This window comes from Mycobacterium sp. NGS57 (assembly GCF_059812405.1).
In genome coordinates, this window is record NZ_JCALCP010000019.1 from 1 (window position 1) to 54366 (window position 54366).

At 72.4% G+C, this 54366-nt stretch carries 38 protein-coding genes and 2 pseudogenes; 23 read left to right on the forward strand and 17 right to left on the reverse strand.

Going from position 1 to position 54366, the window contains the following annotated elements; genetic code table 11:
• Nucleotides 1-131: 131 nt before the first annotated feature.
• A complete protein-coding gene (locus tag AC5Y43_RS24165) occupies nt 132-878 on the reverse strand; it encodes an alpha/beta fold hydrolase (protein WP_499976913.1) in 747 nt (248 codons plus the stop codon).
• 534 nt (nt 879-1412) lie between these two features.
• On the opposite strand from AC5Y43_RS24165, the gene AC5Y43_RS24170 reads away from it, so the two are divergent.
• Nucleotides 1413-7697 (forward strand): PE family protein, encoded by a 6285-nt coding sequence (locus AC5Y43_RS24170; RefSeq protein ID WP_499976918.1) that lies wholly within the window; start codon nt 1413-1415, stop codon nt 7695-7697.
• On the opposite strand, the gene AC5Y43_RS24175 is transcribed toward AC5Y43_RS24170, so the two are convergent.
• A complete protein-coding gene (locus AC5Y43_RS24175) occupies nt 7698-8507 on the reverse strand; it encodes an SDR family NAD(P)-dependent oxidoreductase (RefSeq protein WP_499976921.1) in 810 nt (269 codons plus the stop codon). It lies immediately after the preceding gene.
• A gap of 31 nt (nt 8508-8538) precedes the next feature.
• Nucleotides 8539-9132, reverse strand: a complete 594-nt coding sequence (locus AC5Y43_RS24180; RefSeq protein WP_499976923.1) for an NUDIX domain-containing protein — start codon at nt 9130-9132, stop codon at nt 8539-8541.
• Between AC5Y43_RS24180 and AC5Y43_RS24185 the strand changes: the two genes are divergently transcribed.
• Both AC5Y43_RS24185 and AC5Y43_RS24190 read left to right on the forward strand, forming a co-directional pair.
• Complete coding sequence (locus AC5Y43_RS24185; protein ID WP_499976926.1) at nt 9126-9497, forward strand: nuclear transport factor 2 family protein; 372 nt, start codon at nt 9126-9128, stop codon at nt 9495-9497. The two genes, AC5Y43_RS24180 and AC5Y43_RS24185, sit on opposite strands and share 7 nt — an antisense overlap.
• A gap of 4 nt (nt 9498-9501) precedes the next feature.
• Complete coding sequence (locus tag AC5Y43_RS24190) at nt 9502-11175, forward strand: NAD-binding protein (protein WP_499976929.1); 1674 nt, start codon at nt 9502-9504, stop codon at nt 11173-11175.
• Here the strand turns inward: AC5Y43_RS24190 and AC5Y43_RS24195 are convergent.
• A complete protein-coding gene (locus AC5Y43_RS24195) occupies nt 11172-12044 on the reverse strand; it encodes an LLM class flavin-dependent oxidoreductase (protein ID WP_499977000.1) in 873 nt (290 codons plus the stop codon). The genes AC5Y43_RS24190 and AC5Y43_RS24195 overlap by 4 nt on opposite strands.
• Nucleotides 12045-12083: 39 nt before the next feature.
• On the opposite strand from AC5Y43_RS24195, the gene AC5Y43_RS24200 reads away from it, so the two are divergent.
• The 3 genes and pseudogenes from AC5Y43_RS24200 to AC5Y43_RS24210 form a co-directional block, all read left to right on the forward strand.
• Complete coding sequence (locus tag AC5Y43_RS24200) at nt 12084-12497, forward strand: VOC family protein (RefSeq protein ID WP_499976931.1); 414 nt, start codon at nt 12084-12086, stop codon at nt 12495-12497.
• Nucleotides 12498-12615: 118 nt separating this feature from the next.
• Complete coding sequence (locus tag AC5Y43_RS24205; RefSeq protein WP_499976935.1) at nt 12616-13005, forward strand: VOC family protein; 390 nt, start codon at nt 12616-12618, stop codon at nt 13003-13005.
• A 6-nt stretch (nt 13006-13011) separates the two neighbouring features.
• A pseudogene (locus AC5Y43_RS24210) lies at nt 13012-13137 on the forward strand (VOC family protein); the annotation flags it as partial.
• A gap of 128 nt (nt 13138-13265) precedes the next feature.
• On the opposite strand, the gene AC5Y43_RS24215 reads toward AC5Y43_RS24210, so the two are convergent.
• From AC5Y43_RS24215 to cysD, 3 genes and pseudogenes are all read right to left on the reverse strand, one after another.
• Nucleotides 13266-13751 carry an Rrf2 family transcriptional regulator gene (locus AC5Y43_RS24215; protein ID WP_499976938.1) on the reverse strand — a complete coding sequence of 162 codons (486 nt, stop codon included), beginning with the start codon at nt 13749-13751 and terminating at the stop codon, nt 13266-13268.
• Nucleotides 13752-13783: 32 nt separating this feature from the next.
• Nucleotides 13784-15625 (reverse strand): adenylyl-sulfate kinase, encoded by a 1842-nt coding sequence (gene cysC, locus AC5Y43_RS24220; RefSeq protein WP_499976941.1) that lies wholly within the window; start codon nt 15623-15625, stop codon nt 13784-13786.
• A pseudogene (gene cysD, locus AC5Y43_RS24225) lies at nt 15625-16610 on the reverse strand (sulfate adenylyltransferase subunit CysD). Before cysD ends, cysC begins: the two are co-directional and overlap by 1 nt.
• Before the next feature lie 111 nt (nt 16611-16721).
• On the opposite strand from cysD, the gene AC5Y43_RS24230 reads away from it, so the two are divergent.
• Complete coding sequence (locus tag AC5Y43_RS24230; protein WP_499977002.1) at nt 16722-17111, forward strand: PaaI family thioesterase; 390 nt, start codon at nt 16722-16724, stop codon at nt 17109-17111.
• 4 nt (nt 17112-17115) lie between these two features.
• Here the strand turns inward: AC5Y43_RS24230 and AC5Y43_RS24235 are convergent, their stop codons facing one another.
• On the reverse strand, nt 17116-17607 hold the full coding sequence (locus AC5Y43_RS24235) for a beta-class carbonic anhydrase (RefSeq protein ID WP_499976943.1): 492 nt from the start codon (nt 17605-17607) through the stop codon (nt 17116-17118).
• 255 nt (nt 17608-17862) lie between these two features.
• Here AC5Y43_RS24235 and AC5Y43_RS24240 point away from each other — a divergent pair, with 255 nt between their 5' ends.
• From AC5Y43_RS24240 to AC5Y43_RS24255, 4 genes are read left to right on the forward strand one after another with little or no spacing between them, the layout of a single operon-like run.
• Nucleotides 17863-18837 (forward strand): ABC transporter permease, encoded by a 975-nt coding sequence (locus AC5Y43_RS24240; RefSeq protein ID WP_499976945.1) that lies wholly within the window; start codon nt 17863-17865, stop codon nt 18835-18837.
• Between the two features lie 35 nt (nt 18838-18872).
• Nucleotides 18873-19733, forward strand: coding sequence for an ABC transporter permease (locus AC5Y43_RS24245; RefSeq protein ID WP_499977003.1), 861 nt, complete (start codon nt 18873-18875; stop codon nt 19731-19733).
• Entirely contained in the window at nt 19730-21550 is a 1821-nt protein-coding gene (locus AC5Y43_RS24250) for a dipeptide ABC transporter ATP-binding protein (protein WP_499976947.1), read from the forward strand. The genes AC5Y43_RS24245 and AC5Y43_RS24250 overlap by 4 nt, the downstream gene beginning before the upstream one ends.
• Complete coding sequence (locus AC5Y43_RS24255; protein WP_499976949.1) at nt 21543-23276, forward strand: ABC transporter family substrate-binding protein; 1734 nt, start codon at nt 21543-21545, stop codon at nt 23274-23276. Before AC5Y43_RS24250 ends, AC5Y43_RS24255 begins: the two co-directional genes overlap by 8 nt.
• Here AC5Y43_RS24255 and AC5Y43_RS24260 read toward each other — a convergent pair.
• From AC5Y43_RS24260 to AC5Y43_RS24270, 3 genes are read right to left on the reverse strand one after another with little or no spacing between them, the layout of a single operon-like run.
• On the reverse strand, nt 23263-24513 hold the full coding sequence (locus tag AC5Y43_RS24260) for an alpha/beta hydrolase (RefSeq protein WP_499976951.1): 1251 nt from the start codon (nt 24511-24513) through the stop codon (nt 23263-23265). The two genes, AC5Y43_RS24255 and AC5Y43_RS24260, sit on opposite strands and share 14 nt — an antisense overlap.
• A gap of 31 nt (nt 24514-24544) precedes the next feature.
• A complete protein-coding gene (locus tag AC5Y43_RS24265) occupies nt 24545-27124 on the reverse strand; it encodes an AAA family ATPase (protein WP_499976953.1) in 2580 nt (859 codons plus the stop codon).
• The gene (locus AC5Y43_RS24270) at nt 27121-28257 is read right to left on the reverse strand and encodes a metallophosphoesterase family protein (RefSeq protein WP_499976955.1); all 1137 of its coding nucleotides are present in this window, start codon (nt 28255-28257) and stop codon (nt 27121-27123) included. The genes AC5Y43_RS24265 and AC5Y43_RS24270 overlap by 4 nt, the downstream gene beginning before the upstream one ends.
• A gap of 238 nt (nt 28258-28495) precedes the next feature.
• Between AC5Y43_RS24270 and AC5Y43_RS24275 the strand changes: the two genes are divergently transcribed.
• Both AC5Y43_RS24275 and AC5Y43_RS24280 read left to right on the forward strand, forming a co-directional pair.
• Nucleotides 28496-29854 (forward strand): HNH endonuclease signature motif containing protein, encoded by a 1359-nt coding sequence (locus AC5Y43_RS24275; RefSeq protein ID WP_499976958.1) that lies wholly within the window; start codon nt 28496-28498, stop codon nt 29852-29854.
• Between the two features lie 32 nt (nt 29855-29886).
• On the forward strand, nt 29887-30387 hold the full coding sequence (locus AC5Y43_RS24280; RefSeq protein ID WP_499976960.1) for a SixA phosphatase family protein: 501 nt from the start codon (nt 29887-29889) through the stop codon (nt 30385-30387).
• Between the two features lie 15 nt (nt 30388-30402).
• On the opposite strand, the gene AC5Y43_RS24285 is transcribed toward AC5Y43_RS24280, so the two are convergent.
• Together AC5Y43_RS24285 and AC5Y43_RS24290 are read right to left on the reverse strand one after the other, a co-directional pair.
• Complete coding sequence (locus AC5Y43_RS24285; RefSeq protein ID WP_499976962.1) at nt 30403-30945, reverse strand: DUF3558 domain-containing protein; 543 nt, start codon at nt 30943-30945, stop codon at nt 30403-30405.
• Nucleotides 30942-31496, reverse strand: a complete 555-nt coding sequence (locus AC5Y43_RS24290; RefSeq protein ID WP_499976965.1) for a DUF3558 domain-containing protein — start codon at nt 31494-31496, stop codon at nt 30942-30944. The genes AC5Y43_RS24285 and AC5Y43_RS24290 overlap by 4 nt, the downstream gene beginning before the upstream one ends.
• A 109-nt stretch (nt 31497-31605) precedes the next feature.
• Here AC5Y43_RS24290 and AC5Y43_RS24295 point away from each other — a divergent pair, with 109 nt between their 5' ends.
• From AC5Y43_RS24295 to AC5Y43_RS24325, 7 genes are all read left to right on the forward strand, one after another.
• Nucleotides 31606-33348, forward strand: a complete 1743-nt coding sequence (locus AC5Y43_RS24295; RefSeq protein ID WP_499976968.1) for an ABC transporter ATP-binding protein — start codon at nt 31606-31608, stop codon at nt 33346-33348.
• Nucleotides 33345-35222, forward strand: a complete 1878-nt coding sequence (locus AC5Y43_RS24300) for an ABC transporter ATP-binding protein (protein WP_499976972.1) — start codon at nt 33345-33347, stop codon at nt 35220-35222. Before AC5Y43_RS24295 ends, AC5Y43_RS24300 begins: the two co-directional genes overlap by 4 nt.
• Before the next feature lie 59 nt (nt 35223-35281).
• A complete protein-coding gene (locus AC5Y43_RS24305) occupies nt 35282-35587 on the forward strand; it encodes a DUF732 domain-containing protein (RefSeq protein WP_499976975.1) in 306 nt (101 codons plus the stop codon).
• A gap of 91 nt (nt 35588-35678) precedes the next feature.
• A complete protein-coding gene (locus AC5Y43_RS24310; protein ID WP_499977005.1) occupies nt 35679-36812 on the forward strand; it encodes a BTAD domain-containing putative transcriptional regulator in 1134 nt (377 codons plus the stop codon).
• A 68-nt stretch (nt 36813-36880) separates the two neighbouring features.
• The gene (locus AC5Y43_RS24315; RefSeq protein WP_499976977.1) at nt 36881-38530 is read left to right on the forward strand and encodes a serine/threonine-protein kinase; all 1650 of its coding nucleotides are present in this window, start codon (nt 36881-36883) and stop codon (nt 38528-38530) included.
• Complete coding sequence (locus AC5Y43_RS24320) at nt 38512-38961, forward strand: hypothetical protein (RefSeq protein ID WP_499976979.1); 450 nt, start codon at nt 38512-38514, stop codon at nt 38959-38961. The genes AC5Y43_RS24315 and AC5Y43_RS24320 overlap by 19 nt, the downstream gene beginning before the upstream one ends.
• Before the next feature lie 40 nt (nt 38962-39001).
• Entirely contained in the window at nt 39002-40807 is a 1806-nt protein-coding gene (locus tag AC5Y43_RS24325; protein WP_499976981.1) for a serine/threonine-protein kinase PknH/PknJ, read from the forward strand.
• Nucleotides 40808-40824: 17 nt separating this feature from the next.
• Here the strand turns inward: AC5Y43_RS24325 and abmR are convergent, their stop codons facing one another.
• The 4 genes from abmR to AC5Y43_RS24345 form a co-directional block, all read right to left on the reverse strand.
• The gene (abmR, locus tag AC5Y43_RS24330; protein WP_499976983.1) at nt 40825-41391 is read right to left on the reverse strand and encodes an ATP-binding transcription factor AbmR; all 567 of its coding nucleotides are present in this window, start codon (nt 41389-41391) and stop codon (nt 40825-40827) included.
• Nucleotides 41392-41636: 245 nt separating this feature from the next.
• Nucleotides 41637-42740, reverse strand: a complete 1104-nt coding sequence (locus AC5Y43_RS24335; RefSeq protein WP_499976987.1) for an adenylate/guanylate cyclase domain-containing protein — start codon at nt 42738-42740, stop codon at nt 41637-41639.
• Nucleotides 42737-44074, reverse strand: a complete 1338-nt coding sequence (locus tag AC5Y43_RS24340; RefSeq protein ID WP_499977007.1) for an amidase — start codon at nt 44072-44074, stop codon at nt 42737-42739. The genes AC5Y43_RS24335 and AC5Y43_RS24340 overlap by 4 nt, the downstream gene beginning before the upstream one ends.
• Before the next feature lie 204 nt (nt 44075-44278).
• Entirely contained in the window at nt 44279-48037 is a 3759-nt protein-coding gene (locus AC5Y43_RS24345; protein WP_499976991.1) for a PE family protein, read from the reverse strand.
• Between the two features lie 347 nt (nt 48038-48384).
• On the opposite strand from AC5Y43_RS24345, the gene AC5Y43_RS24350 reads away from it, so the two are divergent.
• From AC5Y43_RS24350 to AC5Y43_RS24360, 3 genes are all read left to right on the forward strand, one after another.
• The gene (locus AC5Y43_RS24350) at nt 48385-48819 is read left to right on the forward strand and encodes an HIT family protein (protein ID WP_499976994.1); all 435 of its coding nucleotides are present in this window, start codon (nt 48385-48387) and stop codon (nt 48817-48819) included.
• Nucleotides 48820-48971: 152 nt separating this feature from the next.
• Nucleotides 48972-52901, forward strand: coding sequence for a diguanylate cyclase domain-containing protein (locus AC5Y43_RS24355; RefSeq protein WP_499976997.1), 3930 nt, complete (start codon nt 48972-48974; stop codon nt 52899-52901).
• Nucleotides 52902-53187: 286 nt separating this feature from the next.
• Nucleotides 53188-54366: PE family protein (locus AC5Y43_RS24360; protein WP_499976999.1), on the forward strand; the 1179-nt coding region annotated here is incomplete at its 3' end.

Below are 54366 nucleotides of genomic sequence, written 5' to 3' on the forward strand. Positions count from 1 at the left end.
CCCGCGCCGAGGATCTGCCGTCATCATCTGACAACGGAGCCCCCGCCGACTGCTCAACAGCCTTCAGCGCGGCGAGCCGCCCTCATCATGCGCCGCGCCATGGTGCTCGATCGAACGCTGACTATGCGATCTCAGCCCAGAGAATCCCAGAACCGGGTGAGGACGGCGGCGCCCGCGGCCGGATCCTGCACCATCCACCAATGCCCCAGTCCCTCAAGCACTTCCGTGCGCGCCCCGGCCCGTTTGGCCGCGCGGTGCCGGCTCTCGGTTGAACCGACGTAGGTGTCCTCGGTGGCGAATATGGACATCCCCGGGCGGGCCGCCGCGTTTTCCAGCGCGCGACCGGCCTCGGCCATCGCCGGCTGGGTCGCCGATCGGTAGACCGCGAGGATGGCGCGGCCCATCTCCGGGCCGTGCGCCTGGGCAATGGCGGCCGCGACGTCGGCGGGCATGCCCATCGGCCCCACCTGCGCCACCCAGTCCTCCACCGACCCGCCCATCATGGTGTCGACGAGCTCCTCCCCGGCGTCCGGCGTCTGCCACACCTGGGCCAGGTCGTGCCAGACGTAGTCGGGGTCGAAGATCCCCAGGACGTCGCTGACCCAGCTGCGCACCAGTTCGGGACGGTGCATCACCGCATTGACGACGTGCCCGCCGCCCCAGTCGTGGCCGACGAGGTCGATCGGGCCGTCGATCTTTTCCAGCTCGGCCTCGAGCCAGTCGCGGTAGGCGAGGTAGGTGGCGGGGAAGTCGTCGGGCAGCGGTGCGCCGAACCCCGGCGGCGACAGCCGCACCACGTCGTCGCGCCCGAGGGCGTCGACCAGCGGGCCCCAGATCGCATCGCTCTCGGGATTGCCGTGCACCAGCACGATCGTCATCGCGCCCTCCTTATATACGGGGAAATGAAGGGAACTGTAGACGGCTACCGCCCCGGGCACGTGGATTCGTCCGGCGATCCCCCGGCGCCGGCGTCATGTTGTGGCCGGTGCCGGATCGCCGAACGACTCGCCGCCGCGATGCCATTGTTGGCCGAATACGACGCACTTTTGTCCGTATCCACGCGTCCGGCGCCGTGCGCAGGTACGCGAAAAACCATAAAACGATTCGTAAAGCCTCGTTTCGGCCGCAACCCCAAGTCCACAAGTATTGCTTAGAAGCCGAGCGTCGAGTGATCAAGAAATGTTCGACTTTTGAATGCAAAGTGCAAATTCAGGCCGGGGTCGACTTAACGCGTCGTCTGTTGCCGCACGACGTCATCGCCCCTGTAATAACCACTGCCGTATGACGTTTCGTCAACGGCGGCCACGCACGTTGAGAAATACGCGGCCGAGGATTTCGCCCAGATACTAGTAATTTGACCGCCTTACCAAATAGTGTTCCCTGCACGTCGCCGTCGACTATTGGGAGCAGCCATGTCGTCGTTTGTGTTCGCCACGCCGGAGGCTTTGGCCGCAGCTTCAACGAATCTGACGGGGATAAGTTCGGCTATCCAGGCGGCCAATGCGGCCGCCGCGGCGCCGACGACGCAAATTATGGTGGCGGCCGGCGACGAGGTGTCGGCCGCCATCGCCGCGTTGTTCGGCAATCACGCCCAGCAATATCAGGCACTCAGCGCGCAACTGAAGGCCTACCACGATCAATTCGCGCAGGCATTGTCCGGCGGCGCGGGAGCGTACGCATTTGCCGAGGCGGCCAATGCCTCGCCGCTGCAGACGATAGAAAACGACGTGCTGGGCGTCATCAACGCACCCAGCCGGCTGCTGACCGGGCGCCCGCTGATCGGCGACGGCACCAACGGTGCGGCGGGCACCGGGCAGGCCGGCGGGCCCGGCGGATGGCTGTCCGGCAACGGCGGCAACGGCGGCTCGGGCGCGCCCGGGCAGGCTGGCGGCAACGGCGGCAGCGCCGGGCTGTTGGGCCAGGGCGGGGCGGGCGGCGCCGGCGGCGGCGCCACGGTGTCCGGCGGGAACGGCGGCGCCGGCGGGGCCGGCGGCGCGGGCGGGCTGTTCGGCGGCAACGGCGGCGCCGGCGGGGCCGGCGGCGCGGGCGCGGCCTCCACGACGGGTGTCGGTGGCGCCGGCGGCGCCGGCGGCACCGGCGGTGCGGATCGGGCGCTGATGGGCTGGTCCGGGGGCGCGGGCGGCGCCGGCGGGGCCGGCGGGACCGGTGCGTCCAGCACCGCAACGGCCGCCGCGGGCGCGGTGGGCAGCAGCGGATTTGCCGGCGGCGCCGGCGGAGCCGGCGGCGCGGGCGGCGCCGACCCGGGGCTGCTGGGCGCGGGCGGGTTGATGGGCACCGGCGGCGCGGGTGGGGCCGGCGGCCTGGGCGGGCAAGGCGGCACGGGCGGCACCGGCGGGACCGGCACCACCGGCGTGAGCCTCGGTGCGGGCGGCGCCGGCGGGTTCGGCGGCGACGGCGGCGCCGCCGGGATCGGCGGGGCCGGCGGTTCGGCCGGGTTCATCGGCACGGCCGGGCACGCCGGCGGCGCAGGTGGCGGCGGGGCGGGCGGTCAGGGCGGACAGGGCGGCGCCGGCGCGCAAGGGGCGATCTCCGCGGGGCCGGGCCAAGCCGGCGGCCAGGGCGGCCAGGGCGGCGCCGGCGGACAGGGCGGGGCGGGCGGTGCCGGCAACGGCGGCGTCAACGGCTCCGGCGGGCAGGGCGGCCAGGGCGGCGGCGGCGGCCAGGGCGGCATCGGCTACGCCGACGACGGCACCAACCCCGCCACCGCCGGAGGCACCGGCGGCACGGGTGGCGGCGCGGGCCTGGGCGGCGCGGCCGGAACCGGTGGCGCCGGCGGCACCCAGGGCCCGTCGGGCGCCGGCGGCCGGGGCGGCACCGGTGGCACCGGCGGGGCGGGCGCCCAGGGGGCCACCGCACCCTTGTCCACCCAGACCGGCGGCCAGGGCACCCAGGGCGGCGACGGCGGTCAGGGCGGGCAGGGCGGCGCCGGCAACGGCGGGACCAACGGCAGCGGTGGCACCGGCGGTGACGGCGGCGTCGGTGGCCAGGGTGGCACCGGCTACGCCGATGCCGGCACCAACAACGCATCCGCCGGCGGTGTCGGTGGCACCGGCGGCGGGGCCGGCTTGGGTGGGTCGGTCGGCTCCGGCGGTAGCGGCGGCCACGACGGCAGTGCGGGCACCGGTGGTCAGGGCGGCCAGGGCGGCACCGGGGGCGCGGGTCTCGACGCGAGCGCGACGGCCGCCGACGGCCAAATCGGCGCCATGGGCGGGAACGGCGCCGGCGGCGGCCAGGGCGGCCAGGGCGGCGCGGGCAATGGCGGGACCAACGGCAGCGGTGGCATCGGTGGCACCGGCGGCCAGGGCGGCCAGGGGGCCCAGGGCGGCGCCTACGCCGGGGCCGCCACCCACGCCGGTTACGGCGGCGACGGTGGCAGCGGCGGCGGGGGCGGGCAGGGTGGCGCGGCCGGTTCCGGCGGCACCGGCGGCGCGGCCGGCGCCGGCGGCGCGGGCGGCCAAGGCGGGCAGGGCGGCCAAGGCGGCACGGCCCCCCAGTACGGCACGGCCGCCGGCACCGGCGGCCAGGGCGGCGCAGGCGGACAGGGCGGACAGGGTGTCACCGGGCCCGCCGGCACCGCCAGCTCCAGCGGCGGCCAGGGCGGCCAGGGCGGCGCGGGCGGTGGCGGCGGCACCGCCACGAGCAGCGGAACCAACGGCTTCGGCGGCACGGGCGGCACCGGCGGCCAGGGCGGACAGGGTGGCGGCGGCTACGCCGACGACGGGACCGACGACGCCGGCGCGGGCGGCGGCGGCGGGGCCGGTGGTCAGGGCGGCGCCGGCGGCGCGCCCGGCACCGGCGGCCAGGTCTTCAGCGGCGGCGGCAGCCGGGGCGGCCAGGGCGGCCAGGCCGGCGACGGCGGTGCGGGCGGTGCCGCCAGCGGGGCCGGTCACACGGCCGGCCAAGGGGGGTCGGGCGGCCAGGGCGGACAAGGCGGCCAGGGCGGCGACGGGCCGGCCCTGTATTACGCCGCTCAGGGCGGTGGCGGCGGCCAGGGCGGCGCCGGCGGCGCCGGCGGCGACGCCTCGGCGGGTGCCGCCAACGGCGACGGTGGGGCCGGCGGCCAGGGCGGCACCGGCGGCCAGGGCGGCACCGGCTACACCGACGACGGCACCGACGACGCGGGCAGCGGCTTCGACGGCGGCATCGGCGGCACCGGCGGGGCCGGCGGCGCGGCCGGCGCCGGCGGCACGGGCGGCGCGGCGGGCACCGCGGGCACCGGTGGCACCGGCGGCCGGGGCGGCACCGGCGGCGCCAACAACACCGCGAATGGCGTCGCCGGCTTCGGCGGCGCCGGCGGGACCGGCGGCCAGGGCGGCGCCGGCGCCGACGCTGTCACCGCCGGAGGCAACGGCTACGCGGGCGGCCAGGGCGGCCAGGGCGGCGCCGGCGGGACCGGCGGCGACTCGATTGCCGCCGGCACCAACGGACTTGGCGGCGCGGCCGGCGAGGGCGGCCAGGGCGGCCAGGGCGGCACCGGCTTCGCCGACACCGGGGCCGACGACGCCGGCTCGGGCGGCGCCGGCGGCCTCGGGGGAACGGGCGGGGTCGGCGGCGCACCCGGCGCCGGAGGCCAGGGCGGCACCGGCTATGCGGGCCAGGGCGGCCTGGGTGGCCAGGGTGGAACCGGCGGCACCGGCGGCACCACCGATATCGGCGGCCACACCGCCGGCCTCGGCGGCCAGGGCGGGCAGGGCGGCCAGGGCGGCGCCGGTGTCGACGGCTATGGCGGCGCGGCGGGCTACGGCGGCGACGGCGGCACCGGCGGCTTCGGTGGCGACGCGCTGGTCGCCACCGCCACCAACGGCAGCGGCGGGCAGGGCGGGCAGGGCGGCACCGGCGGCACCGGCGGCGTCGGCGCCCCCGACGACGGCGCCAACCCTGGGCTCCTCGGCGGGTTCGGCGGGTCCGGCGGGCAGGGCGGCACCGGCGGCCAGGGCGGCGCGACCGGGATCGGCGGCACGGGCGGGCAGACGGGCGCCGCCGGCGTCGGGGGCACCGGCGGTCACGGCGGTCAAGGTGGCGTCACCAGCTTTGCCGGGCACAGCGGCGGCTACGGCGGCACCGGCGGCCAGGGCGGCCAGGGCGGTGCCGGGTTCAGCGCCACCGCCGGCCAAACCGGCTCGGACGGCGGCCAAGGCGGCATGGGCGGTGACGGCGGCACCGGCGGTAACGCCGTCACCGGGGCCACCAGCGGCGTCGGCGGCAACGGCGGGCAGGGCGGCACCGGCGGCCAGGGCGGCGACGGCTACACCGACGACGGCAGCAACGACGCCACCTCCGGCGGAGCCGGTGGCGCCGGCGGCCAGGGCGGCCTGAGCGGCCTACCCGGCACCGGCGGCAGCGCCTCCCCCTACGCCAGCCAGAGCGGCACCGGCGGCCAGGGCGGGCAGGGCGGGCAAGGCGGTAGCGCCGCAGCCGCCGATCACACGGCCGGCGCGGGCGGTCAAGGCGGCCAGGGCGGCCAGGGCGGCACGGGTAACAGCGACGCCTCCTCCAGCTACGGCGGCTACGGCGGCAACGGCGGCGCCGGCGGGCAGGGCGGCACCGGCGGCAATACCGTCACCGGAGGAACTAACGGCGGCGGCGGGAACGGCGGCCAAGGCGGTGTCGGCGGCACCGGCGCCGACGGCTACAACGACGACGGCACCGGCGATGCCGGCTTCGGCGGCGGCGGCGGCACCGGCGGACAAGGGGGCCAGGGCGGGGCGGTCGGCACCGGCGGCGCCGGAGGGGCCGCCGGCGACGGCGGGGCCGGCGGCATCGGCGGGCGGGGCGGACTCGGCGGCAACGGCATCAACAACCAGTACAACCAACCCGCCTTCGGTGGGTTCGGCGGTGGCGGCGGACAGGGCGGCGCCGGTGGGCAGGCCTTCGCCGGTTCCACCAACGGCAGCGGCGGCCAGGGCGGGCAGGGCGGCGCCGGCGGCATGGGCGGTACCCCGCCCGACCAAACCGGCAGCAACAACGCCCTGATGGGTGGTACCGGCGGGGGCGGCGGCCAGGGCGGCGCCGGCGGTGACGTGGGCACCGGCGGCACCGGCGGACACGCGGGCGCCGGCGGCCAGGGTGGCACCGGCGGTCAGGGTGGCCAGGGCGGTACCGCGATCCTCGTCGGTGGCACGGCCGGCGACGGGGGCTTCGGCGGCTTCGGCGGTCAGGGCGGCGCCGGTGGCGCCGGCCCGGCGGGCGTCGCCGCGGGTGCGGGCGGGGCCGGCGGGCTCGGCGGCACCGGCGGCACGGGCGGCAGCGCCCTCGCCGGCGCGATTCACGGCCACGGCGGCATCGGCGGCGGCGGTGGCCAGGGTGGCCAAGGTGGCGCCGGCTTCGCCGACGACGCCAGCAACGACGCCGGCGCCGGCGGTCAAGGTGGCGACGGCGGACTGGGCGGCGCCGGCGGCGCGTCCGGCATCGGCGGCAACTCGCCGACCTTCGGGTTGATTTCGTCCGGCGGCCCGGGCGGCCAGGGCGGGCAGGGCGGCCTGGGCGGTTCGGCCGCCGCGTCGGGTGACACCGCCGGTGCGGGGGGCCAGGGCGGGCAGGGCGGGCAGGGCGGCGTCGGCGGCGCCAGCGCGGCCGGCGGCGTCGGTGGGTTCGGCGGCGACGGCGGCCAAGGCGGAGAGGGCGGCGCCGGCGGCGCCGCGCTGGTCTCCGGCGCCATCAACGGCACCGGCGGACACGGCGGGCAAGGCGGGCAAGGCGGCGAGGGCGCCGCCGGCTACACCGACGACGGCACCAACGACGCCGGGTTCGGCGGTCACGGCGGGGCGGGAGGCCAAGGCGGGCAAGGCGGCGCGAGCGGGACCGGTGGAACCGGCGGCGTCGCGGGCGTCGGCGGCGACGGCGGCACCGGCGGTGCCGCCGGTGCGGGCGGCGGCGCCACCGTCGGCGGCGATCACGCCAGGAGCGGCGGAGGGGGCGGCCAGGGCGGCGCCGGGGGCATGGGCGGCACCGGCCCGGCCGGCGGTATCAGCGCCGACGGCGGCCACGGCGGCCAGGGCGGCGCCGGCGGCGCGGGCGGAACCGCCGTCTCCGGCGCCACCAACGGCAGCGGTGGCGCGGGCGGGCAGGGCGGCGTCGGCGGCCAGGGTGGCACCGGCTACACCGACGACGGCACCAACGACGCCGGTAATGGCGGCACCGGCGGCGACGGCGGCCAGGGCGGCACCGGCGGTGTCGCGGGAACGGGCGGCAGCGGCGGCAACGTGGGCGCCGCGGGAGTCGGCGGCCAGGGCGGCCAGGGCGGCACCGGCGGCGGCACCACCACCGGCGGTGACAATGTCGGCATGGCCGGTCAGGGTGGTGCCGGCGGCCAGGGCGGCACCGGCGCCAGCGGCGTGGCCGCCGGCATCTCCGGCGGCACCGGCGCCCAGGGCGGCCAGGGCGGCACCGGCGGCACCGGGGGTTCCAACACCGCGGGCCAGGCCGGCACCGGCGGCCAGGGTGGCCAGGGCGGCCAGGGCGGCACGGGCGGCGACGGCGCCGTCAGCGGCGGCTCGGGCGGCACCGGCGGTACGGGTGGCACGGGCGGTACCGGGGGCGTCGGCTCCAGCGCCGGCTCCGGCACCGCGGGCCAGGGCGGTGTAACGGGCACGTCCGGCAGCGGCCCGTCCGGCGCCACGGGTGGCGTCGGCGGCGACGGCGGCGGTGGCGGCGGCGGCGGGGCCGGCTCGCCCTAGTTAGCTGCTCGGCCCCAGCGCGTAGGCGCCGGTCTCCGGGTGGTGATACCAGCCGCTCGCGGCGTGCGTGCCGCCGTCGACGTGGATCGTCTGCCCGGTGATGTAGCTGGACATGTCGGAGGCGAGAAACACTGCCGCGCCGGCCATTTCGTCGACGTGTCCCGCGCGTCCCATCGGGACGGTGCAGCCGATGCGCTCCTCGGCGCCCGGCGGCGCCATCCGCCGAATGCCTTCGGTCATGGTGATGTCGGGCGCCAGGGCGTTGACCCGGATGCCGTGTGGCGCAAGCTCGAGCGCCGCGGTCTTGGTGTAGTTGATGACGCCGGCCTTGGCCGCCGCGTAGGTCGCGTACCCGGGCGCGGCGCGCACGCCCTCGATCGAGGTGACGCTGATGACGCTGCCCGGCAGCTCTTGTTCGACAAGGATTCGGGCCACCCGCTGCGTGCACAGGTACACGTGGCGCAGGTTCGACTTATACAGTGCGTCCCAACCGTTTTCGGTGGTGTCGAGAATTCCCGACCAGAACACCCCGCCGGCGTTGTTGACAAGGATCGTCACCGTGCCGAGTTCGGCGGACGTCTGCGCCAGCGCGGCGTCCACCGCGGCGGCATCGCGCACGTCCGCCGGGATGCCCAGCGCGCCGATCTCGGAAGCGGCCGACGCGCACGAGTCGGGGTCGCGCTCCCAGATCGCGACCCTCGCGCCGAAGGCCTTCAGCCCGGCCGCGATCCCGCGCCCGATGCCCGCGCCGCCGCCGGTGACCACCGCGACGCGGTCGGTCAGCAGAACGCTTGAGGGGTCCAGTGTCATGGCGCTCAATATAGGGCCCGCGCGCCGGAATTCATCGCTCGCGCAACAGGAACAGGCCGTAGGCGGCGATCGACTGGGCGTCGACGAGGATCCCGGTGCGCATCATCTCCTCGACCTCGTCGCGCGCGAACCACGCGCTGCGCATGTCCTGCTCCTCGTGCTCGCGGTCCGTCTCGCCCTCGACGATGCCGGTGGCCAGGAACGCCCAGCCGCGCTGGCTGCTCATCCCGGCGGCCACGTCGAGCAGGCCGAGCGCCTCGAACGTCGTGGCGCGCAACCCCGTTTCCTCGCGCAACTCGCGCTCGGCCAGCTGCTGCGGCTCGGCCTCGGCCAAATCTGGCGCGCTGCCCTGCGGGAACTCCCAGCGCCGCGCGCCGAGGGGATACCGGTACTGCTCGACCAACCGGAAGCGGTGCCCGTCGTACGGGATCACCAGCGCGTAGGTCGGCTTGTCGACCACGGCGTAAATGCCCGGGCTGCCGTCCGGGCGGCGGATGTCGTCCTCGCGCACCACCAGCCACCGGTTTCGGTAGACCTCGCGGGACGCCACGCATTCGATGAAAGGCACGCAGCCAGTATCGCGGGCCAGCACCGCGAGCAGGAGTAGCGTCCCAAGCCATGCCATCCCACGAAGCGATCGCCAATACGGTCAACCGCTATCTCACGCTCGTCGCCGACGGCAAGGCCGACGACATCGTCACGCTGTACGCCGAGGACGCCACCGTCGAGGACCCGATCGGATCCGAGCTGCGGCGCGGCCACGACGCGATCCACGAGTTCTACGCGGCGTTCCAGGACGCCAAGAAGGAGACCGAGCTCGCCGAGTTGCGGGTCGGAACCGGCGAGGCGGCGTTCTTCTGGCACCTGACGCTGGACGCCGACGACACCCGCACCCGGATCTCGCCCATCTCGACGATGACGTTCGACGAGGAAGCCAGGATCACGTCGATGCGGGCGTTCTGGTCGCCTTCCGACGTCCGGGTGCTGTAGTCGGGTGCGACGCCAGATCATCGTCAGCGGTGACGACGCCCTGGCGACGACGATCGCCGAGGAGCTGAAGAACGCCGGCGCCAGCATCGTCGAGCTCGAGCCGCACGAGCTGGCCCACGCCGACCTCACCCGCGCGGGCGCCGTCGTCTGCGCCGGGGACGACGACGCGGCCAACCTCGAAATCGCCTTGCTGGCAAGGAAAGCCAGCCCCGACGTGCGGGTGGTGGCGCGGCTGGCCAACGACGTGCTGCGCGAGGCGGTGGCCGACGACAACGGGCCCGGCGCGATCCTGGACGTCGCCGATCTCGCGGCGCCCTCGGTCGTCGAGGCGTGCCTGGCCCACCACACGCACCCGTTCGAGGCGGCCGGCATCAAGTTCGTCGTCTCCGACGCCGAGGCACCCCGCGACGGAACGCTCCGCGAGATCTACGGCGACCTGGTGCCGGTCGCGGTGACCCACGGCGAGCACTCCCCCGCCCCGGGCGCGGTCGTGGCGTGCCCGGGGCGCGACCTGCCGGTGCACGCCGGGGACTGCACGTCGATGATCGGCACCGAGGACGAACTGGGCGCCCGCGGCATCGAGGTTCCCCGTCCGACCGCGACGCGCTCGCACCACTCCTGGCCACGGCGCATCCTCGACGCCGCGCGCGCCTTCCGCGACGACGTCAACCCGATGTTGTTCCCCTCGTTGATGATCGGGCTGACCCTGATCCTCGGGTCGACGGTCGTGGTGCGCCTGTCGTATCGCCCCCGGCTGTCGTGGATCGACGCGCTGTACTTCACCTGCGAGACGATCACGACGGTGGGCTACGGCGAGTTCGGCTTCGCCCAACAAGCCCCCTGGCTCCGATTGTTCGGCGTCGCAATGATGTTCACCGGGATCACGATCACCGCGCTGCTGGTCGCGTTCCTCGCCGACCTGCTGCTGTCACGCCGCTTCGTGCACTCGGCGGGGCTGCGCCGCGCGCGCCACCTGCGCGACCACGTCGTGGTCGTCGGGCTGGGCTCGTTCGGCATCCGCGTCGTCGGCGACCTGACCGCCGCCGGCTACGACGTCGCCGTCGTCGAGCGCGACGAGAACAACCGCTTCCTGTCGACGGCGGCCGACCTCGAGGTGCCGGTGATCTTCGGCGACGCCACGCTGCGCAAGACCCTGGAGGCCGCCCGCGTCGACCGCGCCCGCGCGGTGGCGGTGCTGACCCAGGACGACATGGTCAACATCGAAACCGGGATCGTGCTGCGCGAGATGCTGGGCCCGCGGGTGATGCCCGAGGTCGTGCGGCCCGACGTGCCGATCGTGCTGCGCATCTTCGACCGCGCGCTCGGCGCCGCAGTGGCGCAGCGGTTCGGTTTCGAAAACGTCCGCTCCACAGTGGAATTGGCCGCGCCGTGGTTCATCGGGGCCGCGATGGGCCTGCAGGTGCTGGGGACGTTCTGGGTGGGGCAGCGCTCGTTCATGGTCGGCGGGATGCACGTCGCGGCCGGCAGCGAGCTCGACGGGCTGCGGATGTTCGAGCTGTCCACGCAGACCCGCGTCATCGCGATCACCCGCCGGGACGCGGCCGACCAGCTGCACCCGCGGCGCGACGCCCGGCTGCGCGCGGGCGACACCGTCTACCTCGTCGGGCCGTACCGGGAGCTGCTGGCGACGCTGCGCAAGGGGCAGCCGCCGGTCTAGATGTTCGTTGCGACGTCGGCGGCGCGGCGCACCTGGTCGAGGTCCGAGCTCGTCGTGATGAGCTGCACCTCGTCGGTGCCGATTGCCTCGAACTTGCGCAGCACCGCCAGCAGCTCGTCCTCGCTGCCGGCGAAGCCGGTCGCGGGCGCCATCGCGTCGACGTACTCGGCCGGGATCCAGTTCATGTAGCGGCGCAGGTGGCGGTGCATCTGGGCGCGGGCCTGGTCCCCGAGGGCGAACCAGAACGACGTCGCCAGGTGCGGCGCGGGCCGGTTGGCCTCCGCCCACGCCTGACGCGCCACGTCGAACAGCTCGCCCTGCTTGGCGACGTCGAGGTCCAGGGTGGTGCCGGCCAGCCCGTCGGCCCAGGCCGCCGCGCTGCGGATGGTCTTGGGCCCGATGCTGCCGACCAGCAGCGGCGGCCCACCGGGCTGCACCGGCGGCGGCCCGACCGGCAGCACCGACTCGGTGAGCTTTTCCCCGGCCCACACCCGCTTCATGACCGCCACGCGCTCGGCCATGCCGCGGATCGTCTGGGTCGCGAGGTCGGCGCCGACGGCGTGATAGTCCTCGTGGCGGCCGCCGACGCCGACACCGACGCCGAGGCGCCCACCGCAGAGCAGGTCGCCGGTGGCCAGGGCCTTCGCCAGCATGACGGGGTGGTGCAGCTGCGGCACGATCACCGTCGTCACCAGCCGCACCCGCTTGGTCCACGCGGCCAGCGCGCCGAGCAGCGTCAGGTTGTCAGGGTTGTCGAACGTGATGCGCTCGCCCCAGCACAGCGACGAGAACGGGCCCTCGTCGATGGCGCGCGCCCACGTCTCCAGCACCGTCGCGTCCAGGTCGGGCTCCATCACCGGCATCGTCATCGCTATTCGCACAGAGGGGATTCTGGCACCATGGGGTGGATGGGTTTCACCAGCACTTCGATCGCGCACGTCCGGTTGACCGTCACCGACATCGAGCGATCCCGGCGGTTTTACGAGAGCGTCTTCGGTTGGCCGGTGCTGCTGGAGGTCCCCGAGAACGCCAGTGAGGCCGTGCGCAACCAGTACGGCTTTTTGTTCGGCGGCGTCATCTACGACCTCGGCGGCACGCTGCTGGGGCTGCGGCCGGTCGCCACCGACCGCTTCGACGAGGACCGCGTCGGCCTCGACCACATCGCCTTCCGGCTGTCCACCAAGGCCGAATTAGACGCCGCCACAGCCCATCTCGACGAGATCGGCGTCGAGCACGAACCCGTCAAAGACATCGGGCCGTCGTACATCCTGGAGTTCCGCGACCCGGACAACATCGCGTTGGAGCTGACGGCGCCGAAGTAGGGGCTCTTGTTTGGCCGCCGCCAAGGCTCGAGCGTCCGCAAAATGCCGGGCCGCGCGGCGTGTCACCGTACAAACACGGGCGCTCGCGGGGAGGGGTGCGGGGGCGTAGACAGTAACCATGGCGATCGCTTTCAACCACACCATTGTCGCCGCGCGCGACAAGCGCGAGTCCGCGGAATTCCTCGCTGAACTGTTCGGGCTGGCCGAGCCGACGGCGGCCGGGCGCTTCATGGCCGTCACGCTCGAGCACGGCGCCACCCTCGACTACGCCGACGCGCCCGAGGGCCAGGAGATCCGGCGCCAGCACTACGCATTTCTGGTTTCCGAGGACGACTTCGACGCCATTTACGGCAAGATCACCGCGCGCGGCCTGCCGCACTGGGCGGACCCCCGTCAACAGCGGCCGGGCGAGATCAACCGCCGGGACGGCGGACGCGGCGTGTACTTCCTGGACCCGTCCGGGCACGCCATGGAGATCCTGACGCGGCCGTACGACTCCGGCGGCTAATTCGTCCTCGGCGGCACGCTGCTGGGGCTGCGGCCGGTCGCCTCCGACGGCCTCGACGAGGACCGCGTCGGCCTCGACCACGTCGCGTTCCGGCTGTCCACCAAGGCCGAATTAGACGCCGCCACAGCCCATTCGACATGATTCGGCGGCGAGCCGCGCGAGCGTCCGCAAAATGCCGGTCCGCACGGCGTGTCACCGTACAAACACGGGCGCTCGCGGGGAGGGGTGCGGGCGCTCGCGGGGAGGGGTGCGGGCGCTCGCTAGTTCCCGCCGCGCGGTGAGCCGTGCCGCACATGCTCCTGGTCGCGATAGTCGTCGGCGAACTGCGCGACGTGCTTGGGCAGATCACCGGCCGCGACGTCGGCCACGCTGGTTTCCTCCAGGACCGAGCGCATGCTGGCCCGCAGCGCCCGCCACACGTCGGCCAGCGGCGCGGTGGGCCCGGAATACGGCAAATCACCGAGCCCGATGTCGCGGACGCTGGCCAGCGGGCCGTCGATGCAGCGCAGGACGTCGGCGATGCTGATCTCGTTTGCCGGCCGGGCCAGTTCGTAGCCGCCCTCGCGGCCGCGATGGCTGCGCACCAGGCGATCGGTGCGCAGGTTGGTGAGGATGTCGACGAGAAATTGCGGCGGTATGCCCTGCGCCTGGGCCAGTTCGTCGGTGGTCACCAGCGTGCCGCTGGCGGCCGTGGCCAGCTGGACCATCGCCCGCACCGCGTACTCCGCTTTGGCCGACATCCGCATGTGAGGATTGTGCCACCCATCACGCGGGGTGCTTACGGGCGCAACTGCAGCAGGTCGATGACCAGCTGCGCCTGCTCGTCGACGCCGCGGTCCGGCGTGAGGCGCAGATCGGGGTTCTCCGGCTGCTGATACGGGCTGTCGATGCCGGTGAAGTTCGCGATCTCGCCGGCACGCGCTTTGGCATACAGCCCCTTGGGGTCGCGCTTCTCGCAGTCGCCAAATGGCGTGTCGCAGAACACCTCGAAGAACTCGAAACCGGCCTCGGTGTGCACCTTGCGGGCCATTTCACGATGCTCGGCCAGCGGGCTGATGGCCGGCACCAGCACGGTCTGGCCGCAATCGGCCAGCAACACCGCCACATGCGCCAGCCGCCGCAGGTTCTCCGCGCGGTCGGCCATGGAAAAGCCCAGGTCGGCGTTCAGCCCGTGGCGCAGGTTGTCGCCGTCGAGAACGTAAGCGGAAACACCACTTTCGAGCAGCATCCGCTCGACCAGCACGGCCACCGTCGACTTCCCGGACCCCGACAGGCCGGTGAACCAGATCGTCCTGCCCCGCGGCCGCGCCTCGGCGCCGACGAGCGACTTGTGCCGCACGGTGTTGGGGCTGGACGTCTGCACCGAGACGTCGCGCAACACCATGCCCGCCGCCACCGTGCCGTTGGTGTTGGGGTCGATGAGGATGAACGAACCGGTGCTGGAGTTGCGGGTGTACTCGTCGAGCAGCAACGGAACCTGGGTGCGCAGCGAGATGCGGCCAAGCTCGTTGAGCTGCAACGCCGTTGCGGCCTTGTCGCGGTGCAGGGTGTTGACGTCGAGCCGGTACTCCAGCGCGGTCACCCGCGCGCGCGTGGTGCGGGTGGTGTGCTTGATGACGTAGTCGCGGCCGGGCTCCAGTGCCGACTGGTCGGCCATCCAGCACACGGTCGCATCGAAATCCTGCGTGACCCGGGGCTGGTTGTGGGTGCGAGCGATCATGTCGCCGCGCGAGATGTCGATGTCGTCGGCGATGCTCACCGAGACGGCCATCGGCGGAAACGCCTCGTCCACAGGGCCATTGGTGCCCTCGATCGCGGTGATCCGGGTGGTCTTGCCCAGCGGCAGCACCACCACCTCGTCGCCGGGGCGCATCACGCCGCTGGCGACGGTGCCGGCGTAGCTGCGGTGGTCGCGGTGCTCGTGGGTCTGCGGCCGGATGACGTATTGGACCGGGAACCGCACGTCGACCAGGTTGCGGTCACCGGCGATGTAGACCTCCTCGAGGTGCGACAGCAACGCGGGCCCCTCGTACCACGGCGCGCTGTCCGACTTGGTCACCACGTTGTCGCCGTTGAGCGCGGAGATCGGGATGGTGGCGACGTCCTGCACGTCCAGCCGCGCCGCGAAGGCGTGGAACTCGTCGCGGATCGCCTCGAATTTCGTTTTGTCCCAGTCGATCAGGTCCATCTTGTTGACCGCCAGCACGATGTGCTGGATGCCCAGCAGCGACGCCAGGAAGGCGTGCCGGCGCGACTGCTCGAGCAGGCCGTGGCGGGCGTCGACGAGCACGATCACCAGCTGCGCGGTCGACGCGCCGGTCACCATGTTGCGGGTGTACTGGATGTGGCCCGGGGTGTCGGCGATGATGAATTTCCGCTTGGGCGTGGCGAAATAACGGTAGGCGACGTCGATGGTGATGCCCTGCTCGCGCTCGGCGCGCAGGCCGTCGGTCACCAGCGCCAGGTCGGTGTAGCCGTGGCCGCGCTCCTTGGACGTCTTTTCCACCGACGCCCACTGGTCCTCCATCACGGCCTTGGAGTCGTACAGCAGCCGCCCGATCAGGGTGGACTTGCCGTCGTCGACGGAGCCGGCGGTCGCGAGCCTGAGTAGCGTCGTCATCAGAAGTAGCCCTGTCGTTTGCGGTCTTCCATTCCGGCCTCGGAGATGCGGTCGTCGGCCCGGGTGGCCCCGCGCTCGGTCAACCGTGACACCGCCGTCTCGGCGATGACCTCCGACACCGTGGAGGCCTCGGATTCCACGCAACCCGTGCAGGTGACGTCGCCGACGGTGCGGAACCGCACCGTCGCCTCGAACACCGGCTCGTCGGCGCGCGGCTGCAGGTGCCGGTCGACGGCCAGCAGCATGCCGTCGCGGCTGAACACCTTGCGCCGGTGGGCGAAATAGATCGACGGCAGCTTGATCTTCTCGGCGCCGATGTAGGACCAGATGTCGAACTCGGTCCAGTTCGACAGCGGAAAGACCCGGATGTGCTCGCCCTTGTGGTGGCGACCGTTGTAGAGGTTCCACAGCTCGGGCCGCTGCGCCTTGGGGTCCCACTGCCCGAACTCGTCGCGGAAGCTGAACACCCGCTCCTTGGCGCGCGCCTTCTCCTCGTCGCGGCGCGCCCCGCCGAACGCGGCGTCGAAATTGTTCTCCCGGATGGCCCGCAGCAGGGTCACGGTCTGGATCGGGTTGCGCGACGGGATCGTCTCGACCACCCGGCCCGCGTCGATGTCCTCCTGCACCGAGGCGACCACGAGCCGCACCCCGTGCTCGGCGACCAGCTCGTCGCGGGTGGCGATCACCTCGTCGAAGTTGTGGCCGGTGTCGACGTGCATCACCGGGAACGGCAGCCGCCCGGGCCGGAACGCCTTGAGCGCCAGATGCAGCATCACGATGGAGTCCTTGCCGCCGGAGAACAGCAGCACCGGCCGCTCGAATTCCGCGGCCACCTCCCGGATGATGTGGATCGCCTCGGCCTCCAGCGAGCGCAGATGGCTCAGCTCGTATTGGCCGGCGGCGGGGCCCGCCGTGACTGTCATTGGCTACCTCGTAGATCTCTGGTAATCTTGGCCGAATTGACCATCTTTATGGTCATTGCCATCTATGGAACCAGCCGTCGCCGCCGGTGTCAATGCGTGGAGCGGTCTTGGTCGGCGCCCGGCCGGTGCGAAAGCATGGACGCATGACAACCGAAACGCCGAGCGGCCGCGACGTGATCGCGCAATTCATCCCGCAATCGCCTTTTGTCGTCAAGCTGGGCATCGTCGCGGAGGAACTCGGCGACGACGAGGTCAGGCTGCGGCTGCCGTGGGACCCGTCCAACGTCACGCTCGGCGACATGGTGCACGGCGGTGCCATCGCGACGCTGGCCGATCTGACCGTCATGGCCGCGGCGTGGTGCGGTGTCGACGCTCCCCCGCAGCTGCGGGGGGTGACGGTGTCGATGGCGCTGGACTTCATGGCGCCGGCGCGGGCCACCGACGTGATCGGGGTGGGCCGGGTGCTGCGGCGCGGCCGGTCGCTGGTCAACTGCGAAGCCGAGATCGTCGACCCGGCGGGCACGTTGGTCGCCAAGGCGCTGGCGACGTACAAGGTGGGCTGAACGGTTAGACGGTGACCTCGTCGAGCCTGCCGGTGGCGACGTCGAAGACGAATCCGCGCGCCGTGGAGTGCAGCGTCACGAACGGGCTGTTCTCGATGCGGCGCAGCGACTGGCGGACGTCCTCGGCGACGTCGGGGAACGCCTCGGCGGCCCACCCGGGCTTGAGGCCGGTCTCGTCCTGGATGGCGCGCTTGAAGTCGTCGTCGGTGAATGTGAGCATCCCGCAGTCGGTGTGGTGGATGAGGATGATCTCGCGGGTCCCCAGCAGCCGCTGGCTGATGGCCAGCGACCGGACGACGTCGTCGGTGACGACGCCGCCCGCGTTGCGGATGACGTGCGCCTCCCCCTCGTTGAGGCCGAGCAGGCGGTAGACGTCCAGCCGGGCGTCCATGCACGCCACGACGGCGACGTGCTTGCCCGGCGGCATCGGCAGCGGGCCCTCGAACGCACTCGCGTATTCGGCGTTGTTGGCCAGGTATTCGTCGGTAACGGTCACTCGCGCCTCCTCGGGGTGTCGCGGTGGATCTTAGTTGCCGGCCAGGCGCGGTTCACGGGTAAAAATCACGGGGCACCGATGTCCCATCAGTCACTTGAGTCACCGCGGGGAGGGAGTGCTGCGAATGCCCGCCTCACAGCGACAAACCCGCGGGGGTGCCGCGGGCCGGGCGTCTCGACACAACGCGGCGTGACCCGCCCCCGCCCGTCGGGCTGGTTAACCTGTCCCAATGCGGCACGGGCGGTTCGGTCGGGCATGATCCGCTTCCTGCTGCGACGGCTGCTCAACTACCTCGTGCTGCTGGCGCTGGTGTCGTTTCTCGCCTACTTGCTGACGTCGCTGGCGTTCTCGCCGCTGGACAACCTGCTGCAGCGCCACCCGCGCCCACCGCAATCCATCATCGACGCCAAGGCCCACGCGCTCGGCCTGGACGAACCGATCCCGCTCCGCTACGCGCACTGGGCGTCGCACGCAGTGCGCGGTGACTTCGGCACGACCATCACCGGCCAGCCCGTCGCCGACGCGCTGTGGCGGCGCGTCGGAGTCAGCCTGCGGCTGCTGGTGATCGGCTCGGTGGTCGGCACGGTGCTGGGCGTGGCGGCCGGGGCGTGGGGCGCGATCCGCCAGTACCGGCTCAGCGACCGCGTCGTCACCCTGCTGGCGCTGCTGGTGCTCAGCACGCCCAGCTTCGTCATCGCCAACCTGTTGATCCTCGGTGCGCTGCGGGTCAATTGGGCCTTCGGCGTCCAGCTGTTCGACTACACCGGCGAGACGTCGCCCGGCGTCGGCGGCGGATGGGCGCAGCTACTCGACCGGTTGCGGCATCTGATCCTGCCGTCGCTGACGCTGGCGCTGCTCGCGGCCGCGGGCTACAGCCGCTATCAGCGCAACGCGATGCTCGACGTCCTCGGCCAGGATTTCATCCGCACCGCCCGCGCCAAGGGGCTGACCCGCCGGCGCGCGCTGCTCAAGCACGGGCTGCGCACCGCGCTGATTCCGCTCGCGACGCTGTTCGCCTACGGGGTGGCCGGGCTGGTCACCGGGGCGGTGTTCGTCGAAAAGATCTTCGGCTGGCACGGCATGGGCGAATGGCTGCTGGTGGGCGTTTCGACCCAGGACACCAACATCATCGCGGCGATCACGTTGTTCTCCGGCACGGTGGTGCTGCTGGCCGGGCTGCTGTCCGACGTGTTCTACGCGGCGCTCGATCCCCGGGTGCGGGTGTCATGAGTACGTCCGCGGCGCAGGGGGTTTCGGGCTCGGAGGTGACGGAGTTCGCGTCGCGGCGCACCCTGGTGCTGCGCCGGCTGGCCCGCAACCGGCTGGCGGTGGCGTCGCTGGCGGTGCTGGTGCTGCTGTTCGCCGGGTGCTACGCGCTGCCGTCGCTGCTGCCCTACTCCTACGACGACCTGGACTTCGACGCGCTGCTGCAACCGCCGAACGCCCGGCACTGGCTGGGCACCAACGCGCTGGGCCAGGACCTGCTGGCGCAGATCCTGCGCGGCATGCAGAAGTCGATGCTGATCGGGGTGTGCGTGGCGGTCATCTCCACCGGCATCGCGGCCACCGTCGGGTCGATCGCCGGGTATTTCGGCGGCTGGCGGGACCGGGTGCTGATGTGGGTGGTCGACCTGCTTCTGGTGGTGCCCGGCTTCATCATCATCACGATCATCACGCCGCGGACGAGAAAGTCGTCGGGCATCCTGCTGCTGGTGCTGCTGCTGGCCGGGTTCGGCTGGATGGTCAGCTCGCGCATGGTCCGCGGCATGACCATGAGCCTGCGTGAGCGCGAATTCATCCGCGCCGCAAGGTATATGGGGGTCTCCAGCCGCCGGATCATCGTCGGCCACGTGGTGCCCAACGTGGCGTCCATCCTGATCATCGACGCCACCCTGAACGTCGCCGCGGCCATCCTGGCCGAAACCGGCCTGAGCTTCCTGGGTTTCGGCGTCCAACCGCCCGACGTGTCGCTGGGCACGCTGATCGCCAACGGCACCCAGTCGGCGACCACCTTCCCCTGGGTGTTCCTGTTCCCGGCCGGCGTGCTGGTGCTGATCCTGTTGTGCGCCAACCTGGCCGGCGACGGTCTGCGCGACGCCCTCGACCCGGGCACCCGACCCCAGTGAGCGCGCTGCTGGAGGTCGGCGACCTGGCCGTCACCTTCCCCACCGACGGCCAGCCGGTGACCGCGGTGCGCGGCATCAGCTACCACGTCGAGCCCCGGGAAGTCGTGGCCATGGTCGGCGAATCGGGGTCGGGCAAGTCCGTGTCGGCGATGGCGGTGATGGGCCTGCTGCCGGAATACGCGCAAGTGCGCGGCTCTGTCCGGCTGCACGGCACCGAGCTGCTCGGGCTGTCCGACCACGCGATGTCGCGGTTCCGCGGCAAGGCGGTCGGGATGGTTTTCCAGGATCCGATGTCGGCGCTGACGCCGGTCTACACCGTCGGCGACCAGATCGCCGAGGCGATCGAGGTGCACCAGCCGCGGGTGGGCCGCCGGACCGCGCGGCGGCGCGCGGTCGAACTGCTTGAGCTGGTGGGTATTTCGCAGCCGGAGCGACGGGCCCGAGCGTTTCCGCACGAACTGTCGGGCGGCGAGCGGCAGCGGGTCGTCATCGCGATCGCGATCGCCAACGACCCCGACCTGTTGATCTGCGACGAGCCGACCACCGCCCTGGACGTCACCGTGCAGGCGCAGATCCTCGACGTGCTCAAGACCGCCCGCGACGTCACCGGCGCGGGGGTGCTGATCATCACCCACGACCTCGGCGTCGTCGCCGAGTTCGCCGACCGCGCGCTGGTGATGTACGCCGGGCGGGTCGTCGAGTCCGCGGCCGTGGCCGACCTGTACCGTGCCCGCCAGATGCCCTACACCGTCGGGCTTTTGGGGTCGGTCCCCCGCCTCGACGCCGCGCAGGGCACCCGGCTGGTGCCCATCCCCGGGGCGCCGCCGTCGCTGGCCGGCCTCGAGCCGGGCTGCCTCTTCGCGCCGCGCTGCCCGCTGGCCATCGACGAATGCCGCGCCGCGGAGCCGGAACTCGTCGAGGTGGGGGCGGGCCATCGGGCGGCCTGCATCCGCACCGATCAAGTCGGCGACCGCAGCGCCGCGGACATCTACGGCGTCAACACCTCCGCCCTTTGCGGTTCGGCCGGCGACTCTTCGGTAGTTGTGCGGGTGCGCGACCTGGTCAAGACCTACCGGCTGACCAAGGGCGTGCTGCTGCGCCGCGCGGTCGGCGAGGTGCGCGCCGTCGACGGCGTCAGTTTCGAGCTGCGGGCGGGCCGCACGCTGGGCATCGTCGGCGAGTCGGGGTCGGGCAAGTCGACCACGCTGCACGAGATCCTGGAACTGGTTGCGCCGCAGTCGGGCTCGATCGAGGTGCTGGGCAGCGACGTCGCTGCGCTGAGCGCGGCGGCCCGGCGCGCGCTGCGCCGCGACATCCAGGTGGTGTTCCAGGACCCGGTGGCGTCGCTGGACCCGCGGCTGCCCGTCTTCGAGTTACTAGCCGAACCGTTGCGGGCCAACGGGTTCGGCAAGGGCGACACCCACGCGCGGGTCGCCGAGCTGCTGGATGTGGTGGGGTTGCGTCGCGCCGACGCGGCCCGCTATCCCGCCGAGTTCTCCGGCGGCCAGAAGCAGCGCATCGGCATCGCGCGGGCGCTGGCGCTGCGGCCCAAGATCCTGGCCCTCGACGAGCCGGTGTCTGCCCTCGACGTGTCCATCCAGGCGGGGATCGTCAACCTGCTGCTGGATTTGCAGGACCAGTTCGGCCTGTCGTATCTGTTTGTGTCCCATGATCTTTCGGTGGTCAAGCACCTGGCCCACGACGTGGCGGTGATGTATGGCGGCGCGATCGTCGAGCAGGGCGACAGCGAGCAGCTGTTCGGCAACCCGCAGCACGAGTACACGCGGCGGCTGCTGGCGGCGGTGCCGCATGTCTAGGGGCTTTCTCGGCGCCGAGACTGCGCTCAGCGCGCGGTTTGGGGGCTCTTGCACGCTCTGGGCGCAGTCTCGGCGGGGGGTGGGCGTGTTGGTGGCCGTGTTGCTGGCCGGGTGCTCGCCGGCGATCGACCTGGCACCGCCGGCCGGCAACAACGCCCGGATCGGCAGCACCAGCGACCTCAACCCGCGCGACCCCGCCACGCTGCGCGACGGCGGCAGCCTGCGGCTGGCGCTCAGCGAATTTCCGCCGAACTTCAATATCCTGAGCGTCGACGGCAATTCGGCCGAGATCGCGTCGCTGATGAAGGCCACCCTGCCGCGGGCGTTCACCATCGGCCCGGACGGCTCGACGACCGTCGACACCGACTACTTCACCAGCGTCGAGCTGACCGGCACCGACCCGCAGGTCGTCACCTACACCATCAACCCGAAGGCGGTGTGGTCGGACGGCACGCCGGTCACCTGGCGCGACATCGCAAGCCAGATCCACGCGCTGAGCGGCGCCGAGAAGGAGTTCGCGATCGCCGGCTTCGGCGGGGCCGACCGGGTGGCCTCGGTGACCCGCGGGGTCGACGACCGGCAGGCCGTCATGACCTTCGCCAAGCCCTACGCCGAGTGGCGCGGCATGTTCGCCGGCAACGGCATGCTGCTGCCGGCCAGCGCGACCGCCACGCCCGAGGCCTTCAACAAGGGCCAGCTCGACGCCCCCGGCCCGTCGGCGGGACCGTTCGTCGTGTCATCGCTGGACCGGACCACGCAGCGAATCACGTTGACCCGCAACCCGAAATGGTGGGGACCGCGGCCGCGCCTGGACAGCATCACCTACCTGGTGCTGGACACCACCGCGCGGCTGCCGGCCCTGCAGAACGACACGATCGACGCGACGGGCATCGCCTCGGTGGACGAGCTGACCATCGCGCAGCGGACCAAGGGCATCTCGATCCGGCGCGCCCCCGCCCCGAGTTGGTCGCACTTCACGTTCAACGGCGCCCACGGGGCGATCCTGGAGGACCGGGCGCTGCGCGTCGCCGTCGCCAAGGGCATCGACCGGCAGACCATCGCCAAGGTGGTGCAGTACGGCCTCACCAGCAACCCGTCGGCGCTGGGCAACCACATCTATGTCGCCGGGCAGGAGGGCTATCAGGACAACGGCGCCGTCGTGCCCTACGACCCGGCCGCGGCGAGCCGCGAGCTCGACGCCCTGGGCTGGAAGCTCAACGGGCAGTTCCGGGAGCGCGACGGCCGCCGGCTGGTGATCCGCGACCTGTTCTACGACGCGCCGAGCAGCAAGGTGTTCGCGCAGATCGCCCAGCACAGCCTGGCCGGGATCGGCGTCAAGCTCGAGCTGGTCTCGAGGTCGGGTAATGGCTTTTTCACCAACTACATCAACGTCGGGGACTTCGACATCGCGCAGTTCGGTTGGCAGGGCGACGCGTTCCCGCTCTCCGGGCTGACGCAGATCTACCAGTCCGACGGGGCGAGCAACTTCGGCAAGATCGGCAGCCCGGAGATCGACGCCGCGATCGAGCGCACCCTCGAAGAACTCGATCCCGCCAAGGCGCGGGCGCTGGCCAACGAGCTCGACAGGCTCATCTGGGCCGAGGGGTTCAGCCTGCCGCTGACCCAGGCCACCGGCGTCGCCGCGGTGCGCAGCACGCTGGCCAACTTCGGCGCGCCCGGCCTGGCCGACCTGAACTACACCGCGATCGGGTTCATGCGGACCTGACCCGGCGCCACGGCTTCGGGGCGGGCAGCGCAGGGACCGCGGCCTCCGCGACGGCGGCCACCTCGATCGCCTTCCACAGCAACCGAATCGAGGGCCGCGGCGGCAGCGCATCCAGCGCGGGAGCCCGAGCGGCCAGGCCGTCGAGGTCGCCGCGGCACACCGCCCCGGCGATGTGCAGGGCGGCGGGCTCGCGAAAGTCCAGGGCGCTGTGCGCGGCGGTGGGAAGCTTCATCAGCACCGAGCCGGGCACCAGCGACGCCACCCGCTGGGCGACCGCCGGCGGGGTGATGAGATCGCGGCCGCCGGAAATCACGACGGTGGGCCAACCGAAGTTGGGCAGCTCGGCGGGCAGGTCGTAGGGCTCGTCCTCGAAAGCCACCCGCTGGGTGCGGGTTTCGCTTTCCGCCACGGCCGGGTCGAGCGGCAGGCCGTCGGGCTCGGCGGCGTAGTCGAGCTCGCGAAACGCGATGCGACTCACCAGGTCTTCCTCGTAACGGAATGGCAGGTTGCTCAGGGTGGCGAACCGGGATATGGCCCACCACAGTGCCTTTCGGCCGTCGAGCAGCAGATCGAGCTGCCGCTCGAGCAGCGCGGTGCCGCCGTAGCCGTAGATCGTCGCGACGACCTGGGTCGCCGACGCGGTCATCACCCCGGCGTCGACGAGCTCGCGGACTTTGGGTGCCAGGGGCGCGGTTTCGGGGCTGTCGCCGCGCAGCAACAGCCGGCGGATCGCGCGGCGCACGATCACGATGTCGTGCCGTGACAGCAGCGGCGAATCGAGGACCATCGCCCGCACCCGGTCGGGGTGGCGGACGCCGACCCCCTCCGCGATGTAGGTGCCGTACGACGTTCCGTAGACGACGGCCGAGTCGATGCGGGCGTCGTCGAGCACCGCGGCCACGTCGTCGACGACCTGGTTGACGGTCAGCGCGCGGGGCGGCAGGTCGGCGCCGTCGTCGTCGTGGCGCGACAGGCCCACACCGCGATGCTCGATCATGATGACGTCGAGGCCGGCGGCCGCGGCGCGGCGGCGCAGGCCCCGGTACATCTGCACCGACGCCACGCCCGGGCCGCCGGGGATGATCACCAGCGGGTGGGCGGACTTGCGGCCGCTGCGCACGTAGTAGAGGTCGAACTCGTCGGCACTGCCCGGCGAGACCGGCCTGCGCACCGCGCGAACGCCGGGCAGTGCGGCCAGTTTCTCCCGCGCCCGGCGCCGTTTGGAATTCATGGTCATCGGTCTTGCCGCGGCCGTCGCGCGCTAAACGCTAAGCGGTGAGGTCGATGCGGTGCGCGCCCGCGACGCCGTCGTAGCGGTCCGGGCTGCACGTCAGCACGATGACCTGTCCGTGGACGCCGACGGTGTCGAACACCCGCCCCATCCTGGCCAGCCGGTCGGGATCGGTGAAGCCCAGCGCGTCGTCGACGACCACCGGGACGGTGTCCTCCTTGGCGACCAGCGCGGCGCCGGCGAGCCGCGCCAGGATGCCGAGCTGTTCCTTGGCCCCGCCGGACAGCGAGTCGTAGGGCACCGTGACGCCGTCGAGGGTGCGGCTTCGGATGCACAGGTCGCTGTCGATGTCGACCTCGAAGGTGGGCCCGAACACCGGGCGGCCGAGCCGCTGCAGCTCCGCGCGGTAGGGCTCGACGTAGCGTTGCCGGGTGGTGTCGCGGTGGCGCGTCATCACCGAGCGCAGCAACTGCGCGGCCCGCGCGCGTTCGCCGATGCGGGCGTGCCGGCCGGCGGCGTGCTCGCGTTCGGCTTCCGCGGCGTCCAGCTTGCCCTGGCGGCCCTCGGTGCCGAACACCGAGAGTTCGATGTCGATCTCGCGCCGCGCCTGTGCGGCGTGTTCGTAGCCTTCGTGCAGCTCGTCGGCTTCGGCTGTCGCGGCGGCCAATTCGGCGTCCACGGCGTCGGGTTGCGCTTCGGCCAGCTCGGCGGTGAGCCCGGTGACCCGTTGCTGCGCGCTGTCCGCGGCGCTGCGCCCGGCGTCCGCCGTCGCCGCGAGGTCCTCGTCGCTCACCGACGCGCGCTCTTCGGCCAGCCGTTTGGTGGCGGCGTCCAGCTCGGCGCGCTGGGTCTCGCGGTTGTTGGTTAAGACCGTTGCACGCGTTGCCACTTCGGCGCGTGCGGCGTCGGCGGTGGCCGCGGTGTGGCGGCGCGCCTCGCAGTCCGCTTTGGCCTGGGCGAGGGCGGTCTCGGCGGCCTGCAGCTCGGCGCGGGCGGCGGCCGCGTCGACGGCGCAATCGGGTGCATCGGCGCGCAACTGCGCGAATCGCGCGCGCAGTTGGTCCTCCTGCTCGTCGCCGCATAGGCCGGCCAGGGTGGCGCTCAATTGGTCGTACCCGGCTTGCAGATGGCGGCGCCGCTGGCCGGCGAGCCGTGCAGCGGCGAGGTCGGCTACCTCACCGTCGGCCAGCGCTGCCGCCAGTTCTTGTTGTGCCGCGACGTGTTTGGTCTGCACATCGAGTGCCGTCGCGCCGGGAACGACACGGGCGGTCACGACACCGACAACCTCGACCTCGGTGGTGCCGGTCACGGTGGTCGCCCAGCTTTGACCGCGGCGCAACGACATCCGTTGGCCACCGACAGTGACCTCGATGTCGGCGGCGGCGGTCAGCTCCACCCCCGCCGAGATCGACGCCAATTGGTCACCGGTGCGGTCCACTGCGGCGGCGGCGTTTTCGATTCGCTGCAGCAGCTCCTCGGTGAGAATGATGGCGGACAGCTCCGCGCAGATCCGGTCGCGGTCGCTCCCAATGGTGTCGATCTTGGCCAGCGCCAGAAAATCGACTGCGCGCCTGGCGGATTCGGCGCGGTGCTGCGCGTCGGCCAGGAGCTGGGCGGCCTGCTCGGCGGCGGCGTTCGCTTGTTGGGCGGTGGCGTCTGCCGACGTCCGCGCGTCGGCGGCCTGGTGCGCGTCGGCGTCGGCGGCGGCGACGGCCGCGGTGCGGGTTTGGATCTCGGCGAGCAGCCGCGCGCGCCCGTCGTGGGCGGCGGTCGCGGCGGCGCTGGTGGCGGCCGCGGCGTCGGCGAGCAGCCTGGCCTCGCGCGCGTGGTTGTTGAGTTCGGCGATGCGGTCGGCGGCTTTGCGCGCGGCCGCCAGCCGGGGGGCGGCGGCGGCGCGTCGTCGGGACAGCTCGGCCACCTGCTCGGTCAGCTCGGCGTGGCGCCGCACCCGCTCGTCGACCTCGGCGACCGCCGCCGCGCATTCCGCGACCGCCGTCTCGGCGTCTTTCAATCTTGTTATGGCGCCGGACCACTCGCCGGTGGGGCGTCCGGTCGGGGTGAAGTACCGGGCGTACTCGGCGTCGATGCGCTCGATGAGCAGCGGCTCGGTGCCGGACGGTGCGTCGGATTGCGCGCCGGCGGCCACGTCGAGCGCGCGGGACAGCGCGTCGCACCCGGACAGGTCCACCGCGGCCGTCGACGTCGCCTGCAGCACCCGCTGGGCGTGCCACAGGTCGTTGTCCACCGTCTCGGCCAGCATGGCGCGGACCCGGTCGTGGGCCTCGTCGCCGGTGAGCTGTTCGCGGCGCGGCGCCAGCACGGTCAGCTCCGTCTCGGGCTTCTTGTGGAACCGCTTGCGATACACGAAACGGTAAGGGCCGCAGCTGATTTCGGCGGTGACCTCGGAGCCGACGTCGCTGTGGGTGGGCTTGACCTGTTTGACGTCCTTTTTGGTGGAGCGGTCGCGGGATTCCAGGAGCAGGTCGAGCGCCTCGATCATCGACGACTTGCCGATCTCGTTGGCGCCGCAGACCACCACCACGCCGTGGTCGGGGAAGTCGACCTCGCGGTGCGCGATGCCGCGGAAGTTGGCGAGGACCAGCCGGTGCAGCCTCACGCGGCACCCCGATCGGCCAGGCGCAGCAACAACGCCAGCGCGGCCTGCGCGTCGGCGGCGCCCGGGTCGTCGTCGTCGCGGGCGGTGGCCACCAACTCGTCGACGGCGGCGGCGGCGAACCCGCCGATGCCGAGGCCGGTGAACTCGCCGTCGGCGGGGATGACCGCCAGGTCGGTGTGGCTGTCCCAGGTGCGCAGGTGGGCGAACAGCCGGGCGTAGCGGTCCAGGCACGCGTCGAGCGCGGCGCGGTCGGTGACCGTCAGCGAACCGGTCAGCGCCAGGCGCACCACGGTTCGGTCCTTGTCGGTCATCAGGTCCAGGTTCATGTCGAGGTCGGTGATGTCGCGGCCGTTGTCGACGTGGCGGTGCAGCGTGACGAAGCGCCAGCGGCCGACGTCGCGGGGCGCGACGGTGACGTCTTGCTCGATGTCGACGACGAGGACGTGGCCGGGGTCGGATTCGACGTCGTCGAAGTTGGTGACCTCCGGTGAGCCCGAGTACCAGACGCGACCGCCGTCGCCGACTTGCGTCAGCGAATGCTTGTCCCCCAGCGCGACGTAGTGGATCACGCCGCGGGTCAGGGCGTCCTCGAGGGCGGCGAGCCGGATCAGCGAGGGCTTGTCGCGGTCGGGGTCCAGCACGTCGACGCCGCCGTGGGCGACGAGGATCCGGGTGACCGGTTGGGGGGTCAGGGTGTCGAGGACCTCGGCGACCAGGTCGGTGGTCGGGGCCTTGGATCGCCAGGGCGCGGCGACGATCTCGACGCCCGGCCTGATTTGGTGGACGCCGGCCCGGTCGAGGACCGTGACGTTGTCGGGGCAGTCGGCCTGGAACAGCGCGCTGGTGTAGACCGACGACGCGTCGAGCGGATCGTGGTTACCGGGCAGCAGGTAGACGGGAATCCCGATGGCGCGCATGGCTTCCAGTGACTGCCCGATCACCTGCGGGGCGAGTTGGTTGTGCTCGAAGACGTCGCCGGCCACCACGACGAACTCCGCGCCCACCTCGTCCGCCAGCTTTCCGAGACCGGCCACCGCGTCGCGGCGGGCGGCCGAATATTGCGGCTGGGCGTCGCCGGCCAGGAAGTGCCGGGTCATGCCCAGCTGCCAGTCGGCGGTGTGCAGGAATCGCATCCCGGCGGCCCCCTTTCTTGGTCGTGACGAAGTCTAGGGCGGGTGGCCGACAAGTCCGGGGAAGCGCACCGGCACGCCCCCGGGTTCGTGCGTCGCGGGCTAGACCGATTCGATGGAACCGAACGCCGGGTTGCTGCGTCTAAGGAGGCTCTTGGCGCGCGAAATTTCTTGTGTCACTTTGGTTTCAGGGGTCACATTGTCCGATTTGTTGTCAGTGGTGCTTCGTAGTGTCGGGGGCATGAGCGCGAGCAGTCGTGAGCAGATCGTCGAAGCCTTCGACGCCCTCGACGCCGACCTGGACCGGGTGGGCGAGCTGTCCTTCGAAGCCTTGACCACCCCGGAACGGCTGCGCGCGCTGGAGCGCCTCGAGCGCGTCGCGCGCCGGCTGCGCACCCCCCAGCACGCGCTGATCAACCAACTCCGCGCCCAAGCCGGCGAGGCGGAACTGGGCGGCACGCTGCGCCGCGCGTTGGCCGACCGGCTGCGCATCACCAAAGCCGACGCCGTCCGGCGCATCGACGACGCCGCCGACCTCGGTGTGCGCCGCGCCCTGACCGGGCAGGTGCTGGCGCCGCGGCTGAGCGCGACGGCAACAGCCCAGCGTGATGGGCTCATCGGGGATGGGCACGTGAAGGTGATCCGCTCGTTTTTCGACCACCTGCCCGTCGAAGTCGACGTCTCGATCCGGGAGGCCGCCGACAAAGACCTGGCCCGCAAAGCGTGCGGCTACCGGCCTGATGAGTTGGCCAAATACGCCCAGCGGATCATGGACTGGCTGCACCCCGACGGCGCCTACACAGAACAAGAACGCGCCCGCCGGCGCGGCATCGTGTTCGGCAAGCCCGAATACGACGGCCTCTCACGCATCAGCGGCCTGGTCACCCCGGAGTTGCGCGCGGCCATCGAGGCGCTGCTGGCCAAGCTCGCCGCCCCCGGGGCGTGCAATCCCGAAGACGACACCCCCGTCGTCGACGACCCCCCCGACGAGGCCGCGGTGCGCCGCGATCACCGCAGCACCGCCCAACGCAACCACGACGCATTCCTAGCCGCCCTGCGCGCCCTGTTCGCCTCCGGCGATCTGGGCTCGCACAACGGGCTGCCGGTGGGCATCGTGGCGATCACCACCCTCGCCGAGCTCGAGGCCGCCGCCGGCAAAGCCCTGACCGCCGGCGGAACCCTAGTACCCATGGCCGATGTCATCCGGTGGTCGCAGCACGCCCATCACTACCTGGCGATCTTCCACCACGGCAAGGCGCTGGCGCTGTATCACACCAAACGCCTCGCGTCCCCCGCCCAGCGGATCGTGTTGTACGCCAAGGACCGCGGCTGCACCAAGCCCGGCTGCGACGCCCCGGCCTACCACAGCCAGGTCCACCACATCAACGGCTGGCAAACCACCCGCCGCACCCACATCGACGAACTCACCCTGGCCTGCGGCCCCGACAACCGACTGGCCGAAAACGGCTGGACCACCCGCACCAACGCCCACGGCCACACCGAATGGATCCCACCACCGCATCTGGATCACGGACAGCCCAGAACCAATTCGTTTCACCACCCCGAACGATTCTGCGACGACGACGGCGACGTGCCGTAGTGCTGTGGGGCCGCGTTGACTACGGTTAGCCGATGAGCGGTCGGCGCACGTTGCTGCTGATGCGGCACGCGAAGTCGGACTACCCGGAGGGCGTCTCCGACCACGACCGGCCGTTGGCGTTGCGCGGCATCCGCGAGGCTGGGCTGGCCGGGGATTGGCTGCGCGCCAACGCGTCCGTCGACGCGGTGCTGTGCTCCACCGCGACCCGCGCCCGGCAGACGCTGGCCGACACCGGCATCGAGGCACCGGTGCGATTCAGCGATCGGCTCTACGGCGCCACCCCGGGCACGATGATCGAGGAGATCAACGCGACCGCCGACGCCGTGGCCACGCTGCTGGTCATCGGGCACGAGCCGACCATGTCCGGGCTGGCGCTGATCCTGGCCGCCGAAGACCGCACGGATACCGCTGTCCTGGAACGCATTACGATCAAGTTCCCGACGTCGGCGATCGCGGTGCTGGACGTCCCCGGCGCGTGGGGCGACCTGGAACCGGGCGGCGCCGCGCTGACCGGTTTCGAGGTCCCGCGCTAGCGACGCGGCACCGCCCTACGAGTTCGTCGCGAGCGTCAACTCCATCAGCTTGATCGCCTGCCCACACGCGTCGATGCCGGGCGCCTGCGGGTTGACCCACCAGCCCACCACGCCCGCCGCGTTGCTGGCCACCCCGCACGCACCGTTCGGGTCGTCCGGGCGCATCACGATCGACTCGATGCCGGCGATCGAGCGGTTCTCGACCTTGTATTTGAGGAAGTCGGCCACCTTGCGCTCGTTGCTCAGGCTGCCCTGCTCGAACCAGAACCGGGTGATGTCGATCAGGCCGGCCGGATTAGCCGCCTGCCACCGGCAGATCGCGCCGACGAACGTGCTCTGAATATCCAGCGGATCGGCACCGACGGTCTTGGCCAGGATGTCGCTGGTCAACACCTCGCACTCCTTGAGCAGGTTCGGGTACTGCTGCTGGGAAGTGTTGTTGCGCGGCACGTTTCCGCCGGCCTTCACGGCGTTGCCGCCGATCGAGCGCGAGCAGCCCGTCACCACCACCAGCGCGGCCAGCACGACGACGAGGCCACGTACGCTGCGTCGGATCATTTGGAGTTCGCAATCGACTGGCGGGCCAACTCTTTGGCGATGTCGCAGGGCGGCGGGAACGGCTTCTGGCTGAAGCTGACCGACCACTCGATGAAGTCGTCCTGGAACTGGATGCCCACCTCGCACAGCGAGTCGCCCAGGGTGGGCTCGTTGCCGACGGCGATGAACCCGCCGTGGCCGTTGATGTTGATGTCGTCGACGCTCGCGCGCGACAACTCCTCCGTCTTGCGCTCGCGCCCGATGGGGCTGCCGCGATACCAGGAGAAGGAGAAGTGTGGGCCGAGAATGCCGCCACCGGCCAGCCACTGGCACCCGACGGAATTGCGAGCGGTGTTCACCAGCCCGCTCGCCCGGGTCAGCTCGGCCACCGTCTGGTCGCTGACGCCGCCACATTGCGGGAACATCGGCCCGTGGTGGCCGTCGGAGCTGCCCGGCGTCGACGACGCCGTCGCTCCCGGCTTGTTGTCGCCGGAATCCGAGCAACCGGAGATCAGAATCGTCAGGGCCGATACCACGAGGGCCAGCGCCCTAACCTTCCTTCTTCCGGTCACACGATGCACTGTAGCGGCAGCCCCGGGTCAACCGGCGAAGCCGCGCCTGAGCAGGCGTTTCGCGGCGGTGCGGGCGACCGCGGCGCCCGCCGTGTGCGACAGTAGCGACATGCTCCTGGCACTGCTGCGCCAGTACATCCGGCCGTACCGCGGGCTGGTCGCGGTGCTGATGGCGCTCCAGCTGACCAGCACGCTGGCGTCGCTGTACCTGCCCACGGTCAACGCCGCGATCATCGACGAGGGCGTGGCGAAGGGCGACACCGCGACGATCGTCCGGCTCGGCATCGTGATGCTGGCGGTCACCGGGCTGCAGGCGTTGTGCGCGGTCGGGGCCGTCTACTTCGGCTCGCGCGCCGGAATGGGCTTCGGCCGCGACCTGCGCTGGGCGATCTTCGAGCACGTCACCACCTTCTCCGAACGCGAGACCGCCCGGTTCGGCGCGCCGACCCTGCTCACGCGCAGCACCAACGACGTCCGCCAGATCCAATACCTGGTGCAGATCACGGCCACGGTGCTGATCACCGCGCCGATCATGTGCGTGGGCGGAATCGTGATGGCCATCCACCAGGAGGCCGCGCTGACGTGGCTGCTGCTGGTGAGCGTGCCGGTCATGGCCGTGGCCAACTACCTGATCATGTCGCGCATGCTGCCGTTGCTGCGCCGCATGCAGGGCCTCATCGACGGCATCAACCGGGTGCTGCGAGACCAGCTCTCCGGGGTCCGGGTGGTCCGGGCGTTCGCCCGCGAGGGCTTCGAGCGCGACCGGTTCGGCCGCGCCAACGCCGCGCTGTCGGGCACCGCGCTGACGGCCGGCAATTGGCAGGCGCTGATGCTGCCGGTGACCACGCTGACCGTCAACGTGTCCAGCGTCGCGCTGATCTGGTTCGGCGGGCTGCGCATCGACCGCGGCCAGATGCAGGTCGGCTCGCTGATCGCGTTCCTGGCGTACTTCACCCAGATCCTGATGGCGGTGCTGATGGCGACGATGACGCTGGTGGTGCTGCCGCGCGCGGCGGTGTGCGCCGAGCGGATCACCGAGGTGCTCGCCACCCGCGCCGCGGTGGGCAACCCGCCCGACCCGAGGTCCCCGGCCGGCGGGATCACCGGCGTGGTGCGGCTGGACGGCGCGACGTTCACCTATCCGGGCGCCGATCGCCCGGTGCTGCAAGACATTTCGCTGACCGCGCGGCCCGGCACCACGACCGCGGTCGTCGGCAGCACGGGCTCGGGCAAGTCGACGCTGGTGTCGCTGATCTGCCGGCTCTACGACGTGACCGGCGGGGCCGTGTTCGTGGACGACGTCGACGTGCGCGAATACCACACCGAGCGGCTGTGGTCGGCGATCGGGCTGGTCCCCCAGCGCGGCTACCTGTTCTCCGGGACCGTCGCCGACAACCTGCGCTACGGCGCGGCTGACGCTTCAGACGACGAGATGTGGGAGGCGTTGCGGGTGGCCGACGCCGACGGGTTCGTGCGGGCCCACGATGACGGGCTGCAGATGCGCGTCGCCCAGGGCGGCGCCAACTTCTCCGGCGGCCAGCGCCAACGGCTGGCGATCGCGCGGGCGGTCATCCGCCGGCCCGCCATCTACCTGTTCGACGACTCCTTCGGCGCGCTCGACGTGCACACCGACGCGCGGGTGCGCACGTCGCTCGCGGAGGTCGCGGGTGGCGCGACGATGATCGTTGTCACCCAACGCGTTTCGACGGCCGCCCTGGCCGACCAGGTGGTCGTCGTCGACGACGGTCGGCTGGTGGGCGCGGGCACGCACTCCTCGCTGCTGGCCGACTGCCCCACCTACGCGGAATTCGCCGACTCGCAGTCGGTGGGCGCCTTACGGGGCGCGCCGTGACGGTCGCGCCCGCCCGCCCCGTGGCCCCCGGGCGGTCCCGCGACTTCTGGGGTTCGGCGGCCCGGCTGGCCAAACGCCTTGCGCCGCAACGGGGCCTGAGCGTCGCGGTGATCGCGCTGGGCGTCACCGGCACGGCGATCGGGGTCGTCGTCCCGAAGATCCTCGGCCACGCCACCGACCTGTTGTTCAACGGCGTCATCGGCCGAGGGCTGCCCGCGGGGATCAGCAAGGCGCAGGCCGTCGCCGCGGCGCGCGCCCGCGGGGACGGCGCGTTCGCCGACCTGCTGTCCGGGATGAACCTGGTGCCGGGCCGGGGCGTGGACTTCGCGGCGGTGGGCAGGACGCTGGCGCTGGCGTTGGCTCTGTACCTTGTTGCGGCGCTGCTTATTTGGGTGCAGGCGCGGCTGCTCAACCTGACCGTGCAGCGCACCATGGTCGCGCTGCGCTCCGACGTCGAGGACAAGATTCACCGGCTTCCGTTGTCCTACTTCGACGGTCGCCAGCGCGGCGAGCTGTTGAGCCGGGTCACCAACGACATCGACAACGTGCAGTCGTCACTGTCGATGACGATCAGCCAGCTGGTGACGTCGATCCTGACGGTGGTGGCGGTGCTGGCGATGATGGTGTCCATTTCGCCGCTGCTGGCGGTGCTCACGCTGCTGACGGTGCCGCTCTCGCTGCTGGCGACCCGCGCGATCGCGCGGCGATCCCAGCGCCTGTTCGTGGCCCAGTGGCAGAGCACCGGGCGCCTCAACGCCCACATCGAGGAGACCTACAGCGGGTTCACCGTGGTCAAGACGTTCGGCCACGCGGCCGCCGCGCGCGAGCAGTTCCGCCGCTACAACGACGACGTCTACCAATCCAGCTTCGGCGCCCAGTTCTGCTCCGGGCTGGTGGGACCGGCGACCACGTTCATCGGCAACATCGGCTACGTCGCCGTCGCCGTGGTGGGCGGCCTGCAGGTGGCCACCGGGCAGATCACGCTCGGCAACATCCAGGCCTTCATCCAATACGTCCGGCAGTTCAACGCACCGCTGAGCCAGGTGGCCGGGATGTACAACACCCTGCAGTCGGGGGTGGCCAGCGCCGAGCGGGTGTTCGACCTGCTCGACGAGCCCGAGGAGCCAACGGATCCCGTGCCGGTGCTGCCACGCGGCGGGGGGCGCGTCGAGTTCCAGCGCGTCAACTTCGCCTACCGCCCGGCCGCCCCGGTGATCCACGACCTGTCGCTGTTGGCCGAGCCGGGCAGCACGGTGGCGATCGTCGGGCCGACCGGGGCGGGCAAGACCACGATGGTGAACCTGCTCATGCGGTTCTACGACGTCGACTCCGGCCGGATCCTGGTCGACGGGGTCGACATCACCACGGTGAGCAGGCAGTCGCTGCGCTCGCGGATCGGCATGGTGCTGCAGGACACCTGGCTGTTCGACGGGACGATCGCGGAGAACATCGCCTACGGGCGGCCCGGGGCCACCGAGGCGGAAGTGGTCGAGGCCGCCGCGGCGGCCTACGTCGACCGCTTCGTGCACACGCTGCCCGCCGGCTATGCGACCCGCGTCTTCGGGGATGGTGCCAACCTCAGCGCCGGCGAGAAGCAGCTCATCACCATCGCCCGGGCGTTTCTGGCCCGCCCGCAGCTGCTGATCCTGGACGAGGCCACCAGTGCGGTGGACACCCGCACCGAGGCCCTTGTGCAGCGCGCCATGCGCGAGCTGCGCCGGGACCGGACGAGTTTCATTATCGCGCACCGCCTTTCGACGATCCGCGACGCGGACCGGATCCTGGTCGTGGACGACGGCCGTATCGTCGAGCAGGGCAACCACGCCGAGCTGCTGGCGCGCCGGGGCGCCTACTACGCGATGACGAGGGCCTAGACCCCGGACGCCAAGGATTCGTTGAGGATCCCCCAAGTGGGCGGCGCGAACCTGGGCGCATGTTCTCGCCGCGCATCATCGGAGCTTTGGGTGCCGCCGCCGTCGGGCTGTCGGTCGCGACCGCCGGTACCGCGGGGGCCGATGGGACGGCCAACGATGAGGTGTTCGTCGCGCAGTTGGCAAGCCAGGGAATTACGTTCGGCTCGCCAAGGGAAACCGTCCGGCAGGGCCAGCAGGTGTGCGCGGAGCTGGGCGCCGGCAAAAGCAAGGTCGCCGTGTCGCTGATGATGATCCGCGACGCGCAGCTGTCCGCCCGGCAGGCCGGTTATTTCGTCGGCGCCGCGGCGGAGGCGTACTGCCCCTAGTTCGCCGAACGTGCAACCACGGCGGAAAAAATCGCGAAATCTCGCCATGGCGTCACGCTCGGCGAAGGGTTCGTATCACAATTGCAAGACGATGATGGACAAGCGTCTCGAGTTCGGCCTGCTCGGACCGTTGCAGATGAGCGTGGACCGCGCCCCGGTGCCGCCGGGCACCCCCAAGCAGCGGGCGGTGCTGGCGATGCTGCTGATGAACCGCAACAGCCCCGTGGGCATGGACCGGCTCACCACGGCGCTCTGGGCGGACTCGCCGCCGTCGGGGGCGCGGGCCAGCATTCACTCGTACGTGTCCAACCTGCGAAAGCTGCTCAGCGGGGCCGGGATCGACTCGCGCATCGTGTTGGCCGCGGCGCCGCCCGGCTACCGCCTGACCATCCCCGACACCGCGTGCGATCTCGGCCGATTCATCGCCGAGAAGACCGCGGGCGTGCAGGCGGCGGCCGCGGGCCAGTTCGAGCAGGCCGGCAAGCACCTGTCGGCGGCGTTGGCGGAATGGCGCGGAGGCGTGCTCGAGGATCTGCGCGACTTTCAGTTCGTCGACACCTTCGCCACCGCCCTGACCGAGGAGAAGATCCTCGTCCACACGGCCAAGGCCGAGGCCGAGATCGCCTGCGGACGCGCCGTTGCCGTGCTCACCGAGCTCGAAGCGCTGACCGCCGAACACCCCTACCGCGAGCCGCTGTGGGCGCAGCTGATCACCGCCTACTACCTCACCGACCGCCAAACCGACGCGCTGGCCGCCTTTCGCCGGGTCAAGCAGACGCTCGCCGACGACCTCGGGATCGACCCGAGCCCCACCCTGCGCGCCCTCAACGACCGGATCCTGCGCCAGGAGCCGTTGGACGTCAAGAAGACCGCGGCGACCACCGCCGCCGTCACGCTCACGGTCCTGGACGAGCACACCAGCGTCTCCGACCGCAACGCGGTGGCGTACCTGCGCGAAAAGTCCGGGGAGAGCTACCCGCTGCACGAGGCGACGACGCGCATCGGTCGCCTCAGCGACAACGACATCGTCCTGGCCACCCCGAAGGTCAGCCGCCTGCACGCCGTCATCGTCGACACCGGCACCAGCTGGATCATCAACGACATGCGCTCGTCCAACGGCGTGCACGTGCAATACCAGCGCATCCGCAAGGCGACCACGTTGCGCGACGGCGACCACGTCCGCCTCGGCGAGCACGAGTTCACCTTCGAGATCGCGGGGAACTAGCTCAAACGGGTTGGCCCGCAATCATTGTTGATAGGGTCGGCGCAGTTGCGGTTTGCCAGGGAGGACCGATGAGCGGGGCGCCGGGCTCGCGGGCAGGGTCGACATTCGGGCCTTACGAGCTCAAACGTGCGCTCGGGCGCGGCGGCATGGGCGAGGTCTACGAGGCCGAACACACGGTCAAAGGGTGGACGGTGGCGCTCAAGCTGATGTCGGAATCGGTGAGCAGCGACCCGGTATTCCGCGAGCGGATGCGGCGCGAGGCCCGCATCACCGGACGTTTGCAGGAACCGCACGTGGTGCCCATCCACGACTACGGCGAGATCGACGGGCAAATGTTTTTGGAGATGCGCCTCATCGAGGGCACCGACCTGGACAGTTTGCTCAGACGGTTCGGCGCGCTCAGCCCGCCGCGCGCGGTGGCCATCCTCACCCAGATCGCCTCGGCCCTGGACGCCGCGCACGCCGCCGGCGTGACGCACCGCGACGTCAAGCCGCCCAACATCCTGGTCACCCGCGACGACTTCGCCTACCTCGTCGACTTCGGCATCGCCAGCGCCACCACCGACGAGAAGCTCACCCAGCTCGGCACCGCGGTGGGAACCTGGAAATACATGGCGCCCGAACGGTTTTCGGACGGCGCGGTGGATTACCGCGCCGACATCTATTCGCTGGCCTGCGTGCTCTACGAATGCTTGACCGGGTCGCCGCCGTACGCGTCCGGCAGTGCGGGCGTGCTCGTCAGCGCCCACCTGATGGAACCCATCCCCCAGCCCAGCGCCAAGCGTCCGGGCATCCCCCGGGCCTTCGACGCGGTGATCGCGCGCGGCATGGCCAAGAGACCCCAGGACCGCTACGCCAGCGCCGGCGACCTGGCACGCGCCGCGCACGAGGCGCTCACCGACCCCGGGCGGACCCAGGCCGTCGACATCCTGCGCCGCAGTACGGAATCCACGCTGCCGAAGATCCCGGCGCCGCAGCGACCCGGCCCGCCCGTCGGGCAGCCGCCCCGGCCGCCCGCGCCGGCTGGGGCCGGCCCCCTGTGGCCGGCCCCGCCACCGCAGTTCGGCGGGCCGGCACCGTTCCCGCCGCCCCCGCCGCGCCAGCGCAACCCGTGGGCCATCGTCGCCGGCGTTGCCGCCGTCGTGCTCGTCCTCGTCGTCGTCGCGGTCGGCGTCTCGTTGGCCGTCGGCAACGACGACGACCAACCCCCCAACGCCGCCGCCACCACCACGACCACGACGACGGTTACGGCGACCACCACGACCCCGCCGCCGTCGAGCGCGCCGCCGGGCGCGCTGAACCGGCTGCTGGGCCTGCTGCCGCCCGGCTACCCGGCCGGGACGTGCCAGCCGGAAAAGCAGGCGATGCCGGGCGCCATCGCGTCGGTCATGTGCGGGCAGAACACCGATCCCAACGGGCCCACCGTCTCGGCCTTCGGCCTGTATGCGGACCTGCCCGGCGTGCAGGAGGCCTTCAACGGATTCACCGGAACCGACACGCTCGTCAAGTGCCCCGGCGACAAGGCCTCACCGGGCACCTGGTGGCACAACAAGGACCCCGACACGATCCTCGGGCAGATCGCCTGCGGCACCTACAAGGGCGATGAGCCGCAGGTGATCTGGAGCAACCAGCAGACCCTGGTAGTAGCGGTCGTCAGCGGCAGAGCCGCGGGGCCGAACATCGATCAGCTGTACAAGTGGTGGTCGTCGCACTCTTGACGTCGCGCCTTGCGTGGGACCACAACGCCTATTACCACCGAGCGCTGCCGCGCCGGCTGCCGCCGCGCTGCGGGCGGGTGCTCGACGTCGGTTGCGGCGCGGGCGCATTCGCGGCGCGGCTGGCCTGGGTGCTGGCCGCCGTCGTGCTGCCGCGCAGCGACGTGCCCCGCGAGGCGCCCACCGAAATCGTTGCGGCGGTGGCCAATCGGGCGTTCGGCGCGGCGTTCGCGGGGCTGCGGGCGACCGGCCGCGGCGATTGGTACGGGCTGGACCCGACCGACGCGGCGATGCCGAAGGTCGTCGACCCGCCGCTGAGCACCCGTCAGGCCCGTGCCGTGGTGGCCGCGACCCTGCCGGGCGGCCGCGTGCGCCGCCTGCTGTTTTGGCGTTATCTGCTGCTTTGGCGGCGTCCGGAGGAGATGCGCCCCTGATACTCTCGGCGGGTCCGGGGTTTGCTTTGGAGGGTCATAGATGAGCGACGCGCAGGCCTCACGGGTGGGCTCGATGTTCGGGCCCTACCACCTCAAGCGGCTGCTGGGCCGCGGGGGCATGGGCGAGGTCTACGAGGCCGAGCACACCGTCAAGGAGTGGACGGTGGCGGTCAAGCTGATGTCGGACACGTTCAGCAAGGACCCGGTGTTCCGGGAGCGGATGAAGCGCGAGGCCCGCATCGCCGGCCGGCTGCAGGAACCGCACGTGGTGCCCATCCACGACTACGGCGAGATCGACGGGCAGATGTTCATGGAGATGCGCCTGATCGAGGGCGTCGACCTGGACACCGTGCTCAAGCGGTTCGGCCCGCTGACCGCGCCGCGCGCGGTCGCCATCATCACCCAGATCGCCGCGGCGCTGGACGCCGCTCACGCGGCCGGGGTGATGCACCGCGACGTCAAGCCGCCCAACATCCTGGTCACCCGCGACGATTTCGCCTACCTGGTCGACTTCGGCATCGCCAGCGCGACCACCGACGAGAAGCTGACCCAGCTCGGCACCGCGGTGGGGACCTGGAAATACATGGCGCCCGAACGGTTTTCCAGCGACGAGGTCACCTACCGCGCCGACATCTACGCGCTGGCGTGCGTGCTGCACGAGGCGTTGACGGGCGCGCCGCCGTACCGCGCCGACAGCGCCGGCACCCTGGTCACCGCCCACCTGATGGAGCCCATCCCGCGGCCCAGCGCGCTGCGCCCGGGCGTGCCCAAGGCGTTCGACGCGGTGATCGCGCGCGGCATGGCCAAGAAGCCGGAGGACCGCTACGCCAGCGCGGGCGATCTGGCCCTGGCCGCCCACGAGGCCCTCAGCGACCCCGATCAGGACCACGCCGCCAACATCGTGCGCCGCAGCCAGGAGGCCACCCTGCCCGCCGCCGAGGCGACGCTGGCCGCCACCGCCCTGGCGCCGCCGCCCCCGCCCGTCACCCCGCCGCCGACACCGCCGAATCCCTATCCCCCGCCGGCAGGCCCGAGTTCGGGGCCCATGCCCGCCGCCGGCCCGTACTACCAAGGGGGCAGCGGGAACTGGGGCGGCCCGCCGCCGGGATTCGCCGCGCCCGCCCCATGGGGTCAGCCGCCGCCCAAACGCCGGCGCAACCCGTGGCCCATCGTTGCCGCCGTGGCCGTGGTGATCGTCCTCGCCGTCGGCGGCGTCGGGATCTGGCTATTCACCCGTCCGGCCCCGCCGCCGCCCCCGCCGCCGCTGGACCCGGTTCCCCCCGACCGGCTCAGTGCCATGCTGTTGGACCCGTCGGGCATCAACTCCGTCATGGAGTCGTCGTCGATGACCCCGGGCGACCCCATCACGTCGATGGACACCTCCCCGGCGACGATTTCGATGCCGAGCTGCCAGGGCGCGCTGTACACCAGCCAGGACCCGGCCTACGCAGGAAGCGGCTACACCGGGGTGAGCGGGCTGGTGTCCTCGGAGCCGGGCGACAACTACGACCACTGGGTCAGCCAGGCCGCGGTGGGATTCCCGTCGGCCGCCAAAGCCAAAGCGTTCCTGCAAAGTTCGGCCGACAAGTGGAAGGACTGCGCCGGCAAGACGGTGACCGTGACGAAAAAGACCAAGGTCCACCGGTGGACGTTCGCCCAACTCAACGGCAGCCCGCCGAAGATCACCATGGTCGAGACGCAGGAGGGCGCCGACGGCTGGGCCTGCCAGCGCGCGATGGGGGTGTCGAACAACGTGGTCGTCGACGTCAGCGCCTGCGGCTACCACGTCGTGGATCAGGGCACGCAGATCGTCGACAAGATCGTCACCAAAGTCGAGAACGAATAGCCAACGCGGACTGCGGGTTACGGCTGTAGGTCGGGCCCCTGGGCGCGCAGGTCGTCGACGGCCGACATGGCGTCGCGCAACTTGGCCAGCCACTCCTCGGTGTGCTCGCCGACCAGCTTGACCGTCCACGCCAGCGCGTCGGCGCGGGAGCGCGCGACGCTGGCGTCGACCAGCGTGTCGAGCACCTGGCGCTCGGGTTGCTTCAGGCGCGTCATCACCGGTACGGCGATGTGGGTGAACAGGATTCGCTCGCCGTTGGATTCGACGCCCCAGGAAACCTTGCGCCCGTAGCGATCCTGGGCCTCGTCGGCGATTCGCATTCGCTCCGAACGGGTTTCCTCGCGGAATCGGGAAACCCGGCCCTCGGTGCGGGCCTCGCTCTGTTGGGTGTCCTCGGCTTCGGCGAGCTTGCCGACGACGGTGATCTCTTCGCGGTCGACGATGACGGTGGGGTCGCCGTCGAACCACGTTTCCGGTAGGCGGCCGGCGAACCATTCCGCCGCGCCGCTGGCGTCGGGCTGCTGGGCCTGCTGCCAGCCCCCGGGGCGGCCGTACCGCCGCGATGTGTGGTGATGCGCTTTCATGATTACATAATTACATCGTTTCAGATGTAAAGGAAGCGCGTTCGCCGGTGGCGAAAGGTGGCGAGGTCCGGTGCGGGTTTTTTATCGCGAGAACCCGTTGATATGGGCTGCTCGGAGGCGTATTTTAGGTATTAAAGCAGGCCCGGAAGCGACCAATTCGAAGCGCCGGAAATGGGGTAGGAATCCGGCCGCGGACGACTTAAGTGTCAGACGCCCCCTGATGTCGCCCGGGCCTGCCCTATGCGCTAGGCCCGGCGGATGCGGAAGAGCTTGACCTCGCTCCTGATGCCCTTGAGCCGGCGCGCCCCGGCGAACGACCCTTCGAAGCCGCTGTAGCCCGCGTCCTCGCCGAGGGCCTCCCACACCGAATCCGCGGCCAGCACGGTGCCCGGGCGCGCCGCGGCCGTGACCCGGCTGGCGACGTTGACCGGGCTGCCGAACCAGTCGCCGGCCCGGCTGACCGCCATGCCCGACGCCACGCCGGCGCGCAGCCGCGGGAAGTCGTTGTCGCTGTCGACGGCGTCGACGAGCTTGAGCACTACATCGAGCATGGGCCGCGGGTCGGGGCAGACGAACATCACGGCGTCGCCGATGGTCTTGATGAACCGCACCGGCGGGACGGTGATGTCGCGGGCCAGGACGGCCAGCCGGTTGGCCAGGTGCCCCAGCTCCTCGGCCGACACCACCTCGCCGATCCGGGTGAAGCCGACGAGGTCGGCGAAGGCGACGGTGATCTGCCGCGCGCCCGGAAGGGGCTTGCCGGCCGCCCGCTCGGCGGCGTTGACCGCTTCGGTCTCCATCATGTGCCGCAGCTGCATGAACAGCATCTGCTGGATCATCGGGCCGAGCTGCGGCGCGATCTGGCTTACCAAAGCCTTTGAGCCCTGGGCGATTTCGAGCTCGGTGGCGCCGGGACGCATGATCGCCGACAGGGCGGTGTAGCGCATCACCTCGGCCGCGCGGGACAGGCCCTCGGCGAGCACCTGGACCACCAGCACCACCTGCTCGGGGTCCAGGCCCAGCTCGACGAACCGCTGGGCGAAGGCGGCGGCCTCGCCGTCGGCGCGCATGTGCACGACGGCGTCGGGGTCGTCCACCCGGACCAGGCCGATGGCCCGCTGCACCCGCTGCAGCAGCTCCAGGTCCACGCCGTAGGTCTCGGCGATCTCGCGGGTGGAGACGTAGCTGCCGTCGTCGCCGATGAGGTGGCGGGTGGCCAGCAGCAGCGGCGGGTTGGTGGCGCGGATCTCGTCGGCGGTGATGCCCTGCTCGAAGAGCCACTCGATGAGCTCGGCCCGCTCGGCGCGGGCGGGGCCGTCGAGCCCGTCGAGCAGGTCGTCGATGTTCATGACACCGGCGGTCGCCGGTGGGCCCACGGCCGGGCGGTCTCGATCTGCGCGGCCAGCGACAGCAGGGTCGCCTCGTCGTAGGGCCGGCCGACGAGTTGCACCCCGATCGGCAGGCCGTCGCCGTCGTAGTCCCACGGCACGGCCGCGGCGGGCTGCCCGGTGAGGTTCCAGACCTGTTGATAGGGAACCTGCTGGGCGACCGCCAGCAGCGTGAATATCGCGCCGCGGCGCTGGTAGGCGCCGATGCGCGAGGGTCCCGCGGCGTTGCCCGGGGTGATGACGACGTCGACGTTCTCGAAGATCGACTGGATGCGCGCGGTCACCTGATCTTCGGCGTCACGCAGGGCCGACATCCGCCGATCCGAGAACAATGCGCCGGCGCGGGCCAGGTTGCGGGTGCGGGCCTCGAGGCGGTCGGGGTGGGCCTGGGCGTCGGCGTCGTCGCTGATGCCGCGCAGGTAGCGGGGCAGGTAATTGGTGAGGATCGCCGACGGCGGATAGTCGGGGTCGCGGGTGATCACCTCGTGGCCCAGGTCGCGCAGCAGCGCGCCGGCCTCGTGCAGCGCGGTCAGCTCCGCCTTGCCCACCCGGACGGGCAGCGGCGTTGGGCTCTTGGCGCTCAACGCAATTCGCAGCCGGCCGGGTGCGCGCCGGGCCGCGGTGACGAACTCGGTGGCGGGGACGCTGGCGGTCGCGTCCAGGAACAGCGCCGCGTCCAGCACCGAGCGGGCCAGCGGCCCGTTGACGCTCAACCCGTGCCAAGCGTTGTCGTGCGGTTCCAGCGGCACTCGGTCGCGTTGCGGCTTGATGCCGAACAGCCCGCACCAGCCCGCCGGGATGCGAATCGAGCCGCCGCCGTCGGAGCCGAGCGCCAGCGGGGCCAGCCCCGCGGCCACCGCGGCGGCGCTGCCACCGCTGCTGCCGCCCGGCGTGCGCTTCAGATTCCACGGGTTGCGGGTCGCCCCGAACGTCAGCGACTCGGTGTAGGGGAACATCATCAGCTCGGGCACGTTGGTCTTGCCGATGACGACCGCGCCCGCTGCGCGCAGCCGACGCACCACCTCGGCGTCGGAGGTCACGGCGGGGCCGTGCGCGCCGCTGCCGAACGTCGTCACCTCGCCGGCGACGTCGACGTCGTCCTTGATCGCGATCGGCACGCCCAGCAGCGGCAGCCGCTCGCCGTCGTCGAGGCGGTCCTGGGCGACGGCGGCCTCGTAGCGCGCGCTGTCGGACAGCACCACCCGGTAGCAGCGCAGTTGACTGTCCAGGGCGGCGATGCGGTCCAGGTAGATCTCGAGCAGCTCGGGCGCGGTCAGCTCGCCGTCGGCCAGCATCCGCGCCTGCGCGGCCGCGCCGGCGAAGGCCACCTCGCGAGCGTCCACCGCCGCAGCGTATCCCGCTCTCGGGTTTGAGTGTGAGGCCTGGGCTTTGGGAGTGAAGCCTGGGCGGCGATCCGGGCTCGGACGCCGCCATGGGCTCACAGCCGAAGCCGTCGGCTCACGCTCGAAGCGCCGCGGCCGTGCCCCCGACGAGCCGCGCTACGGTGCTCCGTCGGCGCCGTCCAAGCCGGCCTGGCCGGCGGGTCCACCGGTGCCCGCGTCGCCGCCGGCCCCGCCGTGGGCGGTCCCGCTGAGCCGGACGCCGTTGCCGCCGTTGCCACCGTTGCCGCCGTTGTCGGCCCAGCCCAGGCCGTTGCCGCCGTCGCCGCCGTCGCCGCCGGTGGCGACGTTTGCCAAGCTGTTCCAGATCCGGCCGTCGCCGCCGAGGCCGCCGTTGCCGCCGCCGACGATGCCCTGGTTGTTGCCGACGACGGTCCCGTCGGCGCCGTCGCCGCCGCGGCCGCCGGTGGCGTCGCCCGATCCGTAGTTGTCCGCGTCGCCGCCGGCGCCGCCCGCCCCGCCGATGCCGGTGGCCCCGCCGGCGGCGCCGTTCCCGCCGGCCCCGCCGGTGGCGTCTCCGGATCCCTGCGCGCCCGCGTTGCCGCCGCCGCCCCCGGCGCCGCCGCCCGTGGCGCCGGTTCCGCCGGACCCGCCGGCCCCGGCGGTGGAATCGCCGGATCCGTCGCTGCTCGCGTCACCGCCGAGGCCGCCGGCCCCGCCGAGGCCGCCGGTGCTGGTGCCGCCGGTTCCGCCGGCCCCGCCGAGAGCGTCACCGCTACCGGCGTTTTCGATTTGCGCGGTGCCGCCGGTCCCGCCGGTCCCGCCCGCGCCGACGGTGCTGGTGCCGCCGGTCCCGCCGGCGGCGCCGGTCACGTCGCCGGTTCCGAAGGTGCTCGCATCACCGCCGTCGCCGCCGCGCCCGCCGATGGTGCCGTTGCCGCCGTCCCCGGCGGCGCCGCCGGTGGCGGTGCCGCCGCCGGTGCCCGGCGAAGTGGCCTCGATGTGCGCCGTCCCACCGATGCCGCCGGCCCCGCCGGTGCCGGTGGCCCCACCGTCGGCGCCGTTTGCCGCGGCACCCCCGGTGGCGTTGCCGGATCCGTAGTTGTACGCATCGCCGCCACTGCCGCCGGATCCGCCGCCGGTGGCGCCGGTGCCGGCGGCCCCGCCGCCGCCGCCGATCGCGTTCCCGGATCCCCACCCGGTCGCTTGGCCGCCGTATCCGCCGAGCCCGCCATCGCCGGTGGTTCCGGTGCCGCCCGTGCCGCCGGTTCCGCCGGTGGCGTCGCCGGATCCGTAGTTGTACGCCTGACCGCCCGTGCCGCCGACCCCGCCTTCGCCGGTGGCGCTGGTGCCCCCCGCACCGCCGGCGGCGCCGACGACATCACCGGTCGCCGCGCTGTTGTTGAGTGCGGCATCGCCGCCTCGGCCGCCTTCCCCGCCGGATCCGGTGGCTCCGTCACCGCCGGACCCGCCCGCGGCCGCGACGGCGTGCCCGGTTCCCTGCGTGCCCGCGCCACCGCCGTTTCCGCCTTGGCCGCCGGTGGTCCCGTTGCCGCCATCCCCGGCGGCGCCGCCGGCGGCGGTGCCGCCGCCGGCGTTACCCAGACCGGTCGGGTCGGAGATATACGCGTCGCCGCCATTGCCGCCGGCGCCCCCGGTGCCGGTGGTCCCGCCGTCCGCGCCGTTCGCGGCGGCGCCGCCAATCGCGTCGCCGGTTCCGCGGTTGATGGCGAGACCGCCGTCGCCGCCGGTCCCGCCGCCGGCGGCCCCGGTGCCGCCGGTCCCGCCGACCCCGCCGGTGGCGTCGCCGGATCCGGAGCTGGACGCCAAACCGCCGGCGCCGCCCGCCCCGCCGGTACCGGTGGCGCTGGAGCCGCCCGCGCCACCGGCGGCGCCCAGCACGTCGCCGGTCGCGGCGCTGTTGTCGATGACCGCGCCACCGCCCGTACCGCCGGACCCGCCCGCGCCGGTGGTGCCGTCGCCGCCGGACCCGCCCGCGGCCGCGACAAGGTGGCCGGTTCCGGAGGTGCTCGCGGCACCGCCGTTCCCGCCGGCGCCGCCGGTGGTCCCGTCCGCCCCGGCTCCGGCGGTGCCTCCGGTGGCGGTGCCGGCGCCGGGCGTGGCCAAGGAGCCGGTCTGCGCCGCGCCGCCGTCGCCGCCGGCCCCGCCGGTTCCGGTGGATCCGCCGCCGGTGCCGTTCGCGCCGGCCCCGCCGGTGGCGTTTCCGGTTCCCTGGTTGACCGCTTGACCACCGTCGCCGCCGGCCCCGCCGCCCGCGGCGCCGGTCCCGCCGGTGCCGCCGGCCCCGCCGAGGGCGTCACCGGATCCCTCGGTGTGTGCCTGGCCGCCTGCGCCGCCGGCCCCGCCGGCACCGGCGGCGCTGTTGCCGCCCGCGCCGCCCATAGCGCCGACGACGGAGCGGGTAGCAGCGCTGTTGCCGATTGCCTCGCCGCCGCCTGCGCCGCCGGCCCCGCCGGGCCCGGTGGTGCCCTGCCCGCCCGTCCCGCCGGCGGCGGCGACGACGTCTCCGGTGCCGTAGGTGAGCGCGGCCCCGCCGTCACCGCCCGCCCCGCCGCTGCCGGTCGCGCCGCCGCCGGTGCCGTTCGCGCCGACGCCTCCGGTGGCGTTTCCGGTGCCATAGTTGAACGCCCCACCACCGTCGCCGCCTGACCCGCCGCCCGCGGCACCGGTGCCGCCGAACCCGCCGCCCCCGCCTTGCGCGTTGCCGGATCCGTGGGCAACCGCCAGGCCGCCGGTGCCGCCGCGCCCGCCGGCGCCGATGGTTCCGGTGCCACCGAGGCCACCGGCCCCGCCGACGGCGTCGTCGACGCCATAGCTGTTCGCGGCGCCGCCCTGGCCACCCTGGCCACCCTGGCCGCCCTGACCGCCGGTCCCGCCGGTACCTGCGGCGCCCATGGCGCCCGCCGCGGCGCCGGTGCCCCCGGAGCCGCCGAGTCCCGCGGCCCCGCCGGCGCCACCCTGGCCACCGGCGCCGACGCCCGAGTAGGAATCGGCGACGCCCGCACCGCCCTGACCGCCCTGGCCGCCCTGACCGCCCGTGCCGCCACTGCCCGCTGCGCCGTGCGCGCCCGCTGCGCCGAACGGGCCCGCCTGCCCACCGGCCCCGCCTTCGCCGCCGGTGCCGCCCGTGCCGCCCTGCCCGCCCTGACCGCCCTGGCTGCCGGCACCGCCGAGGAGGCCCGTGGTCCCGTCGGGGCCGGTGGTGCCGGCACCGCCGGCTCCGCCGGACCCGCCGAGCCCGCCGTGCCCGCCGGCGCCACCACTACCGCCGAAGAAGCCGCCGGCGCCGCCGGCTCCGCCGGCCCCGCCGTTGCCGCCGGTGACGCCCTGAATACCGGCCGCGCCGACCGACCCGGTCGCCCCGTTGCCGCCGGCGCCGCCGGCTCCGCCGTTGCCGAACAGCCCGGCATCGCCGCCCCTGCCGCCGGCCTGCCCGGCCCCGCCCGAGCCGCCGTTGCCGCCATTGCCCCAGAGCAATCCGCCCGCCCCACCGGCTTGGCCGGTGCCGGCCGCGCCGTTGGCGCCGTCACCGATCAGCGGGCGCCCCAGCAGCAACTGCGTGGGCGCGTTGACCGCGCCCATTACCTGCTCCTCCACCGCCGCCAACGGCGACGCGTTCGCCGCCTCCGCAGCGCCGTAGGCCCCGCCGGCACCGGCCAACGCCTGCACAAACCGGTCATGGATCAGATTCACCTGCGCGCTGAGTGCCTGATACTCGCGGCCGTAGGAGCCGAACAGTGTCGCGATGGCCGCCGAGACCTCGTCCCCGGCCGCTGTCACGACGCTCGTCGTGGAGGCCGCGGCCGCGGCATTGGCGCCACTAATCGCCGAACCGATCCCGGCAACATTTGCTGCCGCCGACACCAGCAACTCGGGCGCCGCCACCACAAAAGACATAGATCTCCCCAGCTCTCAAAGACGATCAGCCAGGCCCAGGCGGTACCTGATCGGCGGAGCGTAACCGCCACAGCACAATCTGATGTTGGCTTTCCGAGAATTGTCTTTCCGGGTCGCCGGCCGGGTACTCGTGTTTGCTGTCGATCCCTAGGTGGGCGGTATGGAGTCGGCCCACGGCGAGGACCGGCGGTCGGCCCAGGGTCGGGTGTGAAGCCTGGGCTTTGAGAGTGAAGCCCGGGCGGCGATCCGGGCCTGGATGCCGCCGTGGGCTCACAGCCGAAGCCGTGGGCTCACAGCCGAAGCCGTGGGCTCACAGCCGAAATGCCGCGGCCAGTACCGTGGGCGACATGCCCTGCGTGTTCTGTGCGATCGCCGCCGGGGAGGCCCCGGCGCTCAAGATCTACGAAGACGACGGCTACCTGGCGATCCTGGACATCCGGCCGTTCACCCGCGGGCACACGCTGGTGATCCCCAAGCGCCACAGCGTCGACCTCACCGACACCCCACCGCAGACCCTGGCCGACATGATCACCATCGGCCAGCGCATCGCCCGGGCCGCCCGCGCGACCGAGCTGGCCGACGCGACCAACATCGGGATCAACGACGGCCCCGCGGCCTTCCAGACCGTGCTGCACATCCACCTGCACGTGCTGCCGCGGCGCAACGGCGACAAGTTGTCGGTGGCCAAGGGGATGCTGCTGCGCCGCGACCCGGACCGGGAGTCCACCGCGCAGGTCCTGCGCGAAGCGCTGGCACGCATCGACGCGAGCCAGTCGGAGTGAGCCGGCGAGTGCGTGCTCAACATCGATGAATCGATGAATCGATGAATCCGGCCAGGTAGACCACGACAGGCGCGCAGCGGATTATTCTCCTGTTGCGCGCGGTGACGCTTTCCCTGCGGTCACCGCAAGGCGCGGGATCGGCTGGAGTGGCTATGAAACGCTCGACGGGAAATCCGTGGCGGCGCTTCGGGCTGTCCGCGCGCACGGGCTGGCTGGTCGTCGGGATGTCCGTGGTCGCGGCGCTGCTGGTCGCGTTTCTCAGCCGGCCGGTGGACGAGACCGTGACGGTGCTGTGCCTGGCATTCGCGGCGGCGTGCTCCGGCTACGCGGCGCACTACTCGACCGGGCGCCGCAAACTCGGATGGCTGGCCCTGGTGGTGGCCTTGTTGGGCTGGGGGGTGGGCGAGGTCATCTGGGCGTTCTACGAGGTACGCCCGGAGGCGGAACACGCCGCCCACCCGGCCGCCGCCGAGATCGTGTCCCTGTTGTACCCGATCGGCGTCATGGTGTGCCTGCCGTTGCTGTCCCACCTGTCACGCCACAGCCCCCGCCGGCTGGTGCTGGACGGGCTCATCGTCGCGACGTCACTCTTCGTGATTTCGTGGGCGTTCGTCCTCGACGAGGAGCTGCGCGCGCACAGCAGCTCCCGGGTGACGACGCTCACCGAGGTTTTCGCCGACGTCGCCGTGCTGACGACGGCGATCCTGATGCTGTCCCGCGTCCGGTCCGACGACATGCCGAGCCGCAGCCTGCTGGCCGGCGGCGTCGGCACGATCGCCGTCGCCGACATGGCGATGGTGTTCCAGACCGGAATGGGCGGGTTCCACCTCAGCGATCTGGGCGACGTGGGGCGCGTGGTCGGTTTGGGGCTGATCGCGCTGGCTGGCCTGACCAGCGTGCACGAGTCCGCCACGGCCCAGACCCGGACCGAGATTCTGTCGCCCGCCCTGTTGTGGTTGCCCTACCTGCCGCTGCTGCTGGCGGCCGCGGTCGGGTTGGGTCACGCCGTGGGCCTGATGGCGCACGGACCGCTGCTCGCCGCGCTGGGCATCCTCGTCGCCGCGGTGCTGGCCCGGCAGTTCATCGTGCTCGTCGACAACCAGGGCCTGCTCTCCGAAGTCGCGCGGGAAGCGTTCCGCGACAGCCTGACCGGGCTGGCCAACCGGGCGCACTTCCTGCATCGCCTGGAACAGGCCGTCACGCGGCAGCGCCGCGACGGGACGACCGTGGCGGTGTTGTGCCTCGATCTCGACAACTTCAAGGCCGTCAACGACGCCCTGGGCCATCCGGCCGGCGACGAGCTGCTCATCCGGGTCGCCGGCCGGCTCACCGCGGCGCTGGGCGACACGGGCACCGTCGCGCGCCTCGGCGGCGACGAATTCGCCGTCCTAGTCGAGGCTTCCGTGGAGGAATCGCAGGCGGCGGCGCACCGGGTGCTCGACGCGTTCGGCACGGCGATCGTGATCGACGGCGTGCCCATCGAGGTGCGGCCCAGCATCGGCTTCACGGTGGGCACCGCCGCGACCAACAGCACCGTCGATCAGCTGCTCCGCCACGCCGACCTGGCCATGTATGCCGCCAAACGCGAAGGCGGCCAATGTATTCGGGGTTTCGTGCCCGATCTGCCCTTCCCGTTCAGCTTCCCGCAGTTGGCCGAGTCGCCGGACTCGGCCGCGGCGGGGGTGGACCGGATCGCCACGTCAGTTCCGGTGGGGGCCTTCGGCAGCGACACCAAGCTGGCCCCCTCTTTGGCGCCCGTCGCCGAGGCCGCGACGGCGCCGCGCGACCGAACCCGCGACGGCGGCAATGGCGTCGATGGCGTGCGGTGGCCGCCGGCGGCGATCCGGATTGCGTTGGCGGCGTTGGGGATCGGCGTCGCCGTCTTCGCCCTGACCAGCGTCTTGTGGCCCGCCGCCGCACACACGACGTTCTTCGCCAAGTTCCTCTACCCCGCGCTGAACCTGGGGGCCGCAACGCTGGTCGGCGTGCGCTCCTACCGCGTCCGGGCCGACCGCCTCGCCTGGGGGCTGATCGCGGTGGGCATGGCGGTGTCGGCGATCGGCGACATCGTGTATGCCCTGTGCGTGCGGGAGGGCGAGTCGCCCTCGCCGGCCGATCCGGAGTATCTGGCGTTCTACCCCTTGGTCTATGTCGGGCTCCTGCTTTTGATGCGGTCCCGGCTGAAGCGGGTGCCGTTGCCGATCCGGCTCGATTCGCTGGTGTGCGCGCTGGCCGCGGCCGCGGTGGGCGTGATGCTGCGCGACGGCCCCATCCATGCGGCCGCGGTCCGCGTCCCGGTGACCGTGATGGTGGGCCTCGTCTATCCGTGGGGCGACCTGATCCTGCTAGCCGTGACCGCGGGCATGCTGCCAATCCTTGGCTGGCGCAACGAATTTCGCTGGGGTGTGCTCGTGGTCGGATTCATCGGGTTCGCCGTCGCCGACACCGCGTACCTCTTCCAGACCGCCGAGGGCGCCTACCGCGAAGGCACCATGCTCGACGCCCTGTGGCTGGCCGCGGCGCTGCTGGTGGCCGTCGCGAGCTGGGCGCCACGGTCCGGGTCCGCGCGGGGGGTGTCGCCGCGCCGCGGGCTCGGCTCCTACACCGTGCCGGTGGCATGCACCGTCGTGGCGCTCGGCGTCGTCATCGACCACAACTCAAGGCTGGCAACGATTCTCGCCGCCCTGAGCCTGATCGCGGTCGCCGCGCGGTTCTCGGCGACCTTCCGCGACGTCAGCATCCTGGCCGAAAACCACAAACAGGCCATGACCGACGAGTTGACCGGCCTGCCCAACCGCCGGTCGCTGGCGACGGCCCTGACGGCGCTGTCGAGCTCGGCGCCGGCGGCGACCAGGGCGTCGTCGCGGCGGGCGCTGCTGTTGCTGTATCTGTATGAGTTTCAAGAGATCAACGACTCGGTCGGCCGCCACTTCGGCGACGAGCTGTTGCGCCACATCGCCGACCGGCTGGCCCACTGCGTGCGCCGCGACGACCTGCTCACCCGCGTGAGCGACGACGGGTTCGCCATCCTGCTCGCCGAGGGGTCCGACCTGATCGCGGCGCGCGCCCAGGCGGGCCGGCTGCTCGAGGCCCTGAGCGAGCCGTTCGCGCTCGACCCGATCACGGTGCAGGTCGACGCCCGCATCGGCATCGCGTTGTGCCCCGACCACTGCGAGCACCCGCAGCAGCTGCTCAACCGCGCCGAGACGGCCATCCCGCACGCCAAGTCCGCGATCAGCAAGATCGCGGTGTACGACTCGGCGTTCGAGCTCTACCGCGACAACGACCCCAACCTGGTCGAGGAACTGCGCCACGCCCTCTTCGACGGCGACCAGCTGACCGTGCACTACCAGCCCAAGGTCAACGCCGGCGACGGCAGCGTGCACAGCGTCGAGGCGCTGCTGCGCTGGCGGCATCCCAGCCGCGGGTTGCTACTGCCCGAGGAATTCCTGTCCGCCGCCGAGCGCGCCGGGCTGATGCGCAAGGTGGCCAACCGCACGATCAACCTCGCCCTCGAACAGATCCGGACGTGGCGCGACGACGGCATCCCGATGGCCGTCGCGGTGAACCTGTCGACGACCAACCTGCTGGACCTCGACCTGGTGAGCACGATCGAGCGGCTGTTGCACACCCACGGCCTGCCGCCCGACTCGCTGATCGTCGAGATCACCGAGAGCGCGCTGGTGGACTCGGCGCGGTCCCGCAGCACCGTCGCCGCGCTGCAGCAGCTCGGCGTGCGCATCTCGCTCGACGACTACGGCACCGGGTGGTCGTCGCTGGCGCGGCTGCAGGACGTCTCGGTCGACGAGCTCAAGCTCGACCGGATCTTCGTCGCGCGCCTGGCCCAGGACCCGCGATCGGTCGCGATCGTGCGGTCCACGGTGGCGCTGGCGCGCAGCCTGGGCGCCGACCTGGTGGCCGAGGGCGTCGAGGACGACCTCACGCTGTCGGCGTTGCGGCGCTACGGCTGCAGCATCACCCAGGGGTTCGTACACAGCCCGCCGTTGCCCGCGGATGACCTGCGCGACTGGATCGCCAGCCATGCGCCCGACCCGTCCCGGCGGGCGCGGGTGACCGACTGACGCGATCGCAGTAGTCGCCGGCCTCGGTCGGACGAAATTGCAGTAGTGCGTCCCGGATCGGGGCGGTGCCGGGGGGCTGAAAATCGGACTTCAGGTGGTGTCGGCAACGCCACTTCGACGCGGGGGGTGTGGCGGATTGGGCGGTGGCCGGTAGCAAGCGGCCGCCGTGGCGCCCCCGAATTGCAGTAGTCGCCTGCGGATGTCGCGCGAAATTGCAGTAGTGCGTCCCGGATTCTGGCGGCGCTGGAACGGCTGAGAATCGGGCTTCGGACAGTGGGAGCCCTTCGTGTCGTCTTTTGTGTTTGCAACGCCCGAGGCGTTGACTGCGGCCGCGTCGGACCTGGGCGGCGTCGCGGAGGCGATCCGGCGGGTGACGGCGGCGGCGGCGCCGGCGACGACGGGGATCGCCCCGGCCGCCGGCGACGAGGTGTCGGCGGTGATTACGCGCCTGTTCGGCACCTTCGGCCAGGAATTCCAGGCCTTGAATGCGCAGGCGGCGGCGTTTCACGACCAATTTGCGGCCGCGTTGAGTGGTGCCGGCGTCTCGTACGGCGCGACTGAGGCGGCGGCGGCGGCGCCGCTGGGCACGTTGGAGCAGGACGTGTTGGCGGTGATCAATGCGCCGACCGAGATCCTGATGGGTCGTCCGCTGATCGGCCCGGGCACCGACGGCGCGGCCGGGTCCGGGGCCGCCGGCGGTCCGGGCGGGATTTTGATCGGCCGGGGCGGCAACGGCGGCTCGGGCGCGGCCGGGCAGGTCGGCGGGGCCGGCGGGGCGGCCGGCCTGCTGGGTGCCGGCGGGGCCGGCGGGATGGGCGGGGCCGGGGCGTCCGGCGGCGTCGGGGGCACGGGTGGCTGGTTGTTTGGCAATGGCGGGGCCGGCGGCCAGGGCGGGGTCGGCGTCGGGAGCGGCTCCGGCGGGGCCGGCGGCCTCGGGGGTAATGCTTTGCTGTTCGGCGCCGGCGGGGCCGGCGGTGTGGGCGGCACCGGGCTGGGCGGCGCTTTAGGTTCCGCGGGTAGCGCGGGCAGCCAGTTCGCTGCCGGCGGCACGGGCGGTTTGGGTGGTGACGGCGGCACCGGCGGCGTGGGCGGTACCGGTGGCAATGGTGGGCTGTTGTGGGGTGCCGGCGGGGCCGGCGGGGTCGGCGGCACCGGTGGGGCCGGGGGTTCGGGCGGTGTTGGTGGTGCGGGCTGGGCGTCGACGGTGGTCGGCGGCACCGGCGGTGACGGCGGTAACAGCGGCACCGGCGGGACCGGCGGCAACGGTGGCGCCGGCGGTATCGGTGGGCATGGCTCGCTTTTGTTCGGTCCCTTGGGCGCCAACGGTTTCGGCGGCGCGGGTGGGGCCGGCGGTAATGCCGGCGCGGCCGGCAATGGCGGCGCCGGCGGGGCCGGGGATGCGGTGACGGCCGGCGGGACCGGCGGTGTCGGCGGCGATCCCGGCGGGGTCGGGGTCGGCGGATTC

Coding starts and splice junctions, on each gene's coding strand:
- AC5Y43_RS24165 (WP_499976913.1), bottom strand. CDS start 878: ATGACGATCGTGCTGGTGCACGGCAATCCCGAGAGCGATGCGATCTGG.
- AC5Y43_RS24170 (WP_499976918.1), top strand. CDS start 1,413: ATGTCGTCGTTTGTGTTCGCCACGCCGGAGGCTTTGGCCGCAGCTTCA.
- AC5Y43_RS24175 (WP_499976921.1), bottom strand. CDS start 8,507: ATGACACTGGACCCCTCAAGCGTTCTGCTGACCGACCGCGTCGCGGTG.
- AC5Y43_RS24185 (WP_499976926.1), top strand. CDS start 9,126: ATGCCATCCCACGAAGCGATCGCCAATACGGTCAACCGCTATCTCACG.
- AC5Y43_RS24180 (WP_499976923.1), bottom strand. CDS start 9,132: ATGGCATGGCTTGGGACGCTACTCCTGCTCGCGGTGCTGGCCCGCGAT.
- AC5Y43_RS24195 (WP_499977000.1), bottom strand. CDS start 12,044: ATGACGATGCCGGTGATGGAGCCCGACCTGGACGCGACGGTGCTGGAG.
- AC5Y43_RS24200 (WP_499976931.1), top strand. CDS start 12,084: ATGGGTTTCACCAGCACTTCGATCGCGCACGTCCGGTTGACCGTCACC.
- AC5Y43_RS24205 (WP_499976935.1), top strand. CDS start 12,616: ATGGCGATCGCTTTCAACCACACCATTGTCGCCGCGCGCGACAAGCGC.
- AC5Y43_RS24215 (WP_499976938.1), bottom strand. CDS start 13,751: ATGCGGATGTCGGCCAAAGCGGAGTACGCGGTGCGGGCGATGGTCCAG.
- cysC (WP_499976941.1), bottom strand. CDS start 15,625: ATGACGACGCTACTCAGGCTCGCGACCGCCGGCTCCGTCGACGACGGC.
- AC5Y43_RS24240 (WP_499976945.1), top strand. CDS start 17,863: ATGATCCGCTTCCTGCTGCGACGGCTGCTCAACTACCTCGTGCTGCTG.
- AC5Y43_RS24255 (WP_499976949.1), top strand. CDS start 21,543: ATGTCTAGGGGCTTTCTCGGCGCCGAGACTGCGCTCAGCGCGCGGTTT.
- AC5Y43_RS24260 (WP_499976951.1), bottom strand. CDS start 24,513: ATGACCATGAATTCCAAACGGCGCCGGGCGCGGGAGAAACTGGCCGCA.
- AC5Y43_RS24270 (WP_499976955.1), bottom strand. CDS start 28,257: ATGCGATTCCTGCACACCGCCGACTGGCAGCTGGGCATGACCCGGCAC.
- AC5Y43_RS24275 (WP_499976958.1), top strand. CDS start 28,496: ATGAGCGCGAGCAGTCGTGAGCAGATCGTCGAAGCCTTCGACGCCCTC.
- AC5Y43_RS24280 (WP_499976960.1), top strand. CDS start 29,887: ATGAGCGGTCGGCGCACGTTGCTGCTGATGCGGCACGCGAAGTCGGAC.
- AC5Y43_RS24285 (WP_499976962.1), bottom strand. CDS start 30,945: ATGATCCGACGCAGCGTACGTGGCCTCGTCGTCGTGCTGGCCGCGCTG.
- AC5Y43_RS24295 (WP_499976968.1), top strand. CDS start 31,606: ATGCTCCTGGCACTGCTGCGCCAGTACATCCGGCCGTACCGCGGGCTG.
- AC5Y43_RS24305 (WP_499976975.1), top strand. CDS start 35,282: ATGTTCTCGCCGCGCATCATCGGAGCTTTGGGTGCCGCCGCCGTCGGG.
- AC5Y43_RS24310 (WP_499977005.1), top strand. CDS start 35,679: ATGATGGACAAGCGTCTCGAGTTCGGCCTGCTCGGACCGTTGCAGATG.
- AC5Y43_RS24315 (WP_499976977.1), top strand. CDS start 36,881: ATGAGCGGGGCGCCGGGCTCGCGGGCAGGGTCGACATTCGGGCCTTAC.
- AC5Y43_RS24325 (WP_499976981.1), top strand. CDS start 39,002: ATGAGCGACGCGCAGGCCTCACGGGTGGGCTCGATGTTCGGGCCCTAC.
- abmR (WP_499976983.1), bottom strand. CDS start 41,391: ATGAAAGCGCATCACCACACATCGCGGCGGTACGGCCGCCCCGGGGGC.
- AC5Y43_RS24335 (WP_499976987.1), bottom strand. CDS start 42,740: ATGAACATCGACGACCTGCTCGACGGGCTCGACGGCCCCGCCCGCGCC.
- AC5Y43_RS24340 (WP_499977007.1), bottom strand. CDS start 44,074: ATGCTGGCCGACGGCGAGCTGACCGCGCCCGAGCTGCTCGAGATCTAC.
- AC5Y43_RS24345 (WP_499976991.1), bottom strand. CDS start 48,037: ATGTCTTTTGTGGTGGCGGCGCCCGAGTTGCTGGTGTCGGCGGCAGCA.
- AC5Y43_RS24350 (WP_499976994.1), top strand. CDS start 48,385: ATGCCCTGCGTGTTCTGTGCGATCGCCGCCGGGGAGGCCCCGGCGCTC.
- AC5Y43_RS24355 (WP_499976997.1), top strand. CDS start 48,972: ATGAAACGCTCGACGGGAAATCCGTGGCGGCGCTTCGGGCTGTCCGCG.